The sequence below is a fragment of the Achromobacter sp. 2789STDY5608621 genome (assembly GCF_001299375.1).
Lineage (GTDB): Bacteria > Pseudomonadota > Gammaproteobacteria > Burkholderiales > Burkholderiaceae_B > Achromobacter > Achromobacter insuavis.
The window spans coordinates 1-56243 of sequence record NZ_CYTU01000007.1 but is presented as its reverse complement, the minus strand read 5'-3'; the positions used below and the strand labels follow the sequence as shown (position 1 = coordinate 56243).

Below are 56243 nucleotides of genomic sequence, written 5' to 3'. Positions count from 1 at the left end.
AGGCCTACATCGAGGCGCAGCTGGCCACCGGCTGCCACACGCTCGATAGCCTGATCGAGGATCTGCGCGAGCGATTCCCGGCCGAAGCCAATGCCGGCAGCTTGCCGAGTCGCAGTGCCATCGGCCGGTACGGTCAGAAGCTCGAGCGCCGGCTGGCCGCCATTCGTGCAAGCACGGAAGCGGCCAAGCTCATACGGGCGCACGCCGGCGACGAGATCGATGCGCGCAGCGAGGCGTTGACGGCCCTGGTCCAGACCGAGCTCTTCGAAGCCATCATCGAACTGCAAGAAGCTGACGATGAGACGGACTCGGGCAAGCGAGTGGAGCTCCTGATCAAAGCGGCCAAGAACATCGCCACGTTGGCACGCAGCTCGGTCAACCTGAAGAAGTTCCAGGCCGAGGCCGAGGAGCGTGCGCGGCGCGCGCTGCTCGCCCAGCAGGATGCCAAGCTGCAGGAGGTCGCCAAGGCCCAGGGCATGAGCGCCGAGCAGGTCGACTTCTGGCGCCGTGACTTCCTGGGTATCAACGCACCGTGAGCATCCTCTCTCAGATCCCGAGTACCGAGCTCGGCACGCGCTTCACGCACTACGGGTGGTTCTGCGGCGTCGTTCCCGTCTATCTCGGCAACCTCGAAGGCGAGGCCCCGTTGGTGGCCGAGCGCAACGGCATCCCCGAGTGGGTGCTGAGCCTGGCCACAGCGCTGTTCGGCGTGTTCGTCGAGGTCGCAGCAATCGTCGCACCCGATCGGGATATCCAGGTTCCGCTGGTGGTGACGGCCCCGATCATGCCTCTGCCTGGTGGTGATCGTTGATGGCCGCCGTTATCAAGCCCCTGGCTTCAACCCTGCGCGTCCTGGAATGGGACGACCTGCCCGCCAGCGTGCGTTCGATCTCGGACAACTTCAATCCGCTGGCCGACGGCATTCTGATGCTGCACCAGCGCCAGGTCGCTGCGCTCAAGGCGTCAATCATCGCCATCCCGAAGGGCCGGCGCACGGGCATCACCTTTGGCACGATGCTGAACAAGACGCTGGTGGCCGCGGCGCGCAAGTCCGCCGGCGGCGACAACGTCTATTACATCGGCGACACCAAGGAAAAGGGCCTGGAGGCGATCGGCTACTGCGCCAAGTTTGCACGGGTGATCGCGCGAGCCCAGGGCGAAGGCGTCACGGGCGTCGAGGAGTTCCTCTTCGAAGACCAGGACGAGGGCGGTAAGACCAAGCACATCACCGCGTATCGCATCCGGTTCGCCAGCGGCTTTCAGGTGTGCGCCCTGTCCAGTCGGCCAGCGAACATCCGCGGCCTGCAGGGGCACGTCGTCATCGACGAGGCGGCCTTCCACCCGGATGTGCAGGGCGTGCTGGATGCGGCCACCGCACTTCTGATCTGGGGTGGTCAGATCACCATCATCAGTTCGCATAACGGCAAGAACAACCCCTTCGCCCAGTTGTGCCGGGACATCGAAGCCGGCCGCTATGGCGCAGATGCAGCTGTGGTGACGGTCACGTTCGATGACGCGGTCACCAACGGCCTGTACGAGCGGGTGTGCTTCATGAAAGGCACGCCGGCCACGGCCGAGGGCAAGAAAGAGTGGTACAGCAAGATCCGCAATGCCTATGGGGTGCGCAAGGCGGCCATGCGCGAGGAGCTCGATGCCATCCCGCGCGACGGCAGCGGCGTCAGCCTGCCTGGCGTCTGGATCGAGAACGCCATGGCCGAGGAGCGGCCGGTCGTGCGCCTGGCGCTTGACGATGACTTCGTGCGCAAGAGCGAGGCGGAACGCCGCTCATTCGTCGAGGACTGGATTCGCCGCCAGGTTGAACCTGCCCTGGCGCTGCTCGATCCGAAACTGCAAAGCGTTTTCGCCCAGGACTTCGCGCGCCACCGCGACTTCTCGGTGTTCGGTGTTGGGCAGATCGAGGCGAACCTGCGCCGGCGCGTGGTGTTCATCGTCGAGATGCACAAGGTGCCGACGCGCCAACAAGAACAGGTCATCTGGTACATCATCGAGCACATGCCGCGCCGTTGTGGCGGCGCCATGGATGCAACCGGTTCGGGCGAGACCCTGGCCGAATACACGGCCGACAAGTTCGGGCACGACCACGTCCACCAGATCAAGCTGAACCGCGCCTGGTACGGCGCCTGGATGTCCAAGCTGATCCAGGGCTTTGAAGACGGGATGATTGACCTGCCGCGTGACGCGAACGTGGCGGCCGACCTTCGCGCGATCGAGGATGTCGAGGGCATACCGATGGTGGTGAAGCTGCGGCGCAAGGATTTGAAGGACCCGGAGCTGACCCGCCACGGTGACTCGGCGGTGATGCTGGCGCTGCTGTGGTTCGCGTCGATGAACCTGGCCGCGCCCATCGACTACACGCCGGTACCGCGCCAAACGAGCCGTTGGGATGCGTTGCCCGGCGAGCACGACGATGACACGCCGTGGGCCGGCGACGGCGCGTGGCGTGAGGCACTTCAAATTTCCGGCCTTTTGGGGCGTTTTTTGGGGTGGGTGGCTACGCTGACCCCAATCGCACGTCTGAGGGCCTTTATAAACACGTGTAAACGGCTTGCCGGGGCTTCGCTCCACCGGGGAACCGTCGCAGGTTTGGGTTGAGACCCGAAAGAGAGAGATTCATGGCTCAAATCGTTGATCAATTCGGCCGCCCGATCACCAACATGCACCTGGAGGAGCCGCAGACGGCTCGGCTGGGACACCTGCAATCGGAATGGGAGAACCATCCCACGCGCGGTTTGACCCCGCCGCGGCTCGCGCAGATTCTGCAGCAGGCCGAGACGGGCGACATCACGGCGCAGCACGAGATGTTCGCCGACATGGAGGAAAAAGACGCGCACCTCTTCAGCGTCATGCAGACGCGCCGCCTGACCGTCAGCCAGCTCGACTGGTCGATCGAGCCGCCAGCGAACCCCACCAGTGCGGAACTGGACGAAGCGGCCTTCGTGACCGAGGTGCTGCAGAGCCTGGAAATGGAGGACATTCTCTTTGACATGACCGATGCAGTCGGTCACGGGTTTTCGCCGATCGAGCTCGGATGGGACACGATCGAGAAGATGCGCATGCCGGTCACGGCAACATTTCGCCCGCAAGGGTGGTTTCGTACGCCGATCGCCCCGGGCCTTGATCGCAACGAGCTGCGCCTGCGCGACAACAGCGCCGATGGAGAATCGCTCTGGCCGTTTGGCTGGATCATGCACACGCACCGCTCGCGCAGCGGCTACATCGCCCGCACGGGCCTGTTTCGGGTGCTCGCCTGGCCGTGGCTCTTCAAGAACTTTGCCGTGCGCGACCTGGCTGAGTTCCTGGAGATCTACGGGCTGCCGCTGCGTCTGGGCACGTACAACCCCAATACCTCCGACGACAAGGCACGGGCGACGCTCTTGCGCGCTGTGATCGGCATTGGCCACGATGCGGCCGCCATCGTGCCTGAGGGCATGAAGATCGAGTTCAAGGAAGCGGCCAAGGGCGAGTCCACGCCGTTTGACAGCATGATTGGCCTGATGGAACGCAGCACCAGCAAGGCGGTGCTGGGTGGCACGCTCACCAGCGGCGAAGGCGAGCACGGGACGCAGGCCCTGGGCAAGGTGCACAACGAACTGCGCCACGACCTGAAGAAATCCGACGCGCGCCAGCTCGCCACTACGCTGACGCGCCAGCTGGTGTACCCAATTCTGGCAGTCAACCGGGGCCGCACGTCGTTGCACCGGTGCCCGCGCCTGGTGCTCGACACGCAGCAGCCCGAAGACATCAAGTTGCTCGCCGATTCGCTACCCAAGCTGGTGAACATGGGCATGCGGATCAAAGCGGACTGGGCGCACAGCAAGCTCAAGATCCCGATGGCCGAAGAAAAGGATGCGATCCTGCAGCCCGTTGCGCCGTCGTTTGGCAACGGCAATGGCGATGGCGCGGGCGGGCTCGCGGGGTTGGCTGCTGGCGGTCGACGCCGGCCCGCTCCTGCGCAGCTGGCGCGGTTGAAGGCCGCGCCGGGAGATCTGACCAACACGGCGGCCGACGCGATCGACAGCCTGGTCGATGCCATGCTCGATGAGTGGCAGGCCAAGCCTGACCCGATCCAGAAGGCGATCCAGGAAGCGCTGGAGATCAGCACGTCGTTCGAGGACTTCCAGGTGGCCGTCGAGCAGCGCCTGGCAGCAATGGACGCCACGGCGCTGGCGGACCTGCTCAGCCGCGGCACGCTGGCGGCCCGCCTCTGGGGCAACCTGACAAATGGGGGTCGTACTTGAATGGCGGACGCACCTGACATGGCCGCCATCGAGCTGGAGCCGCTGCCGCCGCGTGAGGCTGTCGAGTTCTTTCGCCAGAAAGGCTACCGGATGGCGTTCTCCTGGCAGGACATGCCTGCCCAGGAACACGCCGCCGCGTTCACGGTGGCCAAGGCGATGCGGCTGGATGTGCTGAAAGACATCCGCGGCGCCACCGACCGCGCGATCGCCGAGGGCACCACGTTTCAGGACTTTCGGCGCACGCTCGGCCCGCAGTTGCAGGACAAGGGTTGGTGGGGCAAGCGCGAGATGGTCGATCCGGTCACCGGCGAGACGGTCAATGCGCAGCTCGGCAGCGATGCCAGGCTGCGCAAAATCTTTGACACCAACGTTTCCACCGCGTATTCCGAGGGGCAGTCCGAGCGGATCCAGCGCAACATCGAGCTGTTTCCCTACCTGCAGTACTTGCGCAGCTCAAGCGAGCACCCTCGCTTGTCGCACGCGGCTTTTGCTGGCCGGGTCATGCGTGCAGACGATCCCTGGTGGCAATCGCACATGCCGGTCAAGGAATGGGGCTGCAAGTGCGGTGTGCTGCAGCTGACCGCGCGCCAGGTTAGCCAGATGGGCCTTGAGGTCAGCGAGGCACCGCCCGAGCGGTATGTCGAGTACACGAACACCCGCACGGGCGAAACCATGGATGTGCCGGTGGGCGTGCATCCTGCCTTCAACTACCGGCCGGGCCTGCGCCGCGAGAGCCTGGCCCGGGCACTGATGGACAAGGCCGATGCGGCCGAGCCACGCACGGCGGCGCGCATCCTGGCCGACGGCGCCGACCAGGTCGCGCCACTGGTGCAGGCCGAGTTCAACGACTTCGTCGGCCGCTACACCGGCGGCGAGCGCCGCACGGTTGGTCAGCGTCGCGTGGTCGGTGCATTCTCCAGCGACCAGGTCGACGCGCTGCAGGACGCCGGCCAGCTGCGCGGCGCGAGCGCCCGCGGCACGATTCACATTGACATGACACAGCTGCGAAGCATGCTGGGCGATGGTCAACATGCTGCCGGCCAAGCCAAGGACGCCGGCGCCGCGCTTGTCGCGCAGCTGCCGACGCTGTTGCGCCAGGTCGGTGAGGCATGGCTGGACGGCGATCATGCGGTGCTGCTATGCACTTCCCCCTCCGATTCGCAACGCGTGGTGAAGGTTGTGGTGGACCTTTCCGGCCAGGCGCATGGCAAGGCCGGGGGCAATGGCGTGGTCTCGATGGAAGTGATCGACCCGGCAACGTTTGACCGCACGGGCCTATCCAAGCTGCAATAGGTGACGGCGCTGGGCGAGGTGCTGCTGCGCCGGCGGCAGCTGGTGGGCACCCGAAAACGCGGTAAACCCGTTTAATAGAGCGTTCCAAGGCATGGCGTCAGACTGGCGCCCATGCCTAAATCCACCGCCCCACTCCTGGCCGCGTTCGCCGTGCAGATCAAACGCACGGGTGACGATGACGCCGTCCCTGAGCTGCATCTGCTGCCTGATGGCGAATTCAAGCCGCAGGCGGCCGAGGATGCGCGCGAGATGCCCAAGTCGGGCACGTACCGCATGAACGCCCAGATCGCCGAGCGGGTCATCGCTCTGGCGCGGGCGAGCGTCAACGATCTGCCGATCGACTATGAGCACCAGACGCAGCAAGCGGCCAACAACGGTCAGCCCGCGCCGGCGGCCGGGTGGATGGCCGGCGCCAAGTTCGTCTTCCGCCCTGGCGAAGGCCTCTTTGCCCAGGGGGTGCAGTGGACTGCGCGCGCCAAGCAGATGCTGGACGACGACGAATACCGCTACCAGAGCGCCACATTCCTCTATCACCCCGAAACCGGTGACGTGCTGGCCATCGTTGGCGCTGCGCTCACCAACCGTCCTGCCCTGGACGGGTTGACCAGCGCTCAGCTGGCCGCGCTCAGCGCGCAGTTCGCGCGCCAATTCCTTCCCCCCACCTCCGAGGACGACATGAACCCTCTGCTCAAAGCCCTGCTCGAAGGCCTCGGCCTGCCCGAGACCGCCACCACCGAACAAGGCGTATCCGCCCTGGCCGCGCTGAAGTCCCAGGCCGCGCAGGCTGGCCAGATCGCTGGCCTGAACGCCCAGATCGCGACGCTCAAGTCGACGCCGCCCGATCCGACCAAGTTCGTGTCGGTGGAAGCCGTTGCTTCCTTGAACACCGAACTGGCGGCCCTGCGCGCGCAAGCCGTTCAGGGCGAGCTCGATCAGGTCATGGACCAGGCCAAGGCTGAAGGCAAGGTGGCCAGCGATGTCGTCGAGAAGACCTGGCGCGACATCGGCAAGGCCGACCTGGCGCAGCTCAAAGCGCTGGTAGCCGCCACGCCCGCCAACCCGGTCCTGGCTGGCAAGCGCCAGACCGATGGCAAGCAGCCGGGCCAGGGCGTAGGCGAACTGAACCAGGCCGAGCTCGCCGTGTGCGCTGCGATGGGCATGACGCCCGAGCAATTCAAGGCCGGCAAGCAAGCCCAGGGCCTGGCCAACGGCTGATTGCCGCTTCCCCCGTTTCTCACCTTCAGGACACTTCCATGACCGCGCTGACCCAGGATCGCAACACACTGCGCCGTGACGGCAACCAGATCGAACCGCCCGTGGCGGCCACCACCAAGATCTTTGGCGGCTCGATCGTGTGCATCAACACCGCCACGGGATACGCCGTGCCGGGATCGACCTCGACCACGCTCAAAGCCGCGGGCGTTGCCGAAGACCGCGCCGACAACAGCGCGGGCGCTGCGGGCGAGATCCGCGTGCGGCTGCGCAAAGGCCCGCACCGCTTCGCCAACAGCGCCTCGGCCGACCTCATCACCCTGGCCGATATCGGTGCCGACTGCTACATCGTCGACGACCAGACGGTGGCCAAGACCTCGGGTACCAACACCCGCAGTGTGGCTGGCAAGGTGTTCGATGTGGACGCCGACGGCGTCTGGGTCGACTTCGCCTGATCGGCCACCAGCCCTTCGAATCCGGAGATTTCGAACATGATCATCAATCACGCCAACCTGGCGATCCTCAACCAGGCCTACAACGCGGCCTTCCAGTCGGGCCTGACCACCGCGGCTCCCATGTGGAACCAGCTGGCCATGATGGTGCCCAGCACCACCAGCACGGAGAAGTACGCCTGGCTGGGCTCCATCACCAAGTTCCGCGAGTGGCTGGGTGAACGGGTCTATCAGAACCTGAAGCAATCGGACTACTCGATCAAGAACAAGACCTGGGAAAACACCGTGTCGGTCGGCCGCGACGAGATCGAGGATGACCAATACGGCGTGTACAAGCCCGTCATCCAGCAGCTGGGCCAGGACGCGGCGACGCACCCCGATGAGCTCGTCTTCGAACTCCTGCAGGCGGGCTTCTCCACGCGTTGCTTCGACGGCCAGTACTTCTTCGACACGGATCACCCTGTCGGACAGCCCGGTAAGGAAGTCAGCGTGAGCAACTTCCAAGGCGGTACGGGCGCAGCCTGGTTCCTGGTGGACACGACCAAAGTGATCAAGCCGATCATCTACCAGCGTCGCCGCCCCTACGCCTTCCAGGCCAAGACGAGCCTGACCGACGACAACGTCTTCAACCGCAACGAGTTCGTCTGGGGGGCCGATGGCCGCAGCAACGTCGGCTATGGCCTGTGGCAACTGGCCTATGCGTCCAAGGAAGGCCTGGACCTGCAGGCGTACTCCGATGCCCGCGCCTCGATGCAGAGCCAGAAGGCCGACAACGGCAAGCCGCTGGTGATCCGCGCCGCCGAGCTCTGGGTGCCGCCCTCGCTGGAGCAGGCCGCGCTGGAAGTCATCCAGGCCGATCGCCTGGCTAACGGCGCGAGCAACGTGATGCGCGGTACCGCCAAGGTCGTGGTCTGCCCGTACCTGGGCTGATCGGTAAATCCCGCCCGCACCACTTGACCCAACCCGATATACCGGAGATTGCCCACATGGCTACCGCCAAACCCCGAGGCCGCCAGGCCACCGCAAAACCGCCCGTCACCAAGCCCGACGGCGCCAAGGCCCTGAAGGTCGTTCCCAAGGTCGACGGCTTTCGCCGCGCCGGCCGCGCCTTCGCCGGCGAGACGGTGATTCCGCTGTCCGAGCTGACCGATGAGCAGTTCGAACAGCTCACCACCGAGCCGCAGCTGGTGACGATGCTCGTCGACCTGCCCACCGAGCCGGACGACAGCAGCCAGGCCAACGCCACCTGACACCCCATGCGACGGGCGCTGAACCCCATCTGTTGCGTCTGACGGATGGGGGGAGCCTTGCAGACGCTACCGCCCAACCTCTGCCGGGGCTGGATAGAGCGGGAACCGGTTTGGTCTAGCCCCGGCATTTCTACGGTCTTTCCCATGTCCTACGCCACAGCCACCGAACTGCTGATCCGTTTCGATTCTGACGAGATCTCCCAGCGTGCCGACCGCATGGTGCCGCGCCTGGTCACCGATGAGATGCTTCGGATCGCGGCCTCCGGTGGCGATCTGAGCGGCTTCACGCCCGAGGAGCGGGCCGCGATCGCGCGGGCCATGGAAAAGGTCGACCGTGCGCTGGCCGATGCGCGCAACACGATCGATAGCTACATCGCCGGGCGGTACACCTTGCCGCTTTCGTCTGTGCCGCAGGTCCTGATCCGGATCGCCTGCGAACTGGCCCGCTACTACCTCTACGACGATCAGTTCACCGAGACCGTCAAGCAGCGCTACGACGCCAACATCAAGTTCCTGGTCGGCGTGGCCTCGGGCGACGTGAAGCTGGGCGTGGATGCGGAATCGGGTGTCGAGCCGGCCGGCGGCGCCGGCGCCGAGCTGTACACCGCAGGCCGGATCTGGGATCGCCGCTCCTCGGGAGGGTTTCTCTGATGGTTCAGGCCACGATCCGCTACGAGGGGCAGCGCGGGCTGGATGCCGCGCTGTCTCGCCTGGCCGCGCTGGGGCGCTCGCCGCGGCCGATCTTCAAAGCGATCGCCAACTACGGCGAATCCTCGACCCGCCTGCGCTTTGAGCGCCAGCGGGGCCCTGATGGCTCGGCCTGGAAGCCCAGCCGTCGGGTCCAGAAGTCCGGCGGGCAGACGCTCGTCAACAGCCGGCGCTTGCTGCGCAGCATCACCAACGTCTATGGCGACACCTATGCAGCCTGGGGCAGCAACGTCGCCTATGCACGCATCCACCAGGCGGGCGGCGAGATCAATCGCGCCCCGTATTCGACCCGCATCCGCCTGCGCACCGATGCCCGCGGCAACCTGGCGCGCCAGCCTGGCAATCGCAATCTGGCGGTGTTCGCCCGCGATCGCCACAAGCGGGCCCGCACGAGCTGGCATGAGGTTCGTGCCTACAAGATCCGCATGCCCGCCCGGCCGTTCTTGGGCGTGAACCGTGAGGATCTGTGGGCAATGGGCCGCCTGACGGTGCAGGCCATCCAAGCGGCCGAGGGAGGTGGCGGTGCTCGGTAAGCATGAACTCGCCCTCATCGCGGCCTTGAAGGCGCGCCCGGGTATCCAGAAGACCACGCGCACGGTCGACAGCCTGCCCACCGTGCCTGATGACGCCAAGCTGCTGCAGCGCTACCAGGTGGACGCTCCTGCCCTGTACGTGACCGAAGGGGTGTACCGGATCGTCGACGACATGGGCGTACTGGCATTCACCGTCGGGATCGTCGTGCGCAACGTGGGCGGCAATACCCAGGCTCGCCTTGGCGATGGCCAATCCATCAGCGCGGACCAGCTTCTGACGTTGGTGATCCGGGCGCTGCATGGCCGGCGCATTGGCGACGCCAGCTGGAACATCCGCCGCGCCGAGTACCTGGAGCCCGTCGACGTGTTCGAGGCCGCCGGGCTGACCGTGGTCGGCGTATCCGTTGAAAGCACGCCGATGGCGCTGCCGGACGACCCCGAGGAGATCGACGGCCTGGGCGACCTGCGCCACGTGCACCTGGATATGGACATCGCCCCGCACGCAAGCCGCGAGGAACATGAAAAATGGCTCGTCGAGCCGCCCGATTACACCACCGACAGGCCTGACCTGCAGGCTGACATTCCGCTGGCTGGCGCCGGCACCGACAACTGACATCCGAGGATCCAGAATGCAGACCGTCACCCTCAAACCCGCCATCGTTGATGGCGAGCCGCTCAAGGTCCGCAAGCCCCAAGGCGGCTATCTGGCCGCGCAGGGCGAGCCCATCGTGCTGACCACCTACTGGCGCCGTCGCCGCGATGACGGCGACGTGACCGAGGTCAGCGCCGCCTCGCAGGCCATCGATCCGGCGGACACCCCGCCGGCACCCGCCAAGTCCGCCTCGGCCAAGGGCGCCAAGCCCGCCACCGAGTAACGCTCCAAGGAACCGCCATGCCGGACAACATTATCTTCAACACCATCCCGACCGACATCCGTACGCCGGGGCAATACGTCGAAATCGACAACTCCAAGGCGCTGCGCGGGCTGCCGTCGCTCAACCGCCGCATCCTGGTCGTGGGCAACAAGCTGCCCACCGGCATGGCGGCCCCGCTGACCCTCTATCGTGTGAACAGCGGTGACGAGGGCGCCACGCTCTTTGGCCGCGGCAGCGTGCTGCATGAAATGCTGCGCCTGGCACGCGCGGCCAACAAGACGAGCGACATCTGGGCGCTGAGCGTCGAAGACCTCGCGGCCGGTGTCGCCGCCACCAAGACCGTCACGGTCACCGGCCCCGCAGCCGGCGCCGGCACGATCGCCCTCTACATCAACGGCCAGAAGCTGTCGATCGGGGTGGCAGCTGGCGATGCCGCCGCAGCTGTCGCCACGGCGATCGCTGCGGTCGTCAATGGCTACCAGAATGGCCCGGTCACCGCTGCGGCCGCGGCCGGCGTGGTGACGCTGACGGCACGTCATAAGGGAGCCTTCACCCAAGGCATCGGCGTGCTGGTCAACTTCTACGACGACGAGACGCTGCCGGCCGGCCTGACGCTGGAGATCGCCAACGGCGTTGCCGGTACCGGCAATCCGGATGCGGCGGACGTGGTGGCGGCAATCTCCGACGAATGGTTCTACACCATCATTTCGCCCTGGAGCGATTCGGCGAACATGGCGATCATCGAGGCCGAGCTCGCCAGCCGGTTCGGGGGGATGGACATGCGCACGGGGCACCTCTTTACGGGCATGGCCGGCACGCACGCCCAGCTCAGCACCTATGGCTCTGCCCGCAACAGCGAGAACAGCTCGTTCATCGGTGTGAAGAACCCGCCCCAGGCGCCGTACCTGTGGGCGGCGGTACACGGCGCGGTGGTCGAGTTCAACGGCGCCATCGACCCGGCGCGCCCCTTCCAGACGCTCGACCTCCCGGGTCTGCTGCCGCCGAGCCCGAAAGATCGCTTCCGTCGCGAAGAGCGCAACCTGCTGCTGCACGATGGCTGCAGCACCTTCACCGTCTCGCAGGACGGCATCGTGCAGATCGAGCGCGTGGTGACCACGTACCAAACCAACGCCTGGGGGATCGAGGATGTCTCGTACTTGGACGTGGAGACCGTGTGGACGGCGGACTACATGCGCTATGCCTTCCGCACGGCCGTGGCCACGAACTTCCCGCGGCACAAGCTCGCCGACGACGGTACCGACTTCGACCCCGCCCAGCCGATCGCGACGCCGTCGATGATCGCGGGTGTCCTGATCGCCACCGCCAAGTCCCTGGAGAAGGCGGGCCTCCTGGAGAACTTCGAGGACTTCAAGAAGAACCTCATCGTCCAGCGCAGCATGGTCGATCGCAACCGTGTCAACGCCGTCATCCCGCCTGACCTGGTGAACCAGTTCCGGGTGTTCGCGGGCAGCATCCAGTTCATCCTGTAAGGAATCACGACTATGTCTCAGGTTACCGGCCGAGTATTCATCAGCGTGGGCGGCCGCCGCCTGCGCAGCAAGCCCGGCGCCACGCTCGATATCGGTGGCGTGTCGCGCGCGCCCGTCATGAGCGATAGCGGCGTCGACGGCTACACCGAGTCCACCGCTGCACCGGCGGTGAACTGCACCATCAGCCACATGGCCGGCGTGAGCCTGGCCGACCTGGCGGCGATCCGTGACGAAACCATGCGGTTCCAGACCGACACCGGCATCGGCTACACGATCCGCGGCGCCTTCCTGGCGGCGCCGCCCGTGCTCGGCGGCGGTGGCGAGGTCACGCTCGCCTTCAACGGCGTCGAGTGCATCGAAGGCTAGAGCCGCTTTGTAAATCCATTTCAAGGAACATCATGAAAACTCCCCTGACCGTTATCAAGACGCTGCCTTCGCCCTGGGTGGTAGGCGGCAAGCCCGTCACCGAGATCGAAGTCCGAGAGGCGTCGTTGGGTGACTCGCTCGAGGCCGAGAAAGAAGCCAACCCGGCGCTGCAGCCGACGGCCTTTCAGGTCGCACTGGCCTGCCAGGTGCTGGTGCGTGCGGGCGACGATACCGGCCCCTTCGTGCCGGGGCAGTTCAAGACCCTCAAGGGCAAGCAGTGGGCCGTCTTCCGTGAGGCCATGCAGGAGGCTGAAAAGCTGGGGGAAGACTGACGCGTGCCCGCGAGGGCGCGCTGCTGCAAATCATGCTCTTGGCATCCCGGCTGGGTTGGAGCCGGGCCGAGATCCTGGCGCTTCCCTTGGCGGAAGCGCAGTTTTATGTAGATCAGCTCACTAAGAAGAGGTCTGGGTAATGAGCGAATTCGTCGTTGGGGTTCGTGTCGACGGTACCACGGCCGGCCTGACCAAGGCCGCGCTGGAAGCCAAGAAGGCCCTGGACAACATGGCCATCGCAGGGGCCAAAGACCTAACCGCGATCGGCCGTGCCACCAAGCAGACCGAAACCTCGCTCGTGAACATGGCGACGCGCACCCAGCGCGAGTTCGCCCGCATGGCCCAGGCGCGCGAAACCCTGGGCATTCGCTCCGAGCATCGAATCCAGCAGGAGATCCTGCGCACGCAGGCCGCTTACCAGCGCCTGGCCAACAGCGGCACCATGAGCTGGCGCGAGCAGCAGCGCGCCGCCGAACAGATGCGCCAGACGGTCGGACGGCTGAATGCCGAGATGGGGGTGTTCAGCGGGCGGCAGCGGCTCCTCGCCGGTGCGCAGAAGGCCGGTCTGGTAGGTGCTGGCTTGATGGCCGGCGCAGCCGTGGTGGCGCCAAAGGTCAGCCGGGCGTTCTCCTATGACGAGCAGCTCGCCCATATGGCGAACACTGCGTACGGCGATCCGTCGCTCAGCACCGCCGAAGATCGAGCCCGTCGCTTCGCAGGCCGCCAGGAAATGGATCTGGCCATTCGGGAGGCAATTCGATACGGAGGGAGTACCCGAGAAGACGCAGCTGGCACGCTGAATTCGCTCCTATCCTCTGGGAAGTTCGGCGCTAAAGACTCTCTGACAATTTTTCGCGAAGCTGTGCGGGCGGCCTCGGCGAACCAGGCCTCCGGCGAAGACTTCGCTCAGATTGCGTTCGCTGCGAAGGGCAACATGGGGGTTAAGCCTGAAGACATGGCGCGCGTTTTCGGGGCCGCTACCTACGCGGGCCAAAGCGGTGCCTTTGAGATTCGAGACATGGCGAAGGCTCTACCGGCTCAATTCGCTGCGGCTTCACAGGCTGGTCTCTCCGGGCTTCCTGGCATTGCAAAGCTCGCTGCGTTGAATCAGGCGACTCGGCTTACCGCAGGTACCTCTGATCAAGCAGCAACGAACACCCAGAATCTGCTGGCCAAGCTGGTGGCCCGAGACACAGTGGAGAACTTCGGCAAGCTCGGGATCAACTTCGATCAGCGAAAGGCTGAGGGCCGCATGAAAGGTCTGGACGCTCTCGATGTGACCGCGAACATCATTGAAGAGCAGTTGGCCAAGAACAAGAACTATCAGAACGCCATCAAGCAATATCGAGCCGCAGCAGAGGGAAGTGAACGGCAAGAGGCATTGGGCGGAGTAATGAAGATCGCCCAAGGCAGCGTCATATCGAAGCTCTTCCCAGATCAACAGGCGATGATGGCTCTGGTTGGATACCTGGCCGACCGTGACAATGTCAACAAGATCACCAAGGATTCATTGCTGTACGGTACAGACGCAGTCAACCGCAACATGTGGACCGTCGAAGATTCGCCGAGCTACAAGCTGAATCAGGCAAAGCAGGCCGCAGAGTTCGCGAACTATGACGCGATGATCAAGCTGGGGCCGGCGGTATCTTCAGTTGCCGATACCTACACCGACATGGCTGCAAAGTACCCTGCACTAGCGGCCGCCATCAGCGGTGCCACTACTGCCTTGCAAGGGTTGGCTGTCACGGCGGGTGTGATCGGAGTCGGCGGAGCGGCACTGGGGGTCGGGAAAGCCGCGGGCGCGTTCGGCGCTGCTAGGGCCGCCAGGGCCGCCGCAACCGCTGCTGCAGCTGCAGCGCCAGCCGGCGCCACAAGCGCATTGGGCGGTGCCGGAGCAGGTGCGGCGGGTGGCATCAGCGCCGCCGGCGCGCTGTCGGCCGGTTTTCTGGTTGCAGCGCCGGTCGTCGGCGCATACGCCTATGACCAGATGACGAACACCGAGGGCGGACTCCGTCAGCGCATCGCAGACCGCGAGGCGCGGATCAAAGAGTTCGATGAAATGATCGCGCTCAAGCGCGAAGCTGGCGACACGCCCTTGTCGATCGGTCGCGTGCAAGCAGAACGTGATGCCGTGGCCGCCTCGCGCGATGAGATGACTCGCCGGCTGCAGGAGTTGCTGGCCAACACCAAGATCGGTGGGGAGGTGAACGTGAACATCACCGCGGCCCCTGGCATTCAGGCAAATGCAGACCTGCAGCCCAATGACGGCACCCGAATGACGGGCAATGTCGGGCGCACCAATGTGAACACGGACTGATATGGGCTGGCGTGAAGAACAGCGCAGGGTGGCGCATCCCGACGGGATGGCGGTCGGCGCAAGCTTTCGGGGCGTGCCCTTTCGCACGACCGAGTCGGATACCGGTGTCGGCCGGCGCAACGAGGTGCACGAATACCCCATGCGGGATCTGCCCTATGCCGATGACCTGGGGCGCCGCGCGCGCGAGTTCCAGGTCAATGGCTATGTGGTGGGCGAGAACTACCTGCAGGAGCGAGACGCGCTTATCGAGGCGCTTGAAGCGTATGGGTCTGGCGAGCTGATTCATCCCAAGTACGGCATGCTCAACGTGGTCGTACTGGGGCGGGTCAGCATCCGCGAGTCTCATACTGAGGGCGGCATCGCCCGGTTCGCGATCACGTTCGCCGAGGCCGGCGAGAACACGTTCCCGCAGGCGGCATCGAGCACTCAGGATGGCGTGCACGACGCGGCAGACGAATTGGGCACGGCTTCCGTGGATCGCTTTTCCTCTCTAATCGACGTCTCCGGCGCCGCCACCCTCGTTTCTGACCTGGTCGGACGCGTTACCTCCAGTCTGGACGCTCTGCAGCGGATGGTTGGACTGAACGGCCTGGTCGACCTTGCTGGAGACGTCGTACGCGGTGTTTCGTCAATTTCGGACCGTCTCTCCACGCTGATCCGTACGCCAGAGACGCTTGCCCTACAGCTCCAGTCGCTGTACCAGCAACTGGACGTGGCCATCAAGCGTCCGAAGTCAGCCATAGCTGACCTGCGCGCGGAGTACGGCGCCAACGACCCGGCGCCATGGACAAGTCCCGTCGGGTCGGCATCTCCGCCCCTGGGCGCCACCGCGGCCCGCCGGGTGGAGAACGCGGCCGCGATGGAGGAATTCACCCGCAGCCAGGTGATTGCGACCCAGGCCCGCATTCTGACCGACGCCATTGCCGCCAAGGAAGTGACGACGGGTCAAGACGCCCGCGACCAGGCCGACGTGGTGCTGGAGGAGATCGATCACGAGCTCGAGGCCTATGACCCGCCGGCGCAGATGGCGGCCGCGCTCATTGCGCTTCGAGTTGCCATCGTTCGGGACGTGGCCGAGCAAGCCGACCGCCTGCAGCAGCGAGCGACCTATACCACCCAGGCCATGCTGCCGGCGCTGGTTATCGCCCAGCGTGTGTACCAGGATGGATCGCGGGCCGATGAGCTCGTCGCTCGCAACCAGGTGCGCAACCCGCTCTTCGTGCCGGCCGGCGACTTGGAGGTGCTGCGCTAATGGCTCAGCTTGACGAAAACCTGATCACGCTGGTGGTGGGCGGCCAGGCCTATGGTGGCTGGAAGAGCCTGGAGGTCGAGCGCGGCATCGAACAGCTCGCGGGTGAGTTTCAGCTGACGCTGACTCACCGCTGGCCAGGCGAGGAGGCCCCGATCGGCCTGCGCGAGGGCCTACCGTGCGAGGTGAAGTTCGGCCAGGACGTGCTCATCACGGGTTACATCGACACGATCGATATCGACCTGACCGACAAGTCCTGCAGGCTCAACGTCAGCGGGCGCGACAAGACGGGCGACCTGGTGGACAGCTCTGCCATCCATGGCAGCGGTCAGTGGAAGCGCGCGCGTCTGGAGCAAATCGTACGAGACATCTGCAAGCCGTTCGGCATCGAGGTGCTGGTGCAAACGGACACGGGTGACGCGATCGACAGCTTCTCCCTGGATGACGGCGAAAAGGCGTTCGATGCGATCGACCGTGCGGCTCGGGCCAAGGCGATCCTGGTGACCAGCTCGCCGACCGGCCAATTGGTGCTGACCCGCGCCAGCGAGACGCTGATCGAAACCAAACTGGTCGAGGGCCTGAACATCCGGAGAATCAGCGCGCGACACACCTGGGCGCGGCGCCATTCCGAGATCCGCATGAAGGCGCAGGTCGCGGGCAATGACAACCAGTTTGGCGCGACGGCCGCCCACATCCAGGCCAAGGCAACGGATCCGGAGATTGATCGATACCGGCCGCTGATCATCCATTCCGAGCAAGGCCTGAGCAACGCCGAGGCCAAGGAACGCGCCCAGTGGGAGGTTTCCACCCGGATGGGGCGTGGTAAGCGTGCGCAGATCATCGTCGTTGGGTGGCGCACAGGGCAAGATGGCCAGGTCGGCGATCTGTGGCTCCCCAACACCCTGGTCAGGGTTACCAGCCCCCGCATGTTCCTGGATCTGGATTTGCTGATTACCTCCTGCCGGTACACGCTGGACGAGACCAATGCCCGTCGCACGGCGCTCACCGTGTGCCGGCCGGAGGCGTTTGATCTGGAGGGCGCATCGCCGCGCCGCCGGCGCAAGCGCCGCAAGCAACACCCGGATGACTCCCCCTGGGATCTGTCCGGCACGGGGAGACGCGAAGAATGAGCATCTCCTCGGCCCTGAATCGGATCCGGCTGGCCATTGCCCGCGCCCTCGTTGGCCAGGTCAACGACGGTGGCGGCCTGCAGACCGTCCAAATCGGCATCCAGGCCGATGTCGGCCGCGACCAGGCAGAACGGTTTCAACAGTACGGCATGACGTCGGTGCCGCACGCGGGCGCTGAATGCGTCACCCTGTCCGTGGGCGGGAATACCGATCACCAGGTGGTAATCAACGTCGATGATCGCCGTTACCGGATGCGCGGCTTGGAGACCGGCGAAGTCGCCATGTACGACGACCAGGGCATTTCGATACATCTGACCCGCGCCGGCATCGTAATACGCGGCGCCGGAAAGCCGATTCGCATGACGGATGCCAGCGAGATCGAGCTGGACTCTTTCGTGCGCGTGACGCGCGGCCTGCGCGTCGACGGTGACGTGGACCTGCGAGGTGGTAAGGCTACCCACAACGGCACGGACATCGGCCATCAGCACAAGCATGACGGCGTGCAAGAAGGCGACGACATCTCCGGCACGCCCGTCGCCTAGCCGGTAAACCTGTTTAATGGCACTGCCGGCCATGTTCCGCGAGACTGCGGAGCATGGACTTCTCTCTCACCCTTGACCCCGAAACCGGCCTGCTCGACATGAGCCTGGCCGGTGCGGATTTCGCCGGCGACGATACGCTGGTGACGGCGGTGCTGCTCAGCTTGTGCACGGACCGCCTGGCGCAGCCGCACGAGGTGGCGGCTGGTGAAGACCGCCGTGGCTGGTGGGCCGACGCCTACGCCTCGTCCCCCCAGGACAAGTTCGGTTGCCGCTGGTGGCTGCTCGCCCGAGAAAAGCAGTTGCAGTCCACGGTCCAGCGCGCCCGCGATTACGCCCTCGAAGCTCTGAAGTGGATGCAGGAGGACGGCCTGGTCACCTCGGTGGGGGTGAGCGCCTTCGTTCCGCGGATGGGCTGGCTCGTCCTGCTTATCACGCTCTCCCTGAACGGCGTAGACCGCCGTTATCGATTCGAATGGAACGCCGCGACCCAGGCCTGGCGCCTGGCTGGCGAGTCGTTCGTGCCCTCTGAGGTTTGACATGCCGGTTCCCCGTCCAACCCTTCCCAAGCTGATCGAGCAGCTGGCCTCCGAGATGGAGAGCCGCCTGCCTGGCATTCTTCCTCGAGCCCGTCGCAGCTTGGCAGGCGTCCTGGTGCGTGTGTTCTCGGGCGGCTTGGATGCGCTCTACAAGTTCCTCGAGCGGGTATTCAAGCAGGCCTGGCCCGACCAATGCGACGAAGAAGAACTGTCCGCTCACGGCGCGCGATGGGGCGTCCAGCAAAAGACCGCGGCGCCGGCGACTGGGTCGCTGTTGATTGGCGGGGAAAACGGGGCGGCGCTGATGGCGGGCTCCGTGTTCCAACGTGCGGACGGGGCGCAGTTCACGGTCGACGTGGGAGTGATCATCGTGGGCGGCAGCGCGACGGCCGCCATTACCGCAGTGGGAACTGGCCAGGCGGGCAACACTGCGGCCGGCATTCAATTCAATCTGGCCAGCCCCGTGCTGGGCATCAACAGCACTGCCGTCGCGTCGACCGAGATCTCCGGCGGCGCCGATGTCGAGCGACCGGAATTGTTCCGGGCCCGGATCCTGGAGCGGATCCGCCGGCCACCCCACGGTGGCGATAACGATGACTACGTGGCCTGGGCCAAGGAAGTCGCTGGGGTGAGCCGCGCCTGGTGCACGCCCAACGGAATGGGCGCCGGCACGGTCGTCGTACGCTTCGTCCGGGATGACGATGATGATCCGATCCCAGACGCGGGGGAGATCGAAGCCGTTCGGATGCATATCGAGGCGCAACGGCCGGCGACAGCTGAGCTGTTCGTGCTGCCGGTGGTGGCCAAGCCTGTCGCATACGTGATCTCGGACCTGCAACCAGACTCGGCCGAGATCCGCGCCGCGATCATCGCTGAGCTCAAGGACATGCACGTGCGTGATGCAATCCCCGGTGGCACGCTGCTGATCACTCACATGAGGGAGGCAATCTCGATCGCCGCTGGCGAGAACGACCACGTGCTGGTGTCTCCGGCCGGCAACGTGACCTGCCTGCCCGGCGAGCTGGCCACGTTCGGGGGAGTCACGTGGGCGTGAGAAGCATAGAAGCCTGGCGCGAGGCGCTCCTGGCGCTGTTGCCGCCTGGCGGCATGCTCAACCGCCAGCCTGGCGGTGTACTGGTTCGCCTCATGGAAGCCTGCGGCGCCTCGATGCGCGCGGTCGAGCGGTTGGCGGTATCGCTGGTGGCCCAGTTCGATCCGTTGCTGGCCGACGAGTTGCTAGAGGACTGGGAACGGCTCTACGACCTCCCCGATGAATGCCTGGATGCCCCTGTGGGCAAGGAACAGCGGCGCCAGCGCGTGAACATGCGCCGACTCATGCTCGGCGACGCCAGGCCCGAATACTTCCGGCAGATGGTCATCGGCCTGGGCTATCCCGACGCGCGGATCGACGAATTCCGCCCGTTCCGGGCCACCAGCAAGTGCACGGCGGCAATCAACCAGGGCGGCTGGCGCTTTGCCTTCCGAGTGAACGTGGTCGCCTCTGCCAACGTTGTCCAGGCCACCGCCAACAGCAAATGTACGGCGCCGCTGCGTGCCTGGGGCGATCCCGGGTTGCTGTGTCTCCTATCACGCTACAAGCCCGCGCACACAGTCGTGCTGGTCGGGTATGTCGATTCCCTTTGATTTTCACTTTCCAGGTGCGCCATGCGACGAATAGCCACTCCCACCCGACATCTGAACAAGTTTGGCCCCGGCCGCGACGGCTTTACCAATGGCGATCCGATCGCTGGCATACCGTCGACGGACCTGCAGGCTGAGTGGTTCGACGCCCTGCAGGAAGAGGTGGCCGCGGTCGCCGAGACCGGTGGCGTGGCGCTCGACCCCAACAACAACGCTCAGCTCCTGCAGGGAATCCAACGCCTCATCGCTGCGGCGCTGACCAACCGTCCGCTGATCCGCTCGATCCTGGATCTGCCTACGGCCGATGTGGGCCCGATCATCGTGAGGGAATGCAGCGAGGTGTGGACGTGGGTCAGCACGGTATTTTTCACAGGCTACCGCTCCCTGTTGTGCGGACGCCCCTTGGATGGTCACACCGCGGCACCGCTGGCCAGCGAGGTCGACGCGGTGGGTGGCCTACTGCCGAAGGTCGGAGCCTACGCAGGCCTGTGGGGCTACGCGCAGGAGGAAAGCCTGGTTCGCACGGAAGCTGTGTGGCAGGCCAATCGCGGCGCGCATTGGTTCTCGGACTACTCGGCCACGCAGTTCCGGGTGCCCGACCTGCGCGACATGTTCCGCCGCTTTACGGGGACTGACCTCGACACTGCAAATGCGAGAGCTATGGCGTCGAGACAAGCTGACCAGGTGGGACCGCTCACCTTTTTGCTTGAATCCTCGGCTGCCCAGCAGACTTCGGGACCAGGGTGGTTCATGCCCGCAGGCACGTCGAACAAAGCCGGGTTCCCGAAGTCCGGCCTGGTGTCGGCAAACATGGGGCCGGAAACCAGGTCATCGAACACCGCCTATCACCCACGAATTCATGTCTAGGCTACGCGTGGATCCGAGGGTAATAGGCGACGTTCGGCCCCCGGGTTTCGGCCCCCCCAGTCTGTTCGATGTATGGGAACGAACCACCTGCGGGACCTTTCTCGTAGAAGTTGTCCCCGCCAGCCTGGCCGCCAGCAAGCGTGTTGGCAGCACCTCCCACAGCGTAGAGCGACGAGAACGGGGTTGCTGTGTTCGTGCCGCGCACCCTGTGGCCGTGCAGGCGCAACGCATCGTTCTGACGGCTGCCCATAGCTCTTGCATTTGCAGTGAGGCGGACGTCAAGCATGGATGCGAGGGTGATAAGCAGTGTTCGTCGGGCGCACCCTCGCTACGTTGCCCGACGTGGGCGTTCCGGCAGTGCCTGGCGTGCTGCTGATCTTCATGCCCGGGGTCGGGCTGGCCACTTGCTCCAGCCCCCATACGACGGCGGCCGCGGCCGAAAAGTCGGCGATCGACGTCAGGCCGGTGGGGCCACCGTTCACGGCGATCGCGCTTCCCGACTGCCGGGATGCCAACGCCCGTGCATTTGCAGTGAGGCGGACGTCAAGCATGGATCCGAGGGTAGTAAGCAACGTTCAGGGACCGGGTCTCTTTCGACACCCGGGGCGCGCCTCGGGCGCCGTCAGAGATCGGATCGCGTACCCGGTTTGTCGATACCGCCCCGACCGGGGACTCGTAGGCATCGGTGGTCCCATCCGGCTCCACGCGGCCACGCACCGCAGGGAAGTAGTGCAGGGCGTGCCAGTGGCCTTGGAATGCGTCGCCCTGCCTGCTGCCGGCCTCGCGCGCATTTGCAGTGTTATTTCCAACCCAAGGAGAGCCGAATGGCTACCAAGACTGTCTATCAAACCGACCCCGTCAGCGGGATCTATCTCTTCGCGACACAGGCTAATGAGCTGGCCCTGGTCCCCGGGGTTTTCAATATTCCCTTCGGCTCTTACGAAGAGGCCCCGCCAGCAGTAGCGGCGGGCGAGGTCGCTCGATGGAATCAGGCCACGTCAGTTTGGGACGTGGAGGAGGATCACCGTGGCGAGGTGTTCTACCTGGTCAAGGACGGGTCCACGTACGAGATAGGAAGCAGCGTCGAAATCGATGGCAACCCGGCTAGCTACCCGGGTTGGGGAAATGTGCCCGCCTGGCTGACTCTGGACGCGCCTGATCCCGTGACTGGCGAAGCTAGCCCCACGGGCGAATAAAGACGCGGCGACGTGCTCGGCGCTGGAACGCCGTGCACGCCCCGCACCAGCAGAATGAGGCTGCCAATGTGGCCAAGGCCGCGTCACCTGTGCACAGGCGCGCCAAGGCTACCATTTTGAAACGAATTTACAAAATGGCATCTCCTATCATTCCGTGGCTCGGTGGCAAGCGCCGCTTGGCCGACCGTCTGCTTCCGTACTTCCCGCCTCACCAGTGCTATGTCGAACCGTTCGCTGGCGGGGCGGCCATGTTCTTCCTGCGGCCCATGGCGGCCGACGTTGAAGTGCTCAACGACGTCAATGGCGAGCTGATAAACCTGTACCGGGTCGTGAAGCACCACCTGGAGGAGTTCGTCCGCCAGTTCAAGTGGGCGCTGTCGAGTCGCCAGGTGTTCAAGTGGCTTCAGATAACGCCCGAGGAGACATTGACCGACATCCAGCGGGCGGCCAGGTTCTTCTACTTACAGCATTCGGCTTTCGGCGGCCGCGTCGATGGCCAGTCGTACGGCACTGCCACCACCGCGCCGCCTGGGCTCAATCTGTTGCGCATTGAGGAAAACCTGTCGTCCGCCCACTTGCGTTTGGCCAGCGCCTATGTCGAGAACTTGCCGTGGATAGAGTGCATCCGCCGCTATGACCGGCCGCACACCTTTTTCTTCATGGACCCTCCCTATTGGGAGACCGAGGGCTACGGGGTGGAATTCGGCTGGGAGCAGTACGAGCTCCTCGCGGCAGTGTTGGGAAAGCTCAAGGGGAAGGCGATGGTGACCTTGAACGATCACCCCGCCATCCGCGATCTATTCTCCAGCTTTCCGATTGAGTCCACCGACATCACGTACACCGTGGGTGGTGGCGCTGGCGCCCACCGGCGTGAGCTGGTGATATTCAGCTGGGACGTGCACGCTGAGCCAGCAGGGCTGGTGTGAGGCCTGCCGCCAAGCGTGCCCGCTGTCGGCGACCAAGATCGCTGCGGGCTAGCTCCTTGGCCAGGTCTCGCCCCGACGGGTGGTAGTAGCGCAGCAGCATCCGAGTATCTCGGTGCCCAGTCACTTTGGCCAGCTTGTGCATGTCATATACCTCGGCAAGGCGGGTTGTGGCCTCGTGGCGTAGATCGTGCAGCCGGAGATCGGCGAAGTACTCTGGCCTTGGCGTACGCCCGTACCGCGCACAAAGGGCCTCATAGTCCCTTCGTGCACGCTTTCGGGCCCGGGCAAATGCCCGGGTGGCTGACGAGGGCGAGATTGAGAAAATCCGCCCTCTGGAAGGCCTCCCGACGAGGTAGTGTTTCAACCAGGCTAGAGCCCAGGGAGTCAATGGGACAGCGCGGCGCTGACCATTCTTGGTGTCGTCGAGGTAGATCACACCGTGGGCAAGGTCAATTCGCTCTCGCTTTGCGGTGACGACCAGCTCGGAGCGGCGCATGCCGGACTCTGCGGCCAGGACCATGATGGTTGGCAGCTCGGCCGAGGTGGTAGACCGGATGAGCCATTCGATCTCGCTCCTGGGGCACTCGGTCTCCGGGACGCCTCTAAGACGGATGTTGTCGTAAAGGCGACGTTCCCGGGCATCGTTGACGGCTGGACGGTCTACAAACTGGAGAGGGTTGACCAGGGTCCGGTGCTTCCACGTCTTCCTGGCCACTGTATACAGATGGGACACAAGGGCGAGGCGGCGCACGACCGTCGCTGGTGCCAGGTCTTTCAGCCAAGCGTTGGCAATGTCGCTGATGTCGGTGTCCGTTATTGATGCCAGCCGGCGATTGGCCAGCCTGGTCTCGAGCCAACGTGCGGCGATCGAAGCGTCGGTCGCTGTTCCTTTCTTTCGAGGGGATATCTCAGCCAGGTATCGTGCCAGAGAGTCGGAGAGAGTGGGGGTGAGGTTTTGGGGTCTGTGTTTCCAGCGGCTCATAATCGAAAGCCGTCAGATTCCCCAATTTGTAATTATTTTTCCGCTGGCGTAACTCAGCGAGCGGGCATTTATCTCACATCAGACGCCCCAAATTTCGCGCGCCGCTTCATCAGGGCGTCGATGTGCGGCTCGAGCGCGTCGTAGGCGTAAGGCAGGGGCGGCAGGGTGTAGGCCAAGGCGGTCTCCTTCGGGCGACGCTGCCGGTGACGATCAGCGTCCGATTTTTTGAAAATACAAATGATAGGTATTTTTATTTGATATCACAACGATAACGTTGCAATGCCTGTCATGCAGACAGGCTATCGCCCGCGCAGCAAGCGTCGTACCCGCCTAGAGTGCGTTGCCGCAGGCCACGCCCGAGGCCCAGGCCCACTGGAAGTTGTAGCCGCCGAGCCAGCCGGTGACGTCCACGGTCTCGCCGATGAAGTACAGGCCGGGGGTGGTCCTGGCCTGCATCGACTTCTGGTCCAGGCCGCGGGTGTCGACGCCGCCGCGCATGACCTCGGCCTTCTTGTAGCCGGCGGTGCCGCTGGGCACCAGCGTCCACTGGTGAATGTCCTGCGCCAGCGCGCGCAGGGTCTTGTCCGGCGCGTCGGCCAGGCGCAGCGCCGCCAGGCCCGGCTTGCCGCCCTGCTCCGCCAGCTGCAGCCAGCGGTCGGCCAGGCGCTTGGGCCACAGGCCGGCCAGCACCGTGTGCAACTGCTGCCGGTTGCCCGACTTGGCCGCCAGCAGTTCGGCGGCCAGGTCGCGCCCCGGCGCCAGGTCGATCACGATGGGCTCGCCCGGCTTCCAGAAGCTGGAGATCTGCAGGATGGCCGGGCCCGACAGGCCGCGATGGGTGAACAGCAGGTCCTCGAGGAACTCGCCACGCGCCTTGCCCTGCCCCGTGGCCAGGTTGACCTCCAGCGCCACGCCGGACAGTTCGGCCAGCGGCTGCCAGTGCGCGGCGTCGAAGGTCAGCGGCACCAGCGCCGGCCGCGGCTCGACCACCTTCAGGCCGAACTGGCGCGCCAGTTTCAGGCCGAAGTCGGTGGCGCCCAGCTGCGGGATCGCCATGCCGCCGGTGGCCACCACCAGCTTGGCCGCGCGGATCGCGCCCTGGCTGGTGCGCAGCTCGAAGCCGGCCTCGCCATGGGCCACTTCGGCCACCTGGCAGCCCATGCGCCACTGCACGCCGCCGGCGTCGCATTCGGCGCGCAGCATCTCGATGATGGACTCGCTGGAATCGTCGCAGAACAGCTGGCCGCGGTGCTTCTCGTGCCAGGCGATGCGGTGGCGCTTGAGCAGCGCCAGGAAGTCCTGCGGCGTGTAGCCCGCCAACGCCGACCGGCAGAAATGCGGATTGTCGGACAGGAAGTTGGCGGGGCCGGCGCCGAGGTTGGTGAAGTTGCAGCGGCCGCCGCCGGAGATGCGGATCTTCTCGGCCAGCCGTTCGGCGTGATCCACCAACACCACGCGCAGGCCGCGCTGACCGGCGACCGCGGCACACATCATGCCAGCGGCGCCGGCGCCGAGAACGGCGACATCGAACATCAAGACTCCGGACCCGATCAGTCTTCGATCAGGCAGTCAACGTAGTAGCGCTTCTCGCCGTCCGGACCCACTTCGTCGGCCAGGCCGTGGATGTAGGTTTCGAAGCCCGGGAAGCGCTCGTTGAATTCGCGCGCGAACTGCAGATACTGGACGATGGTGCGGTTGAAGCGCTCGCCCGGAATCAGCAGCGGGATGCCCGGCGGATACGGCGTCAGCAGCACGCCGGTGACGCGGCCTTCCAGCTGGTCGATGTCGACACGCTCGACCTCGCGGTGCGCCATGCGGGCGAAGGCGTCGGACGGCTTGAGCGCCGGCACCATGTCGCTCAGGTACATCTCGGTGGTCAGGCGGGCCACGTCGCGCTCGCGGTAGGCCTCGTGGATCTGCTGGCACAGGTCGCGCAGGCCCATGCGCTCGTAGCGGCGATGGCCACGGCAGAAGTCCGGCAGGATGCGCCACAGCGGCTGGTTGCGGTCGTAGTCGTCCTTGAACTGCTGCAGCGCGGTCAGCAGCGTGTTCCAGCGGCCCTTGGTGATGCCGATGGTGAACAGGATGAAGAACGAATACAGGCCGGTCTTCTCGACCACCACGCCGTGCTCGGTCAGGTACTTGGAGACCAGCGCGGCGGGGATGCCGGTTTCGCCGAAGCTGCCCGACATGTCCAGCCCCGGCGTGATGACCGTGGCCTTGATCGGGTCCAGCATGTTGAAGCCTTCGGCCAGGTCGCCGAAGCCGTGCCAGTGCTCGTTGGACTCCAGGATCCATTCGTCGCGGTTGCCGATGCCTTCGGACACCAGGCGGTTCGGGCCCCAGACCTTGAACCACCAGTCGTTCTTGCCGAACTCGGATTCCACCTTGCGCATGGCGCGGCGGAAGTCCATGGCTTCGCGGATGCTCTCCTCGACCAGCGCGGTGCCGCCCGGGGGTTCCATCATGGCCGCGGCCACGTCGCACGACGCGATGATCGCGTACTGCGGCGAGGTCGACGTGTGCATCAGGTAGGCTTCGTTGAAGACGTTGCGGTCCAGCTTGCGGGTCTCGGATTCCTGCACGATGATCTGCGAGGCCTGCGAGATGCCGGCCAGCAGCTTGTGCGTGGAGTGCGTGGCGAACACCATCGCGTCCTGGCTGCGCGGACGGTCCTGGCCGATCGCGTGCATGTCCTGGTAGAACTCGTGGAACGAGGCGTGCGGCAACCAGGCTTCGTCGAAGTGCAGCGTGTCGACGTAGCTGCCCAGTTCCTTCTTGATCATCTCGACGTTGTAGATCACGCCGTCGTAGGTGCTCTGCGTCAGCGTCAGGATGCGCGGGTTCTTGTTCACCGCTTCGCGCGCGAACGGGTTGGCCTCGATCTTCTTGCGGATGTTGTCCGGGTGGAACTCTTCCAGCGGGATCGGGCCGATGATGCCCAGGTGGTTGCGCGTCGGGCGCAGGAACACCGGGATCGCGCCCGTCATGGTGATGGCGTGCAGGATCGACTTGTGGCAGTTGCGGTCCACCACCACCACGTCGCCGGCGGCGACGTTGGCGTGCCACACCACCTTGTTCGAGGTCGAGGTGCCGTTGGTCACGAAGAAACAGTGGTCGGCGTGGAAGATGCGCGCCGCGTTCAGTTCGGACTCGGCCACCGGGCCGGTGTGGTCCAGCAGCTGGCCCAGTTCGTCGACGGCGTTGCAGACGTCGGCGCGCAGCATGTTCTCGCCGAAGAACTGGTGGAACATCTGGCCCACCGGGCTCTTCAGGAACGCCACGCCGCCCGAGTGGCCGGGGCAGTGCCAGGAATAGGAGCCATCCTGCGCGTACTTGACCAGCTCGCGGAAGAACGGCGGCGGCAGGCTGTCGACGTAGCTGCGGGCTTCGCGGATGATGTGGCGCGCCACGAATTCGGGGGTGTCCTCGAACATGTGGATGAAGCCGTGCAGTTCGCGCAGGATGTCGTTCGGAATGTGTTCCGAGGTGCGCGTCTCGCCGTACAGGTAGATGGGGATGTCGGCGTTGCGGAAACGCAGTTCGCCGATGAAGGTGCGCAGGTTCTTGATCGCGCTGGCCACGTCCTCGGGCGAATCCACGTCGAATTCTTCATCGTCGATCGACAGGATGAAGGCGCTGGCACGGCTCTGCTGCTGGGCGAACGAACTCAGGTCGCCGTAACTGGTCACCCCGATCACCTCGACGCCCTCGGCCTCGATCGCCGAAGACAAAGCACGGATACCCAGACCGGACGCGTTCTCGGAACGGTAGTCCTCGTCGATGATGAAGATGGGGAAGCGGAATTTCATGCAGGCGCTCCTGGGGGCAAGGCGAATCGGACCGTGTTGGCGGACGCGAGTGTACTTCTAGTGAAAAACCGTCTGATGACAGGCGGGCGCGAGGTCCCCGCCGGCGGCGGGAATGGCCGAATTGTAGGGCCGTTTTTCTCCAGACCCTATGGTTTTCCCGAAGACCGTTGCAACGAGTCCGCGAGCGGCCCCCGCGGGGCGGCCGGCAGGACGCCGGCCAGCCCCCCGCGCGAGGCGCGCGGACCTACCGCAGGGTGCGGGCCTCGCCCGCGTCCAGGGCCGCGATGAAGCGGTCGAAGTACGGCGGGATGGCCTCGGCGGCGCCATAGCGGATGCGCCGTTCGACCTTGGCGATGGCGCCGAAGCAGACCTCGGCCTCGGGCTCGCCGCAGACCAGCACCACCGGGTCCTCGTCGTCGCAGACCTCGTACAGGCCGCCATGGGCGCGCCGGGCCACCTCGTAGAGGTAGGCGGCGGCGCCGACGGTCTGCATGGGGGTCAGGGGCAAGGTGCCCACATGCGCGGCTTCGAGCGCATCGTCTAGCGCATGGACGCTCGACGGCGTGTAGTCGAGCCCGGCTCCGGCGGAACCGGCGGCCTGGACGAAATCCTCGGCGGCGTGAGCCACGCGGGCCACGAACTCTTCCTGGACCTCGTCGCGCTCGGCCTCATGGTTTATCTTGAGGAAACCGAACATCATTGGCTCCTTTGTGAAAACCGCAAGCGGCGTTGCTCCCATTATAGGCAGCCCCCGCGCCTATACTGGCCCAACGCGGCCCCGACCGTACCCTATTCCCAACACTGCCCCGTCCCGTGAATTCCGCAGCCGAGCCGCTTGTCCGACGTCTGATCCCCCTGGATGCCCAGGCGCTGCGCCACTTGCGCCTGGACGCCCTGCGCGAGACCCCGGAAGCGTTCGGATCGAGTTACGAAGAGGAACACACGCTGACACTGGACGACATCCGCGGCTGGATCGCCCCCGCGGACGACAGCGCGATGTTCGGCGTGTTCTCGGAAGCGGCGCTGGCCGGCATCATCGGCGTCACCCGCCAGCGCAAGCTGAAGATGCGCCACAAGGCGCACATCTGGAGCGTCTACGTGGCGCCCGGCTGGCGCGGCCAGGGCCTGGCGCGGCGGCTGATGCGGGCGGCCATCGACCATGCCGGCGCCATGCGCGGCGTGCGCACGGTGCAGCTGAGCGTCACCGCCAACAACGCGCCGGCGCGCCAGTTGTACGCCAGCCTCGGCTTCGAGGAATACGGCCTCGAACGCGAAGCGCTGTGCGTCAACGGCGAGCTGTACGACGAGGTATTGATGGCGCTGGCGCTGCCGGGCCGCTAGGGCCTGCTCACGGCAAGGCGCCTCGCACTGGCCGCCAGCGTCAGGCGGCGCCGGCGCGGCGCCGCGAACCGTAGGCCCAGACCTGGTTGCGGCCGCCGTCCTTGGCCTTGTAGAGCGCCTGGTCGGCCGCCTTGATGACCGCGTCCGGCGCGCGCAGCGTCTCGCCGCGCTCGGCTACCCCGATGCTGACCGTGACCCGCAGCGGCCGCGCGTTACGCCCGCGGCCGCCCCGGCGGCGCAGGCCGACCTGGTCCGCCTTGGGCCGCGCCGGCTTGTCGCGCAGCCGCATCTGGTAGGCCTCGATCGCGCGCCGCACGGTTTCCAGGTGCGGCATGGCCTCGATCGCGGTCTTGCCCGGAAACACCAGCGTGAATTCCTCGCCGCCGTAGCGGTAGGCATAGCCGCCGCCCGACACCCGCCGCAGTTGCGCCGCCACCATGCGCAGCACCTGGTCGCCGACGTCATGGCCGTGGGTGTCGTTGAATGCCTTGAAGTGATCGACGTCGGCCATCGCCAACGTATAGACGCGGCCCATGCGCTGCAGCCGCTCGTTGAGCGCGCGGCGGCCCGGCAGGCCGGTCAGTTCGTCGCGGAAGGCCATGTGATAGCCCTCGTGCGCCAGCGAAATAGACAGCGATGTCAGCGCGGCGGAGGCCATCACGGCCAGCTCGATGGGATGGGCGCCGCCGCGCGGCAGCGCCCAGGCCATGCAGACGAAACCCAGCCATTGGCCGGCCTGCTGCGGGCGGCCGTAGCGCAACAGCAGCAGGGTCAGGGTCAGCCCGGTCACCAGCAGCGCCGCCAGCGCCTCGGCCGGAATGCCGAGCCGGCCGAGCATGCCCTGCACCGCCAGCGTGCCGAACCACTGGCCCACGCCGTCCTTGCCGGCCAGCGTGATGGCCGCGGCGCCCACCGCCATCAGGCCGATGCGCGCGGCCAGGTCCCACAGCATGCCGGCGCGTTCCGGCCAGAGCGCGTTGATGGTGTAGGCCAGCGACCACCACACCAGCGCCGGCCCCAACGCCCACGGCGCCTCGCTGGCCAGCATCGGCCAGATAGCCACGGCCGTAAGCACGCCGAGCATCAACGCCAGCGTCTGCGAGCGCTGGTACATCAGGCAGATCGCCGCGCCGACCAGCGCCATGACCCACGGCACGAACGGCACGATCAGCGTCAGCGCCGGCGGCCACTGGCGCCACAACAACAGCCCCACCGCCGCAATCACCGGCAGCGCGGGATAGAACAACAGGGGCAGCCAGGGGATATGGGGGTAACGCACGGATAGGCCTTGCTCACGCTTGCTGAGATGACGTCGCCAAATCGGCAAACACATATGTCATTTTACGGTCGCGCCCCCAGGTTCTTTAGCGCCGCGCAAGCCGCTGGCGCAATCGCAACGCGGCGTGCGCGCCATGCTATGTTCTGCGATCCCCCTCTTGTGGAAAGACCTCATGCGCATCCTGGTCAACATCGACGTGCCCGATCTCGAGGCGGCCATCGATTTCTATGGCCGCGCCTTCGGCCTGGCGCTGCATCGCCGCCTCGGTCCCGGGGCCGCGGAAATGCTGGGCGCGTCGGCGCCGATCTACCTGCTGGAAAAGGCCGCCGGCACGCCCGCCGCGAGCGCCGCGCGGCAACCGCGCGACTACGCCCGCCATTGGACGCCGGTGCATCTGGATGTGGTGGTCGACGACGTCGACAGCGCTGTCGAACGGGCGGTGGCGGCGGGCGCCACGCTGGAGGATCCCCCCGTTTCGCATGACTGGGGCCGCATCGCCCACCTGAGCGATCCGTTCGGCCACGGCATCTGCCTGTTACGGTTTCTCGGCCAGGGCTACGACGCGCTGGCGGCGGGCGCGCTACGCGACGTCCCGGCCACCCCGGCCGATTTCGAGGCCCTGCTGGCCATGCGCATCGAGGCCATGCGCGACAGCCTGGAACGCCTGGGCCGCTTCGATCCCGAGCGGGCCCGCGCCCGCCTGCGCGACACCTTCCGGCCGGATCACACCTGGATCATCGAGCGCGACGGCGCGCGCGTCGGTTTCTACGCGCTGCGTCCCGACGGCAACGGCCTGCGGCTGGATCATCTGTACGTGGTGCCCGCGGCACAAGGGCTGGGGGTGGGCGGCCAGGTGCTGGGCCGCCTGCTGGGGGATGCCGACCGGCGCGGCCTGCCGGTCAGCGTCGGCGCGCTGCGCGGCAGCGACTCGAACCGCTTCTATCGCCGCCACGGCTTCGCGCAGGTGTCGGAAAGCGAGTGGGACATCGAATACCTGCGCCCGGCGCCGGGGCGCCCCTGACAGGCATCGAGGCAAGGCGGGGCGCGCCGGCCGGCGCCCCGCGGCTGGCTATCAGGTGCGCGGCAGCGTGACGCCGCGCTGGCCCTGGTACTTGCCGCCACGGTCGGCGTACGAGGTCTCGCAGACCTCGTCGCTTTCCAGGAACAGCATCTGGGCGCAGCCTTCGCCGGCATAGATCTTGGCCGGCAGCGGCGTGGTGTTCGAGAATTCCAGCGTGACGTGGCCTTCCCATTCGGGTTCCAGCGGCGTCACGTTGACGATGATGCCGCAGCGCGCGTAGGTGCTCTTGCCCAGGCAGATCGTCAGCACGCTGCGCGGAATGCGGAAGTATTCCACCGTGCGGGCCAGCGCGAACGAGTTGGGCGGGATGATGCAGACATCGCCCTTGAAGTCCACGAACGAGCCTTCGTCGAAATTCTTGGGGTCGACGATGGTGGAATTGATGTTCGTGAAGATCTTGAATTCGTCGGCGCAGCGCACGTCGTAGCCGTAGCTGCTGGTGCCGTAGCTGACGATGCGCCCGCCATTGGCCGTGCGGACCTGACCCGCTTCGAAGGGTTCGATCATGCCGGCTTCGGCCTGGCGGCGGATCCAGCGGTCGCTTTTGATGCTCATGGTGGCGAGAGTGCTTGGGGAAATGGAATGGGCGTCATTTTATCCCGAGCGCGCCGCCCCGTCCCCGAACGGGGACGGAACGGCCACGGGCGTCAATCGCCGAAGAAGGTCCGGTAGACCAGCGCGATGCCATTGACCGAGCCGCCCTTCAGGTCCAGCGACAGGCCGCGCGCCAGCCGGTAGCTGGCCCGGCCGACCGTGTCGCTGCCCGCCAGCGCCTGCTCGACGCTGAGGGTGATGCCATTGGCGAACGACTTGCTGGCCACCAGGAACTGCGTCGCCAGCTGGCTGTCGCTGTCGCGGTTGACGTCGCCGGCCACGGTGCGGTCCGGCAGGATGCTGCCCGAGCTGCCCAGGTTGCCGGTGCGCACGCTGACGTCATCCAGCCCGAACTGCTTGTAGAACGGCTGGCCGCCGCCCAGCAGCGCGGTGCCCACCGACAGCAGCAGCGCCGCGTCGCTGCCGCTTTCGTCCGGCCCCCGGCCCAGCAGCAGCCACGACAGTTTCTCGACGTCGCTGACATCCGGGTACGACACCAGGTCGATGCGCGGGCGCTGGGCGGTGCCAACGACCTTCACGCCCGCCTCGACCTGTTCGCCGGTGCGCAGGGCCTCGATGTCCAGCAACGGATTGTCCAGGCGGCCCTGGAAGGTCAGCGTGCCGCGCCGCAGCCGCAGCTTCTGCCCATAGGCCTCGATGCCGCCGCCGCGGGTGCGCAGCGCGCCCACGCCGGTCAGGCGGCCGTCGTTCAGCAGGATCTGGATCGACCCCAGCAGGCCGGCGTCCAGCCCCATGCCGGTGATGTAGAAGCGCGGCCCCATGTCGAACTTCAGGTTCATGCTGGTCTGCAACGGGGTCGACACGGCGCCGGGATCGTCGCCGGCGCGCCGCACCTTGACGTCATCGTCCAGCGAGGGCACGCCCTGCAGGATCTCCAGGCTGAACCAGCCGGCGTCCGCCTTCAGGTCGCCGACGATGTCGATGCGCGGCATCGCGGCGGTCAGGTCGACGGTGCCGGACACCATGGCGTAGCGGTCCGAGCGCTGCAGCGCCGGGAAGCGGTACAGCGTCAGGCGCACGTTGCCGCCGCCGTCGATCAGGTTCCACTGGCCTTTGGCCTCGGCATAGCCGTCCTTGGCCTCGGGATTGGTGGTGATCCATTCCTTGGTGCGCCATTCGGCCGGCATGACCCGCAGCGAGGCCGGGAAGCGCAGGCTGTCCAGCACCAGCCTGTCGCCATCCAGGCGCGCCGACAGCTTGCCCTCGATCAGGCGCACGCCGTCGTCGATGCGCACCACCCGCAGCTTGTCGCCCTGGATCGCGCCGCTGGCGCTCCATTTGCCATTGAGCGTGCCCTGGGCCTCCAGGTTGGCCTTGACCTGGCCGCCGATTTCCATCGAATCGCCGACGAACAGGCCGACCCAGGCCAGGTCGGTGATGTCCGCGTCCAGCTTGGCGCGGATCGGCTGGCGCGGGTCCAGCGCCATGCCGCCCTTGGCGTCGATCGCCAGCACCGCCGTGCCGTTGCCGGCGATCTTGCCCATCTTGTCGGTGGCCAGGTCCAGCCTGGCGTCCAGGCGGCTGGCGTTGGCCGAGGTCGGCGTGGCCGTCAGGTCCAGCACCAGCGCCTTCACCCCCAGCGGCACGGGCGGATCGCCCGGAATCAGCAGATCGCCGTCGCGACGCGCGATGCGGGCGCGGCCGGCCAGCCGGCCGTCGAATTTCAGGTCCCAGGACGCATCCAGCGCGATGCGGCGCTGGCTCTCGGCCACGGTGGCGTTGACGCGCTTCGGGCCCTTGCCCATCTTCGCCGCGGCCTCGGGGTCGACGGCGGCGATCACCTGGCGCGCCATGGCGGCCGTGATCACCAGGTTGTCGGCCTGCCCGGCGGTTTCCCAGCGCTTGGCGTCGCCGCGCGAACCCTTGTGGGCGATCGCCAGTTTTTCCTTACCCGGCAGGGCCACGCCGATCACCGTCTGGCCCACTTGCCACTGCCATTGCGGCGCCACCGCCGCCGGCAGGTATGACAGCGTCACCGGCCGGTCGACCGACACGGTGAAGCCGGCGCTGTCGGCGCTCAGGCGCGAGACCGTGCCGCGCCAGCCGGTCAGGGCGGCATCGGGCTCGCCCGCCGCGCCCTGGCCCCAGCCGCCGGTGAAGGCGATGGCGGCCTGGGCGCGCGATTCGCCCAGCACGCCGGGACGCGGCCTGGCCGGGTTGTAGCCGGCGGTGATTTCGCCCTTGTGGGCGGCGACGGTGCCGCCGAGCTTGCCCTTGAGGTCGGCGCCGCCCGGGATGCCGGGCCAGAACGCGTCCAGCTGCGGCGCCTGCGCGTCCAGCGTCAGCGCGCCGTCGGCGCCGCCGATCTCGCCCTGCGCGCGGACCCGGTTCGGGCCCAGCTTCAGGTCCACGTCCAGGCCGTGGATGCGCAGGCCGGCCAACAGATCGGCGGCGGCCGGAGTGGCCGGGTTGGCGGCGGGCGCGGCGATATCCACCTGCGCCTTGACCGTGCCGGCCAGCACCTGCCTGTTCCAGCGCGCGCCGTCGTCGAAGCGCAGGTCGATCGCGGCCTGGCGCAACTGGCTGAGGTTCTCGAATTCGGCGCTCAATTGCGCATTGGCGCTGACCACGGCCGGCGGCAGCGCGTCGCCGAGCCAGGGCGCCAGATCCAGACGCTGCGCCCCGAGCGTGCCGACGATGCGGTCGCGGCCCGGCTGGCCATCCACCGCCTGCAGGTCCAGGCGCGCCGACAGCGTCGACTGGTCCGGCAGCCGCGCGTCGGCCCGCGCGCTGCGCAGCACCAGCGGCGTGCGCGGCGCCAGGTCGGCCGCCACGTCCACGACCAGGCCGGCCCCGGCGCCATCCAGCTTGGCCTGGATGCTCTCGAGCGAGCCGGCCGCGTCCGCGCGCAGGATCACCTGGCAGACGGGCGCGGGCGGGCCGACGAATACGTTGGCGGCCGTTTCCTTGGCGGCCTCCGGCGAAGTGCCGGCGGGCGCTTTGCCGCTGGCGGCGGCCTTGGCGGCGTCGGCCTTGCCCCTGGCGGCGTCCGGCTTGGCCGCGCCGGCGCGGGGCTTGGGCGCGCCCGACGCCTTGGGCGTCTCGGACGGCGCTTTCGCCGGCGGCGCGAACCTGCCGCTCAGTTGATCGGCCTGGCACAGCGGCGATTCCGGACCGGACCCGCGCGCGGTCACGTCCAGCCGCGCGGCGAACGGCCAGGGGTCGGCCAGCCCCAGCAGTTCGGCCTGCCCGCTCAGTTGGGCCTGGCCGATCTCGTGGCCCACGCGCAGATTGGCGATGCGCAACTGCGCGCCCTGCTGGCCGGCGGCGAACGTGGCGCTCAGGTCGCCCAGTTCGACCGGCAGCGGCTGGCCGTCCTGCAGCAGATGGAATTCGCCCAGCGCCAGCCGGTCCACGGCAATGTCCACCGGCAGCGCCGGCAGGCTGAAGGGTTCTTCAGGCTTGTCATCGGCCGGCGCATCCTCGCCGGCGGTCAGGCCGATCTCGACGTTGCTGGCCGAGAGTTCGCGCACGTGCAGCAGCCGGTTGCCCAGCGCGCGCCAATTCACGTTCAGGCGCAGGTCGCTGATGCCGATGCGGGTGCCGCTGACATTCAGGTCGAGCCGGCCGACCTCCAGCCCGCGCAGGACCGAGCCACGCACCGCCAGCGCCTGGCCGTCCATCTGCTCGGCGGCGGTGGTCAGCAGCAGGCGCGACCCGGTCTGCGAGGCCAGCAGCCAGAACACGAAGCTGCACGCCAGCACGGCCAGCATCGCCAGCCCGGGCAACCACCAGACCAGCACGTGGCGCAGGAAGCGGCGCAGCCCCGTCAAAACGCGATCCCCAGCGAGAAGTGCAGGCGCAGGTCGCGCTCGCGCTGGCCATAGGCCACGTCCAGGAACAGCGGACCGGCCGGCGTGCGCACCCGCGCGCCGACGCCGTAGCCGACCGCCAGCGACATGTCGCCGAACGATTGCGCCGCGTCGCCCGCGTCGACGAACACGCCCATGCCCCAGCGTTCATTGAAGTAGTGGTCGTACTCGATGCTGCCGACCACCAGCGTGGGCGCGCCCACGGTGGCCTTGTCTCGCTGCAGGCCGATGCTCTGGTACTTGTAGCCGCGGATCGAGCGCGCGCCGCCGGTGCGGAAGCCGAAATCGTCCGGCACCTGCACGTTGCCGTTGGCCCAGACGCGGCCGACCTCCCCGCGCACGGTCAGCACGTCCAGCTTGCCGATCGGCCACCACTTCTGGGCGCGGAAACGGGCGCGGGTGTAGGGCTCGCCGGTATCCAGCGTCACGCCCACGCCGCCGCCCAGCGCGATCAGGTTGCCTTCGCGCGGGTCGTACTTGTTGTCCACGTCGCGCCGCAGCCACTCGCCGGTGGCGGTCAGCGTGGGCAGCGAATATTCGTCGCCGCCGTCGATCTTGACGTCATCGTGCGCCAGCAGCAGGCCCCAGCGGGTCTCGTAGGTGACGCGGCTGTCGCCGGCGCCCTTGCGTTCCTGGCTGCGCGTGGCGCCCAGGGCGTAGCGGGTCACCGCCAGGCCCTGGATGTCGGAATGCTGCGCCAGCACCCCGACGGAATCCTTGTAGCCGCGCTCGGTCGGCGGCAGCAGGATATCGGTGTAGACGCGCTGCTGCAGCCGGTCCACGCTGAAACCCGACTCCATCGTCACCGGCTGGCCGAACACCACGTTCTGGCGGTAGAGCGATTCCAGCCGCACGCCCGCCTCGTCATCGACGCCCAGCGACGCCGAGAAACGCTTGGGCGGCGCTTCCACCACCCGCACCTGCACCGGCAGCGTCACCTCGCCGTCGGAATCGTAGGCGGGCGGCGGCGGCGGCATGGCGCCGGACACCACCGGGTCGCCGGCCGGCGCGGCCTCGGCCGGGTTGGCCGCGCCCGGGGCGCGGGCCCGGTCCGACAACGGCTCGGTCGCCTGCGCGTCGCTGCCCGGCTGCCGCAGGGCCACGAAGGCGCCGCGGAAGAAAGCCGTGGATTGCAGGTCCTGCTGCCATTCGTCCAGGCGGTTCTGGTCGTAGGGCGAGCCCGGCGAATAGCGCACGTAGCGGGTGATGAGCTTGGGCGGCACCCGCTCCAGGCCATCGGTGCTGAGTTCGCCCATGCGCACCTGCGGTCCGCTGTCGATGGTGACGCGCAACGCGGCCGAGGCCGTGTCGGCCTGCACATCGGCTTCGGACGCCGTCATGCGGGCCAGCATGAAGTCGCGCACCGAGGTCTCGTCCAGCAGGGCGGACTTGGCCTTGTTCCAGTCGGCGTTGATGAACGGCTGGCCGGGCTTGAGCAGCCAGTCGTCGCGCAGCTTCTGCACGCGCTGCGCGTATTCCGGCCGCGTGATGCGGCCGGTGAAGGTCAGGTCGACCGACGACACCGTGGTGCGCTTGCCCGGCACGATGCCGATGTCCCAGGTTTCGCCGCCGATATCGGTGCCGGCCTCGAGCGTGACGGTGGGGGAGAAATAGCCCTGGGTGGCCAGCGCGGCCAGCGTGGCGTCGCGCGCGCGGCGGCGCAGGCGGTTGATTTCGCCGCCGTCCTGGTCTTCAGCCAGGCGCGCGATGGCGCCCACCGCCTCGGTGATCGCCTGCAGCGCCGCCGGCGGCACGCCGCCGGGATCCACGATGATTTCCGGGCGCTTGGCCACGGCCTCGCCCGCTACTACGCAAAGTCCTGCCAAGAAGGCCCGGGCTGTCCACCGCATGCGTCAGGTCGGCTGCTGCACGACGATGGACGGGAATTTCCCGGCCATGTCCCGGGGCAATGCCGCGACGCCGGCCGCCAGCTTCCTGGCGATGGCGCGGTACAGCCCCGCGGCTTCGCTGCCCGGATCCGCCACCACGGTGGGCGTGCCCGCGTCGGTCTGCTCGCGGATCGCCAGCGTCAGCGGCAGGCTGCCGAGCCACGGGGTTTCATATTGCTGGGCCATGCGCTGGCCGCCGCCCTCGCCGAAGATGTGTTCGGCATGGCCGCATTGCGAGCAGATGTGGATGGCCATGTTCTCGACCACGCCGAGGATCGGCACCTCGACCTTCTGGAACATGCGCAGGCCCTTGCGGGCGTCCAGCAGCGCCACGTCCTGCGGCGTGGTGACGATGACCGCGCCCACCACCGGCACCTTCTGCGCCAGGGTCAGGGCGACGTCGCCGGTGCCCGGCGGCATGTCGACGATCAGGTAGTCGAGGTCGCGCCAATTGGTCTGGCGCAGCAGTTGTTCGAGCGCCTGGGTGACCATCGGGCCGCGCCAGATGGCGGGCGAATCGGCGTCGATCAGGAAACCGATGGAATTGGCCTGCAGGCCGTGGCCGGTGAGCGGCTCCATGCTCTTGTTGTCGAGGCTCTCGGGACGGCCCGATACGCCCAGCATGGTCGGCACGCTGGGGCCGTAGATGTCGGCGTCCAGCAGGCCGACCTTGGCGCCCTCGGCGGCCAGGGCCAGCGCCAGGTTCACGGCCGTGGTGCTCTTGCCCACGCCGCCCTTGCCGGAGGCCACTGCAATAATGTTGCGCACATTGGGCAGCGGCTTCAGGCCCTTCTGCACCGCATGCGCCGCCACCTTCCAGGACACGCTCACCCGGGCCCCGGGCGCGCCAGCGGCGGCCAGCGCCGCCACGGCGATCTCGCTTACCTGATCGCGGACGGCATCGGCCGGATAGCCCAGTTCCAGCGCCACGGCGACGCGGCCGCCGTCGATCTGGATGTCACGATCTTTTACAGATACACCCAGATCCAGGCCGGTATTGGGGTCGTGCGCGGCGCGCAGGGCGGCGCGGATGTGTTCTATCGTTATACTCATGTCACTATGGTTCCGTAGGCAGCGCGGCTTCTGCGGGCCGCCATCCCCTAAAGGATAGCGGATACACGGGAACCTTTCGCTGCGTTTTGCATCCGACCTTCATGACCAATACTCTTATCCGCTTCTTCCGAGCCGTCTTATTCGCCGCCCTGGCCTTGATCGGCATGGCGATGGCGCTGGTCTTCATGCTGTCCACGGCGATCGCCGTGGCGATCCTGTACGTGGTCGCCAAGGTGCGCGGCAAGCCTTTCGGCGTGCGCGCCTACTGGAGCCAGCGCCAGGGCGCCCGTCCGGGTCCGTTCCAGTCCGCCACCGCCCCGTTCGCCACGCAGCCGCGCGGCGACGTGATCGACGTCGAGGCCCGCGAGATCCGCTGAGCGCGGCATCGCCGGCGCCCGCCGCGCCTCGCGGCGGCCGCGCCGCACCTGCTCGGCCGGTTCACCGGCACGCTGTCCCCCAACCCGCCTGGCGCCGCGCGCGCGACCGGCGGGTTGCGTCGTTTCAGGGGGCCGCGTCCGCCCCCTGCGCGCCATTGCCCTAAAATGGCCGGCCAACCCCTTTTTCCCCTCAACCTCTATCGACAACCATGTCTCGCACCCTTTTTGTCACCACTGCGCTGCCCTACGCCAACGGATCTTTCCACATCGGCCACATCATGGAGTACATCCAGGCCGATATCTGGGTTCGTTCGATGCGAATGGCGGGCCACACGGTGCACTTCGTGGGTGCGGACGACGCGCACGGCGCGCCGATCATGCTGAAGGCCGAGAAGGAAGGCATCACGCCGCAGGCCCTGGTGGCGCGCTACGCCGCCGAGCGCCCGCAATACCTGAACGGCTTCCACATCCGCTTCGACCACTGGCACACCACCGACTCGCCCGAGAACGTGGCGCTGTCGCATGACATCTATCGCGCGCTCAAGGCCCAGGGCCTGATCGAGACCCGCTCCATCGAGCAGTTCTACGATCCGGTCAAGGGCATGTTCCTGGCCGACCGCTACATCAAGGGCGAATGCCCCAAGTGCCACGCCAAGGACCAGTACGGCGATTCCTGCGAGGTCTGCGGCGCGGTCTACGCGCCCACCGAGCTGATCAATCCGTATTCCGCCCTGACCGGCGCCACGCCGGTGCTGAAGTCGTCGGACCACTTCTTCTTCAAGCTGTCCGACCCGCGCTGCGTCGAATTCCTGCAGCAATGGACCACCGGCAGCAACGCCAACGGCGGCAAGCACCTGCAGCCCGAAATGCTGGCCAAGACCCGCGAATGGCTGGGCGCCGAGGACGGCGAGGCCAAGCTCGGCGACTGGGACATCTCGCGCGATGCGCCCTATTTCGGCATCGAGATCCCGGACGCGCCGGGCAAGTACTTCTACGTCTGGCTGGACGCGCCGGTGGGCTACCTGGCCTCGCTCAAGTCGTACTGCGCCGTCAAAGGGCTGGACTTCGACGCCCTGCTCGACCCGGCCGGCAGCACCGAGCAGGTCCACTTCATCGGCAAGGACATCGTCTATTTCCACGCGCTGTTCTGGCCCGCGATGCTGAAGTTCGCCGGCCGCAAGACGCCGGACGCGGTCAACGTGCACGGCTTCATCACCGTCAGCGGCGAAAAGATGTCCAAAAGCCGCGGCACCGGCATCTCGCCGCTGCGCTACCTGGAACTCGGCATGAACGCCGAATGGATGCGCTACTACATTGCCGCCAAGCTGAACGCCCGGGTCGAAGACATGGACTTCAACCCCGAGGACTTCATCGCCCGCGTCAACAGCGACCTGGTCGGCAAGTACGTCAACATCGCCAGCCGCGCCGCCAGTTTCATCACCAAGCATTTCGACGGCGCCCTGGCCTATTCGGGCGACACCGCCGCGCTGGCGGCCGAATACGCCGCGCAGGCCGAGTCGATCCGCGCCGCCTTCGAGGCGCGCGAGTACAACCGCGCCATCCGCGAGATCATGGCCTACGCCGACCGCATCAACCAGGCGTTCGACACGGCCCAGCCGTGGGTGCTGGCCAAGGGCATCGCCACCGCCGACGACGCGCAGAAGGCCGCGCTGCAGGACATCTGCTCGCGTTCGCTGGCCGGCTTCAAGGCCCTGTCGGTGATGCTGGCGCCGGTGCTGCCGGCCCTGGCCGAGCGCGTCGCGCGCGAACTGTTCGCCGCCGACGCCGACTTCACCTGGGCCGACGCCGCGGTGCTGCCGCAGCGCGTGGCGCCGTTCAAGCACCTGATGCAGCGCGTCGAGCCGCAGATGCTGGAAGACCTGTTCGAGCCGCCCGCCGCCCCCGCCGTGATCCCCGGCGGCGAGCCGCTGGCCGAGACCATCTCGATCGACGACTTCGCCCGCGTCGACCTGCGCATCGCGCAGATCGTCAACTGCGAGCACGTCGAAGGCTCGACCAAGCTGCTGCGCCTGACGCTGGACGTGGGCGAAGGCCGCCACCGCAACGTCTTCTCGGGCATCAAGTCGGCCTACCAGCCCGAGGACCTGATCGGCAAGCTGACCGTCATGGTCGCCAACCTGGCGCCGCGCAAGATGAAGTTCGGCGTCTCCGAAGGCATGGTGCTGGCCGCCAGCCACGCCGACGAGGCGGTCGACGCCGGCATCTACGTGCTGGAGCCGTTCCCCGGCGCCAAGCCCGGCATGCGCGTGCGCTGATCCTCACAATCGCGCCATGAAAAGCCCGCCGATCGGCGGGCTTTTTCATTGAGGCAGACCTTGACGGCGGTATCGCGCCGGGCGCGCCTGCCGGGGCCCGCGATCAGTCCTGGCTCGGCGCCAGCGCCGGATCGAGCGAGATGCGTTCGTCGAACACGAAGCACTTGCCGTCGAACCCCGGCCCGCCGGTTTCCTCGAAGTACTTGAGGATGCCGCCGTCGAGCTGATAGACGTTGTCGATGCCGGCCTCGTTCATGTAGATCGCGGCCTTCTCGCAGCGGATGCCGCCGGTGCAGAAACTGACCACGGTCTTGCCTTCCAGCTCGGCGCGGTGCGCCTGCACCGCCGCCGGGAACTGCGTGAAGCGGTCGATGCGCCAGTCGATGGCGTCGCGGAACGTGCCTTCGTCGACTTCGAAGGCATTGCGCGTATCCAGCATGACCACCGGACGGCCATTGTCGTCGGCGCCCTGCGCCAGCCAGCGCGCCAGCGTCTTCGCGTCCACACCCGGCGCGCGGCCGGCCTCGGGCCGGATCGTCGGGTGGTCCATGCGGATGATCTCGCGCTTGATCTTCACCAGCAGCTTGCGGAACGGCACCTGCGCGCTGTGGCTGAACTTCACTTCCAGGTCGGCGAAGCGGGCGTCGCCACGCAGATCCCGCAGGAAGGCGTCGATACCGTCTGCCGTGCCCGCCAGGAACAGGTTGATGCCTTCCTCGGCCAGCAGGATGGTGCCCTTCAGGCCGGCCGCCCCGGCCTCGGCCAGCAGCTGGGCGCGCAGCTCGGGCAGCGCCTCCAGCGAGACGAATTTGTAGGCAGCGATATTGACGACGGAAGACATGGCAAAGCGGGGATGGAACGGCGAAGCCCGTAATAGTAATCGCTGGGCCGCGCCGCCCGCTTGCCGCAGGTCAAGCGCGGCCGTGGACGCGACGGCTCAGCGCCGCACGATTTCCTGTTCCACCACCGTATCCAGCACCCAGCGCAGCCCCGAGGCGTCGGCGGGCGGATTGGGATCCCGGACCTCGACCACCCGCAGGCGGTAGCGGATGCCCGGCTGGAAATTGAAGCCGGTGATCTCGCCATACCAGAGCTGCCACGGTTGCGCCGCGCTGTCGCGCACCTGGTAGCACATGGCGCGGCCGGCGCCGGCATTGCACGGCACGCGTTCGGCATTGACGTAGACCAGCTTGGTCGGCCCCACCTGCCCGCCCGCGACGGGGTCGGTGCGGCGGCCGAAATCGAGCGTATCGCCGTTGCTCAGCGCCCAGGTCATGCGCTGCGGATTGTTGGTGTTGTCGAACGAGGTGGCCGTGATGCGCGTCAGCCCGGCCAGGAATTCCTGTTCGAGCTGCATGCTCACGGGCGCGCAGGCCATCATCGTCGCCACCGGGTTGGACTGGATGATCAGCTGGCCGTTGGCCACCGTGTAGGGCGCGCTGTAGGTGTTGCAGCCGGCGAAGCCCGTGGCGCGCGTGGCGCCCTGGTCATGGATGAAGCCGATGGTGAGCGGGCGCGACCCCGAGGACGGGTGCGGGATCGAGCGCAGCGCGCCGCCCGGACGGGTCCAGCGCGCCAGGTCCCAGCTGGTCTGCGCCAGCACGTCCGACGCCGCGGCCGGCTGGAAGCGGGGATCGCGCCCGTCCGCGGTGCGCGGCGGGGATGCGCAGGCCGCCAACGTCAACGCCAGGGCGCACGGCGCGATCCAGCGCCAGGAAGTGGACAAGGCCATGGAACTCTCCCGCAAGAAACAAAGACGGCCCGCCGCCGGCACGCTTGCCGGGGGGCTCGGGCAGCGCCCATTGTAAGCGCGGCGCGACGCTCAGGGCGTGGGCGGATCCTGGCGGCGCTCGAACTCCAGCACGTCGCCGCCGCGCAGGTTGAAGGTCAGGTGGCGCGGCGCGCCACCGCTGTCCAGCGTGAACGTGTCGATCGCGGTCAGGCCGCGCAGATAGTCGTTTTCCAGCTCGGCGCGCGGGGCCGGCACGCAGGCCATGCGGGTGGAGGCGGGCGCGTCGATGGACAGCTTGCCGGCCTGCAATTTGTACGTGCCCTTGTATTCATTGCAGCCGGAAAAGCCCTCGGCGCGGTACAGCTTGCCCTGCGCCAGGAAGGTCAGGCGGATCGGCTCGCCGTTGTCGCCATGCGGAATGTCGCGCAAGGCGCCGCCAGCGCGTGTCCAGCGCACCAGTTCCCAGCTGGTCTGGGCCAGCGAGTCGGCGCTGCTGGCGGCGTTGGCGGCCGCGGCGCCCTGGGCGCGCGCGCCCCCGGTCGACCCGGCGCAGCCGGCCAGCGCCACGGCCAGCACCCCGATGCCAAGCAGGCGGCAACGCGAAGACAGGGAAGTAAACATGGACAGCACTCCTGAAAAGACACACCCCCGACTGTAACCGCCATGGGACCCGCACGTCCCGTGCCTCCCCCCGACAGCCGAATCCGAAAGCTGCACGCCGCCCCGTATGCGTTACGCCGGGCGCAGGGGGGCCTGCATCGAATGCCGCATGGCGGCGCGCCCGCGCCACGCGCAGAATCGACTGACCCCTTCCGCCCCGCCGGCGCAGACCGGCCGTGGAACCGGGCAGATCCATCCTTTCCGGAGACACGGCGATGGGCATGCTGAGAACTTTGCTGGCGCTGTCCGTCGTGCTGGATCACCTGGGCGGCGGCACGACCGACTGGCTGGTGGGCGGACGCCTGGCGGTGCAGCTTTTCTACGTGATCTCGGGTTTCCTGATCTCCTATGTGCTGACGGCCACCGACCACTACCGCGGCGCGCCCGGCAGGTTCTACGCCAACCGCGCGCTGCGCCTGTACCCGGTCTACCTGGCCGTGGCCGCGCTGACGCTGCTGGCCTACATCGGCGGCGGCGCCGCGTTCTGGCGCGTCTACGACGGCCTGCCGCTGGCCGCCACGCTGTTCCTGGCGCTGTCGAACCTGCTGATCTTGGGGCAGGACTGGCTGATGTTCTTCGGCATCGACCAGGGCGCGCTGGCCTTCACTGGCAGCTTCGCGCGCAGCGACGTGCCGCTGTACCAGGGCCTGCTGGTGCCGCAGGCCTGGACGCTGGGCGTCGAAATGAGTTTCTACCTGATCGCTCCCTTCGTGCTGCATTCGCCGCGGCGCCTGCTGGTCCTGCTGGCGGCATCGCTGGCGCTGCGCGCGGTGCTGATCGCCAGCGGCATCGGCCTGAGCGATCCCTGGACCTACCGCTTCTTCCCCACCGAACTGGCGCTGTTCCTGGCGGGATCCCTGTCGCACCAGGTGCTGCTGCCGCGTTGGCAGGCATGGAGCCGGCGCGCCGCCTGGCTGCCCGAACTGGGCACCGGCCTGCTGGCGCTGTACGTGCTGGTCCATTTTTCCATCGGCCTGCCGCACACGCTGCGCGACGGCCTGGCGGTGCTGCTGTTCGCGGCGCTGCTGCCGCTGGCCTTCCTGTTCCAGTCGCGCCACCGGCTGGACAAGATCATCGGCGAGCTGAGCTACCCGATCTACATCTGCCACGCGCTGGTCATCCTGTTCTTCGGCTGGCTGCTCGACGGCACCCAGCTGCGCCAGCCGGCCATGTTCACGGCCCTGGTGGTGGCGGGCTGTATCGGCTTTGCCGCGTTGCTCAACAGCCTGATCGCCGATCCGGTGGAACGCCTGCGCCGGCGCCTGCGCGCGGCCCCGCCGCCGGCGGACACGGACACGGGCACGGCGGCCGCGCCCGATGCGTCGCGCAGGAAGGCGCCGCGGCAACGAGCCGCCGCATCCGCCGCCGTGGGGACTATTCGCCGCGCGCCTTGATGTAGGCCGCCAGCACCTGTTCGATCTGGCGCTTTTCCTGTTGGCTCAGGCGCGCATAGGTGGCGTACGACACCGTTTCGAACGGCCAGGGCGGCTGCTCGGGACGGTCGCTCGCGTTCGTGGCAGGCTCGGCATAAGCGGGGTTGAGCATCGGCCCTTCGCCGGTGCTGAGCCACATGGGATTGACCCGCAGTGCCCGGGTCAGCTTGATGAGCGCGTCGCTGGAAGGCTGCAGACGTTGGCCGCTCTCATAGTTGCCGATAGCGCTTTGCGACAGGTTGCTCGCGACTGCCAAGTCTTTCTGTGTCCATCCCTGAAGCATTCTTGCATTGCGCAGACGATGGCTAAACGTGTCCAATCGATCAACCTGAGACATTAATATGAATTTATTTATTTGATTAAAACATCTCAATACTGCCGCCAAATAAACGGATTACACCCCAATTCCGGGGCTAATCCGTAAATCGCGGGCCCGCTCCGGCCCGTGTCGGCACGCCGTCCCCGGCCAGCGCCGGGAGCTGCGGGGAATCGAAAAAACCCCTTGCTATCATCGGCTTGCGTCCATGCGCCTGGACCGGCCCCGCCTCCCTCCTCCAAGGTCCGCAAGCGCCAGGCCGGGCATTAAGGCCGGCCCGAGTTTATGGGCATTCGGCGATTAAAAATAGAAAATAATGTATCGGTAATACTTAATATTTTATTGTCGCAACTGCATAAACAAACAGTGTTTCAAGCGCTTCGGACGGATATGCGCCGAAGCCCGTGTTACCAGCAGAAACTACAGAAACGTATCTTCACAAAAAAACACGCCCGTGTTTAAATGAAACACGGGCGTGACTTCCATGCGGAATCGGATCATCGGCGGCCAGAGCGCAACGCGCTTGCGCCAGGCGCCGTCCCAGACCCCGACCGTAGCCTCAGCGGGCCGTGGCCCCGGCACGGATCAACAGTTCAGACCTTCGCCCGCCACCAGACAACATCGCCAGATGCCGCCACATCATGGCGCAGCAGAGGGAGAGGGGCATGACACGCAACGCAGGCGCAGGCGGGCATCCATGAACAATACGCTGGATGTCATCTTTCTCGGCCTGGAGGACGCCAGGCACGCCCGGCTGGTCGAAGCCCTGTCCCACCTCGGATTCAGCGTGCGCCGCTGCCATGACCTGGCCGACGTCTACGACCGCTATTCCCGCCGCCCCAGCCCGTTGGTCATCCTGGAAGCGCCGCTGCCCGACATCCACAATGCCGCGGTGCGGCTGCGCGCCATCGATCGCGGCCTGGGCATCGTCGCCATCGCGCCTTTCGGCAATGAAGAGAACCGCATCCGCACTCTGCTCTGTGGCGCCGATGCCTGCCTGCCGCCCGATGTCACCGGGCTGGAGCTGGCGGCCGTGCTGCAGGCGCTGGTGCGGCGCGCGGTGGGCCTGGACATGTCCGACCAGATGGCCGACGGCGCGGCCGACGAGCCGCAGCAGGAAGCCTGGCGGCTGGTCAACAAGGGCTGGACGCTGATCAGCCCGAGAGGCTACAGCCTCGGCCTGACCACGGGAGAGCGCGATTTCCTGACCCGGCTGGTGAACGCGCCGGACCGCAAGGTCAGCCGCGATGCGTTCTACCCGGACGGCGCCGAGGACGCCGACGGCGCCATCACGCGGCGCCGCTTCGTCGACGTGATGATCAGCCGGCTGCGGCGCAAGGCAGCCGCCCATCACATGACGCTGCCGATCCGCGCCGTGCATGGCTGGGGCTATATGTTCGCGGCGGACATCACGCTGGAACTGGAACCGCGGGAGGGGGGAGAGGAAGGTCGTCCGGAAGGACAGGGAGACTGGCGCCGCTATACGCTGGATGCGAACGCGCCCTCTTACTGATACGCTACGGGCCAGGAGGCTGGCGCCAGGCGAAAAAAACGCGGCGCTGCCCCGAAGGTAAGACGCCGCGCTAAAACAACACGTGAGCCTGGAGTCATCAGCCGGCACTGATGCCTTCTACCTAGATCACGCGATTCCAACATTCGTGCCTCGTACAACTCACGCACGGGCTAGCCGTGAGCCCGGTTGGGGTCTCTAGTCCCCGCCCAAGCTGCAGCGTGATTAACGCCCGGGGATTTCGTCCGCCCTAGCAGCTGGCGGGCTTGTCGCCCGTATCAGCGGCGTTCCTTTCGGATAGCCGCGTGATGAAGGAAGTTTAGGACGTCGGCCGCAATTCAAGTAATTCTTTGTTGATAGCCTTCTATACATATTGGATATAGCAAGCCATGCATGGGGGCCGATAGAATGCTGCCAAAGGACGCCCCCGCCATGCCCTCTCTGCTGACCCGCGCCGCGCGCCGATTGCGCCGCACCATCGCCCTCGTTCCGCCCAACTGGTGCCTCGCCATCCTGGTGGCGCTGGATGGGTATGCCTTCATGCATCCGGTGCTGCGCGAAGTGCGCGCCCGCGAGTATTCCTTCTGGCTCGCGCTCGACAACTGGCATGACGTGATGCAGGTGGTCGGCCTGCTGGAGATCCCGCGGCTGGTGCTGGGCGTGGGCCTGCAGATCATCGCGCTCGGGCTGATCCTGAAGGCGCGCATCGCCTGGGCCTTCTCGCTGGTGCTGCTGATCGGTATCGGCACCTTCGCCATCCTGGGCGACGGCGGACGCGCCGGGCTGGGCATCTATACCCTGGTGCTGGTGGTCGCACTGATCGCGTACTGGCGCCGCTTCGACCGCGCCAGCGTCACCGCGGGCTCGCTGTTCGCGCTGGTCAGCATCGTATCGCTGTTGATCTACGCGGTCTTCGGCACGCTCTACCTGGGCGATGAATTCAATCCGCCGATCAAGGACGCGGCGACCGCGCTGTATTTCTCGATCGTCTCGATGTCGACGGTGGGCTATGGCGACATCACGCCGCACAGCAACGCGGCGCGGCTGTTCACCGCGTCGATTATCATCCTTGGCATCACCGTCTTCGCCACCTCCATCAGCGCGATCGCCGGCCCGGTGATCGGCGGCAACCTGAAACGGCTGGTCAAGGGCCGGTTTTCCAACGCCATGAGAAAGAACCACATCATCATCGCCGGCGCCACGCCCCTGGCCATGAGCGTCTACGACGGCCTGCGCCGCCGGGGCGACGAGGTCACGGTCATCGTGCCGGCCGGCGTGCCGCAGGAATACCCGGCCGCCACCGACCTGATCGAGGGCGATCCGTCCAGCGTCGAGGTGCTGCGCAGCGCGGGCGTGGCCCGCGCGCGCTATGTGCTGGCGCTGCGCGAGGACGACGCCGAGAACGCCTTCATCGTGCTGGCCGCCAAGGAGGCCACCGGCGACGACGGCGCCAAGACGGTGGCGCTGGTCAACACCAGCAAGCACCTGGAGAAGATCCGCCGGGTGCAGCCGGACCTGGTGTTCTCGGTGCAATTGCTCGGCGCCGAACTGCTGACCCGCGCCATCAACGGCGAGCCGCTGGACAGCCAGTCGATCACCGAGCTGTTCTTCGCCAAGGCCACGCCGCAGACCAAGGCCGGCTGAGGCCGCCCGCCGCGGCGATGGCGCGGTTGCTGGCCGCGCCAGCCCCTTCCCCTACGCGCTAGCCGCAACGATAGACGTTGCCCGACAGCGTGACGTTGGTCTGTTCCTGGTGGTCCTTGCCGCCCGTCTGCCCGGCGCGCTGCGTCAGCAGGTAGACCACATTCCCCCCCAGCGCCGCGGCGCGGTTCTTCAGGTCATTGCGCGCGCCCGTCTCCAGGTCGGCGTTGGAGGTGATCGCTCCCGCCAGGAAGTTGCCCTGGCTGCCGGTGACATCGCCCAGGAACGCACAGTCCTTGCCGGGCTCGTTATGGGTGATGCGCACGTTGGCGGCGGCGCCGGGCGCCAGCGCGGTGGGCGCGCAGGCGGCCAATGGCACGGCGCAGGCCAGCAGGGAAACGACGCGCGGCGCGGCGCGGGCAATCGCAAACAGGACAGGCATGACGACAGGCATCCATCAAAGGGACGTGGGGAATCCTGCGCGCGGGTGGCCCCCGCGCGCCGGGCGGTGAAAAATCGGGAGGGTCCGGTCAGTCGGCGCCGACGTCGTCCGGCGGCGCGCCGGGCTGGTACTCGAGCAGGTCGCCAGGCTGGCATTGCAGCACTTCGCAGATGCGTTCCAGCGTGTCGAAGCGCATGCCCTTGACCTTGCCCGACTTGAGCAACGACAGGTTCGGCTCGGTGATGCCGATCTCCTGGGCCAGCTGGCGCGCCTTCATCTTGCGCTGCGCCAGCATCACATCCAGCCTTACGACGATGGCCATCAGATGAATCCCCGGTTCTCTTCGGCGACATGGGCCGCCTCTTCCATGGCCCAGGCCAGCGAGAACAGCAGACCGCCCAGCAGGGCCAGCAGGATGTCGCTGACGTCGATGTCGATCAGCATGTGCCGCCCGCCCGGCCCGTTGGCCAGCGTCAGGGCCAGCACCAGCACGGTCTTCAACACCGGCACCGCCACGCTGAAGGCCGTGACCAGCGCGGCGATGCCGCGCAGGCGGCGCGCGGTGGCGACGGTGAGCACGTCGCCGCGACCGAAGTCGGTGAACATGGCGTAGGCATGCGCGATGCCCCGCAGCGCCAGGCCGGCGAGCACGCCGAACAGCGCGAAGCCCAGCACGCGGTAGCCGAAGCCCAGTTGCAGGCGCGGCGCGTTCAACGTCGGCGACAGGCTGATGCGCAGGGTCTCGCCATCGGTCGGCGTGGGCGACGGCGTCACGCCCAGGAACGAATAGATGCCGCGAGCCAGCACCGCCTCGGACGTGAAGAACCACATGCCGATCATCGCGGCGACCAGCAGCACCGCCGCGGCGATGAGCAGGCCGCGCATCCAGCGGGACAGGCCGCGAATGCGTTCAAGCCGGTTGCGGGCCTGCCTGGCAGGGGCCTTCTGCTGGGCGGTAGGGGGTGTCAGCGCTGCAGCCACGGGGGTCTCCAGAACACGTTGCGAGGGTCATAAAGTTGCTGTAGTGTAGCAACAAATTATCGTAAAACAATAATTTTTTTATCCCAAGAGGTAAATCATGCGGCTTGCCCTCGCGCTCGCCTCGCTACTCGTCGCGCTGCTGCTTGCCTCGCTGGCCCTGCCGGATGCCTGCGGCGACTGTGCGCCGGCGTCGGCCTGCCGCGGCGACGACGACGCGCAGTCGCCGCGCGTCGCCGCCGTCTGGTCGCTGAGCCATCGCTTTTCGCTGTTGAACCTGCCGCGCCTGTCGTTCCCGTCGCCGCGCGAGGCGCCCCGCATCTGCTGGAGCTAGCGCGCGTCACGCGGGTTCCGGCGCGCCCGCATCCGCCACCGGCGGCCGCGCCGCGTTCTCGGCGTACCAGCGGACAAAGTCGGCCGAACGCATCGGCCTCGCGAACAGGTAGCCCTGGATGAAGGCCACGCCGCGCGCCGTCAGGTAGGTGAACTGCTCCGGCATCTCGACGCCCTCGGCCACCACGGCCAGGCCCAGCCGGTGCGACAGCGTGATGATCACGTCGAGCACGGGCGTTTCCTCGCCGCCGGGCTCGATGGCCTGCACGAACCCCTTGTCGATCTTGAGATAGTCGACCGGGAATTTCTGCAGGTACGACAGCGAACAATGCCCCGTGCCGAAATCGTCGATGGCCACGAACACGCCCTGTTCGCGCAGCGTGTCGATGTTCCTGCGGGCCTGGCCGCTGTCCGAGATCAGGCTGCGCTCGGTGATCTCCAGCACCATCAGCGACGGCCGGATGGCGCTCCGGAAGGCCTGCACGTCCTCCACCAGCGCGGGGCAGGACAGGTGTTCCGGCGCCACGTTCACGGCGATGTGGAAATCCGGCGGCGTGGCCCAGCCCTGCATGTCGCGCTGGATCAGCTTGAGCAGGTGCTGCGTCAGCGGCACGATCATGTTGTCGGCCTCTGCCGCCGCGATGAAGATGTCCGGCCGCACCGGGCCCACGCCCGGCCGGGTCCAGCGCATCAACGCCTCGACGCCTTCGCAGCGGCCGGTGCGGTTGCCGTACACCGGCTGGTATTCGACGTGGAATTCGTCGGCCGCCATCGCGCGGCGCAGTTGTTCCTTGAACGATTGCCGGCTCACCTGCAGGCGATAGGCGCCGAACGCCAGCAACGCGCCGCACAGCAGGGCCACCGGCAGATATCCCACCAGCAATTGCTGCCAGGCGCGCACCACCGCCTCGGGCGGCGCCATCACGCGGATGGCGAGATCGCCGCGCCCGGCGACCGAATGCGTCGATCCGGCCATCTGCTCGAGCCCCGCCGCCGACCAGCCATCGTTGTGGATCGGCGCGCCATTGCCCAGCCTGACCTCCACTTGATAAGCGCCCAGCGACGAGACCGCGTTGAGCACGTCCTGCACATAGCGGCCGTCCACCACCACCACGCCGCCGCGGCCGTCGCCGCCGGCCATGCCCAGCAACAGGGCCGGCCGGTCCGGCGCCAGCGGCGTGCCGGCCACGCTGGTGAACCATTGCGTCGGCGGCGTGCCGACGGGCCAGCGATGGAACACGCCGGAGTCGTAGTCCACCTCGCCCAGCGCGGACGAACAGTAGATGTGCGTGCGCTCGACCAGCAGCAGGGAACGGAAATAGGGATTGAGCGTGCCCCAGCGGTACAAGTCGGGACGCGCCTCCTCGCAGGATCTGGCCGCCAGGTCGGTGACCCGCGGCAGGATGTCCAGCGCGCGCGCCAGTATCTGCTCGGTCTGGACCCGCACGATCTGGGCCGCCGTGGCCGCGTCGGCGCGTTCGCTGCGCTGCGCGTGCAGCCAGGTCCAGGCGACGCAGGCGAGCACGGGCAACACCAGGGCCAGGGCCACGGGGAAATAGCGCCAGGACGGCACGCGAACCGTCATTCCGGAGGTAGGCACATGGTCCTCGCAGCTTCAGTCGTTGGGGAGTTACGCAAGGATACAGGGCGGCGCGGCGCCGCGCATCCGGCCGGTCACCCGGACCGCCACTACAGCAACCCACAGATCAGCGCCACGTGGGCCTCGCGCCGTTCCGGCAGGTTCAGGCGCTCGTCCGGCCCCAGCAGGATCGCCATGAAGATGGCGTGGACCACCGGCGACAGCAGCAGCCACGGATGGCGCAGCGCGGCGCCGTCGCCGCACAGGCCGCGCTCGCGCGCCAGTTGCAGCAGGTGGGCGATATCGGCCTGGTGGGCGTCGGCGGTGTCCTGGCGCCAGCGCCGCGCCAGGTGCGGCACGCGGCCGCTTTCGGCCAGCAGCAGGCGCATGGCGGTGATCATGGCCGGATTGGCCAGGCTGGCGTGCAGGTGGTTGACGAGGCGTTCGGCCAGGTGCCGGGGCGTGGCCGAGCCCTCGACCAGGGCGCGGGCGTCCAGCCGGGGCGGACTCAGGTAGCGCGCCAGCAGCGCCTCGAACACCTCTTCCTTGCTGGCGAAATGCGCGTACAGGCCGCCCTTGGACAGGCCGGCGCGGGCGGCGATGTCGTCCATCCGGGCGCCGGCATAGCCGGCGGCCGAGAATTCCTGCAGCGCGGCGTCGAGGATCTGCCCGACGCGCACGGTTGGGGGGAGACGCTGACGTTGCGTGCTCATCACCACTGCTCCCTGTGCGAATTGGCGCGCGGTGTCGCCACCGGCCAACGCATCCATTAAAAACCGACCAGTCAGTCGCTAACTTGATTTTGATCAAGGATTGCGCAGGACGACGGCGGCACAATGGTTACGAGGTCGGATCTGTCCGACGCCGAGCCACAAGCCCGGTTGCGCGACGATCCGCCCCCCACCCGCGGCACTCCCGCCGCCTGTGCGCCTCGGAGCCATCATGCCGAACAAGCCCCCGCCAGTCCCCCAGCAGGTTGCGGCGCACGCAGGCCGGTTCGATGACGACGCCTGGCGGCAGTGGCCCTATGCGCTGTGGTCGCAGGGCTTTCTGCAGGCCCAGCGCGGCTGGGACGCGTTTGCCCGCGCCCTGCCCCTGGCCGATGACCATCAACGCGCGCTGGCGGCCTTCGCGGCGCGCCAGTGGCTGGAGCCGCTGGCCCCCGACAATATTCCCTGCGCCAATCCGCTAGTGCTGCGCCAGACCGTCCGCGAGGGCGGGGCCAATCTGCTGCGCGGCGCGCGCCATGCCTGGGAGGACGGCCTGCGCCAGCTGGGCGGCCTGCCGCCGGCCGACGCCGAACATTTCCGCCCCGGCCACGAAGTGGCGACGACGCCCGGCCAGGTGGTGCTGCGCAACCCGCTGGCCGAGCTGATCCAGTACCGCCCCACGACCGCCCGCACCCGGCCCGAGCCGATCTTCATCGTGCCGGCCTGGATCATGAAGTACTACATCCTGGACCTGTCGCCCCACAATTCGCTGATCGCCTATCTGGTCGGCCAGGGCTACACGGTGTTCTGCGTGTCCTGGAAGAACCCCACGGCGGCCGAGCGCGACCTGGGCATGGACGACTATCTGCGCCTGGGCGTGCGCGAGCCGCTGGCGGCGATCGAGGCGATCGTCCCCGGCGCGGCCGTGCATGCGATGGGCTACTGCCTGGGCGGCACGCTGCTGGCGATGGCCGCCAGCGCCATGGCGCGCGACGGCGACCGGCGCCTGGCCAGCCTGACGCTGCTGGCGGCGCAGACCGATTTCAGCGAACCCGGCGAACTGGGGCTGTTCATCGACCCGTTCCAGGTCGCGCTGCTGGAAGCGCAGATGGCGGCGCTGGGCTACTTCCCGGCGCAGCAGATGAGCGGCGCGTTCCAGCTGCTGCGCTCGCAGCAGCTGGTGTGGTCGCGCATGACCTCGGAATACCTGCTGGGCCAGCGCCGCCCCATGACCGACCTGCAGGCCTGGAACGCCGACGCCACCCGCATGCCGGCGCGCATGCATGGCGAATACCTGCGCCGCCTGTTCCTGGACAACGACCTGGCCGCGGGCCGCTACCCGGTGGAGGGCCGCGCGGTGCAGCTGCGCGACCTGACCCTGCCGACGTTCTGCGTCGGCACCGAGACCGACCACGTGGCGCCATGGCGTTCGGTCTACAAGCTGCACGACCTGTCGCCCGCGCCGCTGACCTTCGTGCTGACCAGCGGCGGCCACAACGCCGGCATCGTCAGTGAACCCGGCCATCCGCGCCGGCGTTTCCGCAGCCTGCTGCGGCCGGCCGGCGACGCGGCGCTCGCGCCCGACGACTGGCTGGCGGCGGCGACCGCGCACGCGGGCTCCTGGTGGCCGCATTGGCGCGCCTGGCTCGATGCGCTGTCCGGCCCGCCCGCCAGGCCGCCCGCACTGGGCGCCGCGCGCAAGGGCTATCCCCCGCTGGGCGAAGCGCCCGGCGTCTACGTAATGGAGAAATGAGTCATGACCCGCCGTCCCCTTCCGCCCTGGCGCGCCGCCCGATTGGCGCCGGCCGTCCTGGCCGTGCTGCTGGCGCAGGGTTGCGTGTCCATGGCCCCGCCCTATGCGCGTCCCGACCTGCCGGTGGCCGCCGCCTACCCGGAGCAGGCCGGCGCCGACACCGCCACGCGCGACGCGGCCCGCATCGGCTGGCGCGACTACTTCGCCGACCCGGTGCTGCAGGGTCTCATCACCGACGCGCTGGCGTACAACCGCGACCTGCGCACGGCGCTCTTGCGGGTCGAGGAAGCGCGCGCGCTCTACGGCATCCAGCGCGCCGACCAGTTCCCCACCCTTGGCGCGCAGGCCGACGGCACCCGCGGCCGCACCCCCGGCGACCTGAACCTGACCGGCCAGCCGCAAGTGGCCAGCCAATACCAGGTAGGCCTGGGCATGGCGACCTGGGAACTCGATTTCTGGGGCCGCGTGCGCAGCCTGAAGGACGCCGCGCTGGAAAACTACCTGGCGTCCGACGCCGCCGCCGAGGCCGCCACGCTGAGCCTGGTGGCGCAGGTGGCCGACGGCTACCTGTCGCTGCGCGAACTGGACGAACGCCTGGCGCTGACGCGCGAGACCATCGCCTCGCGCGAGGAATCGCTGCGCATCTTCCGCCGCCGCTACGAAGTCGGTTCGATCTCGAAGCTGGACCTGACCCAGGTCGAGACCCTGTGGCAGCAGGCCCGGGCGCTCGGCGCCGATCTGGAGCGCGAACGCGCCACCCAGGCCCACGCGCTGGAGCTGCTGACCGGCAAGCCGCTGGCGCTGCCGCTGCCGCAAGCCGGCCTGGATGACGACAGCGTGATGCGCGACCTGCCCGCCGGCCTGCCCTCGGACCTGCTGGCGAACCGCCCCGACATCGTCGCGGCCGAACACCAGCTGCGCGCGGCCAATGCCAACATCGGCGCGGCCCGCGCCGCCTTCTTCCCGCGCATCACGCTGACCGGCGCCTTCGGCACCGCCAGCGCCGAACTGGACGGCCTGTTCGGCAGCGGCAGCCGCGCCTGGAATTTCGCGCCCAGCATCGACCTGCCGATCTTCGACGCCGGCCGCCGCGGCGCCAACCTGGACCTGGCCGAAGTGCGCCGCGACCAGGCCGTGGCCGGCTACGAACGCGCCATCCAGAGCGCGTTCAAGGATGTCGCCGACGCGCTGTCGGCGCGCCGCTGGCTGGCCGAACAGGTGCAGGTGCTGCGCGCCACCGTCGCCGCGCAGGCCGAGCGCGCGCGCCTGGCCAAGCTGCGCTACGACCATGGCGCCTCGCCCTACCTGGAAGTGCTGGACGCCCAACGCGACCTGCTGGCGGCCCAGCAGACGCTGGTGCAGACGCGCCGCGCGCTGCTGTCGGCCCGGGTCGGCCTGTACGCCGCGCTGGGCGGCGGCACGCAGGCGCCCCCCGCCCCCCAGGCTGCCGCCCCCGCCGCCCCGA

The 56243-nt window shown here is 67.3% G+C and carries 54 protein-coding genes and 1 pseudogene (1 of these 55 running past the window's edge); 36 read left to right on the top strand and 19 right to left on the bottom strand.

All coding sequences use genetic code 11. The features are described from left to right. The 26 genes from AOZ53_RS10110 to AOZ53_RS09980 form a co-directional block, all read left to right on the top strand. Window positions 1-536, top strand: partial view of a DUF3486 family protein gene (locus AOZ53_RS10110; protein ID WP_054487694.1) — the 3' portion only. 43 nt of this gene lie to the left of the window's left edge; 536 of the gene's 579 nt are visible here — the last part of the coding sequence; its start codon lies beyond the left edge, outside the window; the stop codon is at window positions 534-536. Next, the gene (locus tag AOZ53_RS10105) at window positions 533-811 is read left to right on the top strand and encodes a hypothetical protein (RefSeq protein ID WP_054487692.1); all 279 of its coding nucleotides are present in this window, start codon (window positions 533-535) and stop codon (window positions 809-811) included. Before AOZ53_RS10110 ends, AOZ53_RS10105 begins: the two co-directional genes overlap by 4 nt. Further along, window positions 811-2613: a hypothetical protein gene (locus AOZ53_RS10100; RefSeq protein ID WP_231690596.1), complete on the top strand. Its 1803-nt coding sequence runs from the start codon at window positions 811-813 to the stop codon at window positions 2611-2613. The genes AOZ53_RS10105 and AOZ53_RS10100 overlap by 1 nt, the downstream gene beginning before the upstream one ends. Window positions 2614-2633: 20 nt before the next feature. After that, window positions 2634-4259, top strand: coding sequence for a DUF935 domain-containing protein (locus AOZ53_RS10095; protein WP_054487690.1), 1626 nt, complete (start codon window positions 2634-2636; stop codon window positions 4257-4259). Between the two features lie 18 nt (window positions 4260-4277). Further along, window positions 4278-5552, top strand: coding sequence for a phage head morphogenesis protein (locus tag AOZ53_RS10090; RefSeq protein ID WP_054487688.1), 1275 nt, complete (start codon window positions 4278-4280; stop codon window positions 5550-5552). A gap of 150 nt (window positions 5553-5702) precedes the next feature. Continuing rightward, window positions 5703-6767, top strand: coding sequence for a phage protease (locus AOZ53_RS10085; RefSeq protein ID WP_197286471.1), 1065 nt, complete (start codon window positions 5703-5705; stop codon window positions 6765-6767). A gap of 38 nt (window positions 6768-6805) precedes the next feature. Further along, window positions 6806-7219, top strand: a complete 414-nt coding sequence (locus AOZ53_RS10080; protein WP_054487686.1) for a hypothetical protein — start codon at window positions 6806-6808, stop codon at window positions 7217-7219. A gap of 36 nt (window positions 7220-7255) precedes the next feature. Continuing rightward, window positions 7256-8146, top strand: a complete 891-nt coding sequence (locus tag AOZ53_RS10075; RefSeq protein ID WP_054474383.1) for a Mu-like prophage major head subunit gpT family protein — start codon at window positions 7256-7258, stop codon at window positions 8144-8146. 56 nt (window positions 8147-8202) lie between these two features. Then, entirely contained in the window at window positions 8203-8466 is a 264-nt protein-coding gene (locus tag AOZ53_RS10070; protein WP_054487684.1) for an HI1506-related protein, read from the top strand. A gap of 144 nt (window positions 8467-8610) precedes the next feature. Beyond that, window positions 8611-9117: a gp436 family protein gene (locus tag AOZ53_RS10065; RefSeq protein WP_054487682.1), complete on the top strand. Its 507-nt coding sequence runs from the start codon at window positions 8611-8613 to the stop codon at window positions 9115-9117. Beyond that, window positions 9117-9707, top strand: a complete 591-nt coding sequence (locus AOZ53_RS10060) for a phage virion morphogenesis protein (protein ID WP_054474380.1) — start codon at window positions 9117-9119, stop codon at window positions 9705-9707. Before AOZ53_RS10065 ends, AOZ53_RS10060 begins: the two co-directional genes overlap by 1 nt. Beyond that, window positions 9697-10320, top strand: a complete 624-nt coding sequence (locus tag AOZ53_RS10055; RefSeq protein ID WP_156333341.1) for a hypothetical protein — start codon at window positions 9697-9699, stop codon at window positions 10318-10320. Before AOZ53_RS10060 ends, AOZ53_RS10055 begins: the two co-directional genes overlap by 11 nt. Before the next feature lie 16 nt (window positions 10321-10336). Continuing rightward, on the top strand, window positions 10337-10582 hold the full coding sequence (locus AOZ53_RS10050) for a DUF2635 domain-containing protein (RefSeq protein ID WP_054487680.1): 246 nt from the start codon (window positions 10337-10339) through the stop codon (window positions 10580-10582). Window positions 10583-10599: 17 nt separating this feature from the next. Next, on the top strand, window positions 10600-12072 hold the full coding sequence (locus tag AOZ53_RS10045) for a phage tail sheath subtilisin-like domain-containing protein (protein WP_054487678.1): 1473 nt from the start codon (window positions 10600-10602) through the stop codon (window positions 12070-12072). A gap of 12 nt (window positions 12073-12084) precedes the next feature. Then, the gene (locus AOZ53_RS10040; protein WP_054474376.1) at window positions 12085-12438 is read left to right on the top strand and encodes a phage tail tube protein; all 354 of its coding nucleotides are present in this window, start codon (window positions 12085-12087) and stop codon (window positions 12436-12438) included. A 32-nt stretch (window positions 12439-12470) separates the two neighbouring features. Then, a complete protein-coding gene (locus AOZ53_RS10035) occupies window positions 12471-12770 on the top strand; it encodes a hypothetical protein (RefSeq protein WP_054474375.1) in 300 nt (99 codons plus the stop codon). Window positions 12771-12909: 139 nt separating this feature from the next. Further along, a complete protein-coding gene (locus AOZ53_RS10030; RefSeq protein WP_054487676.1) occupies window positions 12910-15087 on the top strand; it encodes a phage tail tape measure protein in 2178 nt (725 codons plus the stop codon). Window position 15088: 1 nt separating this feature from the next. Beyond that, entirely contained in the window at window positions 15089-16339 is a 1251-nt protein-coding gene (locus AOZ53_RS10025; RefSeq protein WP_054474373.1) for a DNA circularization protein, read from the top strand. Next, window positions 16339-17466, top strand: a complete 1128-nt coding sequence (locus tag AOZ53_RS10020; protein ID WP_054487674.1) for a phage baseplate assembly protein — start codon at window positions 16339-16341, stop codon at window positions 17464-17466. Before AOZ53_RS10025 ends, AOZ53_RS10020 begins: the two co-directional genes overlap by 1 nt. Further along, a complete protein-coding gene (locus tag AOZ53_RS10015) occupies window positions 17463-18008 on the top strand; it encodes a phage baseplate assembly protein V (protein ID WP_054474371.1) in 546 nt (181 codons plus the stop codon). The genes AOZ53_RS10020 and AOZ53_RS10015 overlap by 4 nt, the downstream gene beginning before the upstream one ends. A 53-nt stretch (window positions 18009-18061) precedes the next feature. Beyond that, window positions 18062-18544 (top strand): phage GP46 family protein, encoded by a 483-nt coding sequence (locus AOZ53_RS10010; protein ID WP_054474370.1) that lies wholly within the window; start codon window positions 18062-18064, stop codon window positions 18542-18544. Between the two features lies 1 nt (window position 18545). Continuing rightward, window positions 18546-19598: a baseplate J/gp47 family protein gene (locus tag AOZ53_RS10005; protein ID WP_054474369.1), complete on the top strand. Its 1053-nt coding sequence runs from the start codon at window positions 18546-18548 to the stop codon at window positions 19596-19598. Beyond that, the gene (locus tag AOZ53_RS10000) at window positions 19595-20188 is read left to right on the top strand and encodes a YmfQ family protein (RefSeq protein WP_156333340.1); all 594 of its coding nucleotides are present in this window, start codon (window positions 19595-19597) and stop codon (window positions 20186-20188) included. Before AOZ53_RS10005 ends, AOZ53_RS10000 begins: the two co-directional genes overlap by 4 nt. 21 nt (window positions 20189-20209) lie before the next feature. Next, window positions 20210-21052, top strand: a complete 843-nt coding sequence (locus tag AOZ53_RS33370) for a phage tail protein (RefSeq protein ID WP_231690595.1) — start codon at window positions 20210-20212, stop codon at window positions 21050-21052. A gap of 824 nt (window positions 21053-21876) precedes the next feature. Beyond that, entirely contained in the window at window positions 21877-22248 is a 372-nt protein-coding gene (locus tag AOZ53_RS09985) for a hypothetical protein (protein ID WP_054474366.1), read from the top strand. 134 nt (window positions 22249-22382) lie between these two features. Further along, window positions 22383-23174, top strand: a complete 792-nt coding sequence (locus AOZ53_RS09980) for a DNA adenine methylase (RefSeq protein ID WP_054487670.1) — start codon at window positions 22383-22385, stop codon at window positions 23172-23174. Here the strand turns inward: AOZ53_RS09980 and AOZ53_RS35165 are convergent. The 5 genes and pseudogenes from AOZ53_RS35165 to AOZ53_RS09960 all read right to left on the bottom strand — a co-directional run bounded on the left by AOZ53_RS35165 (window position 23134) and on the right by AOZ53_RS09960 (window position 28665). Continuing rightward, on the bottom strand, window positions 23134-24156 hold the full coding sequence (locus tag AOZ53_RS35165) for a tyrosine-type recombinase/integrase (RefSeq protein WP_082380301.1): 1023 nt from the start codon (window positions 24154-24156) through the stop codon (window positions 23134-23136). The two genes, AOZ53_RS09980 and AOZ53_RS35165, sit on opposite strands and share 41 nt — an antisense overlap. 113 nt (window positions 24157-24269) lie before the next feature. Further along, window positions 24270-24332: pseudogene (locus AOZ53_RS34140) on the bottom strand (superoxide dismutase [Mn]); the annotation flags it as partial. A 154-nt stretch (window positions 24333-24486) separates the two neighbouring features. Continuing rightward, the gene (locus AOZ53_RS09970) at window positions 24487-25689 is read right to left on the bottom strand and encodes a BaiN/RdsA family NAD(P)/FAD-dependent oxidoreductase (RefSeq protein ID WP_054429001.1); all 1203 of its coding nucleotides are present in this window, start codon (window positions 25687-25689) and stop codon (window positions 24487-24489) included. A 17-nt stretch (window positions 25690-25706) separates the two neighbouring features. Beyond that, complete coding sequence (locus AOZ53_RS09965) at window positions 25707-27968, bottom strand: arginine/lysine/ornithine decarboxylase (RefSeq protein ID WP_054429002.1); 2262 nt, start codon at window positions 27966-27968, stop codon at window positions 25707-25709. Window positions 27969-28212: 244 nt separating this feature from the next. Continuing rightward, window positions 28213-28665 (bottom strand): hypothetical protein, encoded by a 453-nt coding sequence (locus AOZ53_RS09960; RefSeq protein ID WP_054429003.1) that lies wholly within the window; start codon window positions 28663-28665, stop codon window positions 28213-28215. 116 nt (window positions 28666-28781) lie between these two features. Here AOZ53_RS09960 and AOZ53_RS09955 point away from each other — a divergent pair, with 116 nt between their 5' ends. Continuing rightward, window positions 28782-29309 (top strand): GNAT family N-acetyltransferase, encoded by a 528-nt coding sequence (locus tag AOZ53_RS09955; RefSeq protein WP_369816803.1) that lies wholly within the window; start codon window positions 28782-28784, stop codon window positions 29307-29309. Between the two features lie 40 nt (window positions 29310-29349). Here AOZ53_RS09955 and AOZ53_RS09950 read toward each other — a convergent pair whose 3' ends face one another. After that, entirely contained in the window at window positions 29350-30588 is a 1239-nt protein-coding gene (locus tag AOZ53_RS09950) for a GGDEF domain-containing protein (RefSeq protein ID WP_054429005.1), read from the bottom strand. A gap of 172 nt (window positions 30589-30760) precedes the next feature. Here AOZ53_RS09950 and AOZ53_RS09945 point away from each other — a divergent pair, with 172 nt between their 5' ends. After that, window positions 30761-31609 carry a VOC family protein gene (locus AOZ53_RS09945; protein ID WP_054474692.1) on the top strand — a complete coding sequence of 283 codons (849 nt, stop codon included), beginning with the start codon at window positions 30761-30763 and terminating at the stop codon, window positions 31607-31609. A gap of 51 nt (window positions 31610-31660) precedes the next feature. On the opposite strand, the gene dcd is transcribed toward AOZ53_RS09945, so the two are convergent. From dcd to apbC, 4 genes are all read right to left on the bottom strand, one after another. Then, window positions 31661-32224 (bottom strand): dCTP deaminase, encoded by a 564-nt coding sequence (gene dcd, locus AOZ53_RS09940; RefSeq protein ID WP_006226186.1) that lies wholly within the window; start codon window positions 32222-32224, stop codon window positions 31661-31663. Between the two features lie 92 nt (window positions 32225-32316). Then, window positions 32317-35997 carry a translocation/assembly module TamB domain-containing protein gene (locus AOZ53_RS09935; protein WP_197286472.1) on the bottom strand — a complete coding sequence of 1227 codons (3681 nt, stop codon included), beginning with the start codon at window positions 35995-35997 and terminating at the stop codon, window positions 32317-32319. Between the two features lie 56 nt (window positions 35998-36053). Continuing rightward, window positions 36054-37946, bottom strand: a complete 1893-nt coding sequence (locus tag AOZ53_RS09930) for an autotransporter assembly complex protein TamA (protein ID WP_054429008.1) — start codon at window positions 37944-37946, stop codon at window positions 36054-36056. 3 nt (window positions 37947-37949) lie between these two features. Then, window positions 37950-39038, bottom strand: a complete 1089-nt coding sequence (gene apbC, locus AOZ53_RS09925) for an iron-sulfur cluster carrier protein ApbC (protein ID WP_054474694.1) — start codon at window positions 39036-39038, stop codon at window positions 37950-37952. A gap of 101 nt (window positions 39039-39139) precedes the next feature. Between apbC and AOZ53_RS09920 the strand changes: the two genes are divergently transcribed. Next, window positions 39140-39415: a hypothetical protein gene (locus AOZ53_RS09920; RefSeq protein WP_006226181.1), complete on the top strand. Its 276-nt coding sequence runs from the start codon at window positions 39140-39142 to the stop codon at window positions 39413-39415. Window positions 39416-39624: 209 nt separating this feature from the next. Next, entirely contained in the window at window positions 39625-41691 is a 2067-nt protein-coding gene (metG, locus tag AOZ53_RS09915; protein ID WP_054429010.1) for a methionine--tRNA ligase, read from the top strand. Between the two features lie 103 nt (window positions 41692-41794). Here the strand turns inward: metG and AOZ53_RS09910 are convergent, their stop codons facing one another. From AOZ53_RS09910 to AOZ53_RS09900, 3 genes are all read right to left on the bottom strand, one after another. Next, window positions 41795-42532, bottom strand: coding sequence for a sulfurtransferase (locus tag AOZ53_RS09910; protein WP_054429011.1), 738 nt, complete (start codon window positions 42530-42532; stop codon window positions 41795-41797). A gap of 96 nt (window positions 42533-42628) precedes the next feature. Next, the gene (locus AOZ53_RS09905; RefSeq protein WP_054429012.1) at window positions 42629-43423 is read right to left on the bottom strand and encodes an META and DUF4377 domain-containing protein; all 795 of its coding nucleotides are present in this window, start codon (window positions 43421-43423) and stop codon (window positions 42629-42631) included. Between the two features lie 90 nt (window positions 43424-43513). After that, on the bottom strand, window positions 43514-44044 hold the full coding sequence (locus AOZ53_RS09900) for an META domain-containing protein (protein ID WP_054487664.1): 531 nt from the start codon (window positions 44042-44044) through the stop codon (window positions 43514-43516). Window positions 44045-44304: 260 nt separating this feature from the next. Between AOZ53_RS09900 and AOZ53_RS09895 the strand changes: the two genes are divergently transcribed. Beyond that, window positions 44305-45477 (top strand): acyltransferase family protein, encoded by a 1173-nt coding sequence (locus AOZ53_RS09895; protein WP_342356478.1) that lies wholly within the window; start codon window positions 44305-44307, stop codon window positions 45475-45477. Here the strand turns inward: AOZ53_RS09895 and AOZ53_RS09890 are convergent. Continuing rightward, window positions 45458-45853 (bottom strand): helix-turn-helix domain-containing protein, encoded by a 396-nt coding sequence (locus AOZ53_RS09890; RefSeq protein WP_082380346.1) that lies wholly within the window; start codon window positions 45851-45853, stop codon window positions 45458-45460. The genes AOZ53_RS09895 and AOZ53_RS09890 overlap by 20 nt on opposite strands. 676 nt (window positions 45854-46529) lie before the next feature. Between AOZ53_RS09890 and AOZ53_RS09885 the strand changes: the two genes are divergently transcribed. Both AOZ53_RS09885 and kch read left to right on the top strand, forming a co-directional pair. After that, on the top strand, window positions 46530-47345 hold the full coding sequence (locus tag AOZ53_RS09885) for a response regulator transcription factor (protein ID WP_054429016.1): 816 nt from the start codon (window positions 46530-46532) through the stop codon (window positions 47343-47345). A gap of 441 nt (window positions 47346-47786) precedes the next feature. Beyond that, the gene (gene kch, locus AOZ53_RS09880; protein ID WP_369816804.1) at window positions 47787-48986 is read left to right on the top strand and encodes a voltage-gated potassium channel protein; all 1200 of its coding nucleotides are present in this window, start codon (window positions 47787-47789) and stop codon (window positions 48984-48986) included. Between the two features lie 58 nt (window positions 48987-49044). On the opposite strand, the gene AOZ53_RS09875 is transcribed toward kch, so the two are convergent. The 3 genes from AOZ53_RS09875 to AOZ53_RS09865 form a co-directional block, all read right to left on the bottom strand. Beyond that, window positions 49045-49425: a DUF4156 domain-containing protein gene (locus AOZ53_RS09875; RefSeq protein ID WP_054429017.1), complete on the bottom strand. Its 381-nt coding sequence runs from the start codon at window positions 49423-49425 to the stop codon at window positions 49045-49047. Window positions 49426-49513: 88 nt separating this feature from the next. After that, entirely contained in the window at window positions 49514-49747 is a 234-nt protein-coding gene (locus AOZ53_RS09870) for a helix-turn-helix domain-containing protein (RefSeq protein WP_054487660.1), read from the bottom strand. Continuing rightward, window positions 49747-50406, bottom strand: coding sequence for a hypothetical protein (locus AOZ53_RS09865; RefSeq protein WP_054487659.1), 660 nt, complete (start codon window positions 50404-50406; stop codon window positions 49747-49749). The genes AOZ53_RS09870 and AOZ53_RS09865 overlap by 1 nt, the downstream gene beginning before the upstream one ends. 97 nt (window positions 50407-50503) lie before the next feature. Between AOZ53_RS09865 and AOZ53_RS09860 the strand changes: the two genes are divergently transcribed. Then, window positions 50504-50737 (top strand): hypothetical protein, encoded by a 234-nt coding sequence (locus AOZ53_RS09860; RefSeq protein ID WP_054487657.1) that lies wholly within the window; start codon window positions 50504-50506, stop codon window positions 50735-50737. 6 nt (window positions 50738-50743) lie between these two features. Here the strand turns inward: AOZ53_RS09860 and AOZ53_RS09855 are convergent, their stop codons facing one another. Continuing rightward, window positions 50744-52336 (bottom strand): EAL domain-containing protein, encoded by a 1593-nt coding sequence (locus AOZ53_RS09855; RefSeq protein ID WP_306670187.1) that lies wholly within the window; start codon window positions 52334-52336, stop codon window positions 50744-50746. Between the two features lie 89 nt (window positions 52337-52425). Next, window positions 52426-53028: a TetR/AcrR family transcriptional regulator gene (locus AOZ53_RS09850; protein WP_054429022.1), complete on the bottom strand. Its 603-nt coding sequence runs from the start codon at window positions 53026-53028 to the stop codon at window positions 52426-52428. A 229-nt stretch (window positions 53029-53257) separates the two neighbouring features. Here AOZ53_RS09850 and AOZ53_RS09845 point away from each other — a divergent pair, with 229 nt between their 5' ends. Both AOZ53_RS09845 and AOZ53_RS09840 read left to right on the top strand, forming a co-directional pair. Beyond that, window positions 53258-54778 (top strand): PHA/PHB synthase family protein, encoded by a 1521-nt coding sequence (locus AOZ53_RS09845; RefSeq protein WP_054487655.1) that lies wholly within the window; start codon window positions 53258-53260, stop codon window positions 54776-54778. Window positions 54779-54781: 3 nt separating this feature from the next. After that, window positions 54782-56243: efflux transporter outer membrane subunit (locus AOZ53_RS09840; protein ID WP_054487653.1), on the top strand; the 1462-nt coding region annotated here is incomplete at its 3' end.

Excerpts from the sequence above, each read along its gene's own strand:
- AOZ53_RS10070 (WP_054487684.1), top strand. The coding sequence starts at position 8,203 with ATGGCTACCGCCAAACCCCGAGGCCGCCAGGCCACCGCAAAACCGCCC.
- AOZ53_RS10060 (WP_054474380.1), top strand. The coding sequence starts at position 9,117 with ATGGTTCAGGCCACGATCCGCTACGAGGGGCAGCGCGGGCTGGATGCC.
- AOZ53_RS09970 (WP_054429001.1), bottom strand. The coding sequence starts at position 25,689 with ATGTTCGATGTCGCCGTTCTCGGCGCCGGCGCCGCTGGCATGATGTGT.
- AOZ53_RS10065 (WP_054487682.1), top strand. The coding sequence starts at position 8,611 with ATGTCCTACGCCACAGCCACCGAACTGCTGATCCGTTTCGATTCTGAC.
- AOZ53_RS10015 (WP_054474371.1), top strand. The coding sequence starts at position 17,463 with ATGAGCATCTCCTCGGCCCTGAATCGGATCCGGCTGGCCATTGCCCGC.
- AOZ53_RS10080 (WP_054487686.1), top strand. The coding sequence starts at position 6,806 with ATGACCGCGCTGACCCAGGATCGCAACACACTGCGCCGTGACGGCAAC.
- AOZ53_RS10020 (WP_054487674.1), top strand. The coding sequence starts at position 16,339 with ATGGCTCAGCTTGACGAAAACCTGATCACGCTGGTGGTGGGCGGCCAG.
- dcd (WP_006226186.1), bottom strand. The coding sequence starts at position 32,224 with ATGAGCATCAAAAGCGACCGCTGGATCCGCCGCCAGGCCGAAGCCGGC.
- AOZ53_RS10090 (WP_054487688.1), top strand. The coding sequence starts at position 4,278 with ATGGCCGCCATCGAGCTGGAGCCGCTGCCGCCGCGTGAGGCTGTCGAG.
- AOZ53_RS09930 (WP_054429008.1), bottom strand. The coding sequence starts at position 37,946 with ATGCGGTGGACAGCCCGGGCCTTCTTGGCAGGACTTTGCGTAGTAGCG.
- AOZ53_RS10010 (WP_054474370.1), top strand. The coding sequence starts at position 18,062 with ATGGACTTCTCTCTCACCCTTGACCCCGAAACCGGCCTGCTCGACATG.
- AOZ53_RS09920 (WP_006226181.1), top strand. The coding sequence starts at position 39,140 with ATGACCAATACTCTTATCCGCTTCTTCCGAGCCGTCTTATTCGCCGCC.
- AOZ53_RS09875 (WP_054429017.1), bottom strand. The coding sequence starts at position 49,425 with ATGCCTGTCCTGTTTGCGATTGCCCGCGCCGCGCCGCGCGTCGTTTCC.
- AOZ53_RS10095 (WP_054487690.1), top strand. The coding sequence starts at position 2,634 with ATGGCTCAAATCGTTGATCAATTCGGCCGCCCGATCACCAACATGCAC.
- AOZ53_RS09890 (WP_082380346.1), bottom strand. The coding sequence starts at position 45,853 with ATGTCTCAGGTTGATCGATTGGACACGTTTAGCCATCGTCTGCGCAAT.
- AOZ53_RS09895 (WP_342356478.1), top strand. The coding sequence starts at position 44,305 with ATGCTGAGAACTTTGCTGGCGCTGTCCGTCGTGCTGGATCACCTGGGC.
- AOZ53_RS09860 (WP_054487657.1), top strand. The coding sequence starts at position 50,504 with ATGCGGCTTGCCCTCGCGCTCGCCTCGCTACTCGTCGCGCTGCTGCTT.
- AOZ53_RS09980 (WP_054487670.1), top strand. The coding sequence starts at position 22,383 with ATGGCATCTCCTATCATTCCGTGGCTCGGTGGCAAGCGCCGCTTGGCC.
- AOZ53_RS09965 (WP_054429002.1), bottom strand. The coding sequence starts at position 27,968 with ATGAAATTCCGCTTCCCCATCTTCATCATCGACGAGGACTACCGTTCC.
- AOZ53_RS10025 (WP_054474373.1), top strand. The coding sequence starts at position 15,089 with ATGGGCTGGCGTGAAGAACAGCGCAGGGTGGCGCATCCCGACGGGATG.
- AOZ53_RS10050 (WP_054487680.1), top strand. The coding sequence starts at position 10,337 with ATGCAGACCGTCACCCTCAAACCCGCCATCGTTGATGGCGAGCCGCTC.
- AOZ53_RS09870 (WP_054487660.1), bottom strand. The coding sequence starts at position 49,747 with ATGGCCATCGTCGTAAGGCTGGATGTGATGCTGGCGCAGCGCAAGATG.
- AOZ53_RS10100 (WP_231690596.1), top strand. The coding sequence starts at position 811 with ATGGCCGCCGTTATCAAGCCCCTGGCTTCAACCCTGCGCGTCCTGGAA.
- AOZ53_RS10005 (WP_054474369.1), top strand. The coding sequence starts at position 18,546 with ATGCCGGTTCCCCGTCCAACCCTTCCCAAGCTGATCGAGCAGCTGGCC.
- AOZ53_RS09985 (WP_054474366.1), top strand. The coding sequence starts at position 21,877 with ATGGCTACCAAGACTGTCTATCAAACCGACCCCGTCAGCGGGATCTAT.
- AOZ53_RS10030 (WP_054487676.1), top strand. The coding sequence starts at position 12,910 with ATGAGCGAATTCGTCGTTGGGGTTCGTGTCGACGGTACCACGGCCGGC.
- AOZ53_RS33370 (WP_231690595.1), top strand. The coding sequence starts at position 20,210 with ATGCGACGAATAGCCACTCCCACCCGACATCTGAACAAGTTTGGCCCC.
- AOZ53_RS09960 (WP_054429003.1), bottom strand. The coding sequence starts at position 28,665 with ATGTTCGGTTTCCTCAAGATAAACCATGAGGCCGAGCGCGACGAGGTC.
- AOZ53_RS10075 (WP_054474383.1), top strand. The coding sequence starts at position 7,256 with ATGATCATCAATCACGCCAACCTGGCGATCCTCAACCAGGCCTACAAC.
- metG (WP_054429010.1), top strand. The coding sequence starts at position 39,625 with ATGTCTCGCACCCTTTTTGTCACCACTGCGCTGCCCTACGCCAACGGA.
- AOZ53_RS09850 (WP_054429022.1), bottom strand. The coding sequence starts at position 53,028 with ATGAGCACGCAACGTCAGCGTCTCCCCCCAACCGTGCGCGTCGGGCAG.
- AOZ53_RS09935 (WP_197286472.1), bottom strand. The coding sequence starts at position 35,997 with ATGCTGGCCGTGCTGGCGTGCAGCTTCGTGTTCTGGCTGCTGGCCTCG.
- AOZ53_RS09900 (WP_054487664.1), bottom strand. The coding sequence starts at position 44,044 with ATGTTTACTTCCCTGTCTTCGCGTTGCCGCCTGCTTGGCATCGGGGTG.
- AOZ53_RS09845 (WP_054487655.1), top strand. The coding sequence starts at position 53,258 with ATGCCGAACAAGCCCCCGCCAGTCCCCCAGCAGGTTGCGGCGCACGCA.
- AOZ53_RS09905 (WP_054429012.1), bottom strand. The coding sequence starts at position 43,423 with ATGGCCTTGTCCACTTCCTGGCGCTGGATCGCGCCGTGCGCCCTGGCG.
- AOZ53_RS10035 (WP_054474375.1), top strand. The coding sequence starts at position 12,471 with ATGAAAACTCCCCTGACCGTTATCAAGACGCTGCCTTCGCCCTGGGTG.
- AOZ53_RS09885 (WP_054429016.1), top strand. The coding sequence starts at position 46,530 with ATGAACAATACGCTGGATGTCATCTTTCTCGGCCTGGAGGACGCCAGG.
- apbC (WP_054474694.1), bottom strand. The coding sequence starts at position 39,038 with ATGAGTATAACGATAGAACACATCCGCGCCGCCCTGCGCGCCGCGCAC.
- AOZ53_RS09910 (WP_054429011.1), bottom strand. The coding sequence starts at position 42,532 with ATGTCTTCCGTCGTCAATATCGCTGCCTACAAATTCGTCTCGCTGGAG.
- AOZ53_RS35165 (WP_082380301.1), bottom strand. The coding sequence starts at position 24,156 with ATGAGCCGCTGGAAACACAGACCCCAAAACCTCACCCCCACTCTCTCC.
- AOZ53_RS09945 (WP_054474692.1), top strand. The coding sequence starts at position 30,761 with ATGCGCATCCTGGTCAACATCGACGTGCCCGATCTCGAGGCGGCCATC.
- AOZ53_RS10045 (WP_054487678.1), top strand. The coding sequence starts at position 10,600 with ATGCCGGACAACATTATCTTCAACACCATCCCGACCGACATCCGTACG.
- AOZ53_RS10040 (WP_054474376.1), top strand. The coding sequence starts at position 12,085 with ATGTCTCAGGTTACCGGCCGAGTATTCATCAGCGTGGGCGGCCGCCGC.